Annotated in this window: 49 protein-coding genes and 4 tRNA genes (1 of these 53 running past the window's edge); 28 read left to right on the forward strand and 25 right to left on the reverse strand. The window is 38.5% G+C overall.

All coding sequences use genetic code 11. The features are described 5' to 3' along the window. From RFW85_RS12510 to RFW85_RS12520, 3 genes are all read left to right on the forward strand, one after another. On the forward strand, positions 1-4,728 hold a 4,728-nt coding region (locus RFW85_RS12510), incomplete at its 5' end, for a BapA/Bap/LapF family large adhesin (protein ID WP_309171585.1). Between the two features lie 143 nt (positions 4,729-4,871). Next, the gene (locus tag RFW85_RS12515; RefSeq protein ID WP_170249228.1) at positions 4,872-6,527 is read left to right on the forward strand and encodes a poly alpha-glucosyltransferase; all 1,656 of its coding nucleotides are present in this window, start codon (positions 4,872-4,874) and stop codon (positions 6,525-6,527) included. After that, positions 6,524-8,254, forward strand: coding sequence for a CapA family protein (locus RFW85_RS12520; protein ID WP_170249230.1), 1,731 nt, complete (start codon positions 6,524-6,526; stop codon positions 8,252-8,254). The genes RFW85_RS12515 and RFW85_RS12520 overlap by 4 nt, the downstream gene beginning before the upstream one ends. Here the strand turns inward: RFW85_RS12520 and RFW85_RS12525 are convergent. After that, on the reverse strand, positions 8,251-8,967 hold the full coding sequence (locus tag RFW85_RS12525; RefSeq protein WP_170249232.1) for a metalloprotease: 717 nt from the start codon (positions 8,965-8,967) through the stop codon (positions 8,251-8,253). The two genes, RFW85_RS12520 and RFW85_RS12525, sit on opposite strands and share 4 nt — an antisense overlap. 82 nt (positions 8,968-9,049) lie before the next feature. On the opposite strand from RFW85_RS12525, the gene RFW85_RS12530 reads away from it, so the two are divergent. Then, the gene (locus RFW85_RS12530; protein ID WP_170249327.1) at positions 9,050-9,379 is read left to right on the forward strand and encodes an MGMT family protein; all 330 of its coding nucleotides are present in this window, start codon (positions 9,050-9,052) and stop codon (positions 9,377-9,379) included. 73 nt (positions 9,380-9,452) lie between these two features. Here RFW85_RS12530 and RFW85_RS12535 read toward each other — a convergent pair whose 3' ends face one another. The 5 genes from RFW85_RS12535 to carA form a co-directional block, all read right to left on the reverse strand. Further along, positions 9,453-9,890, reverse strand: coding sequence for a universal stress protein (locus RFW85_RS12535; RefSeq protein ID WP_170249234.1), 438 nt, complete (start codon positions 9,888-9,890; stop codon positions 9,453-9,455). Between the two features lie 121 nt (positions 9,891-10,011). Beyond that, the gene (locus RFW85_RS12540) at positions 10,012-10,644 is read right to left on the reverse strand and encodes a CatB-related O-acetyltransferase (RefSeq protein WP_170249235.1); all 633 of its coding nucleotides are present in this window, start codon (positions 10,642-10,644) and stop codon (positions 10,012-10,014) included. A 75-nt stretch (positions 10,645-10,719) separates the two neighbouring features. Next, positions 10,720-11,196, reverse strand: coding sequence for a transcription elongation factor GreA (greA, locus tag RFW85_RS12545; RefSeq protein WP_002115570.1), 477 nt, complete (start codon positions 11,194-11,196; stop codon positions 10,720-10,722). A gap of 88 nt (positions 11,197-11,284) precedes the next feature. Further along, complete coding sequence (gene carB / locus RFW85_RS12550) at positions 11,285-14,515, reverse strand: carbamoyl-phosphate synthase large subunit (RefSeq protein ID WP_068930225.1); 3,231 nt, start codon at positions 14,513-14,515, stop codon at positions 11,285-11,287. Between the two features lie 14 nt (positions 14,516-14,529). After that, positions 14,530-15,669: a glutamine-hydrolyzing carbamoyl-phosphate synthase small subunit gene (gene carA / locus RFW85_RS12555; protein ID WP_016146221.1), complete on the reverse strand. Its 1,140-nt coding sequence runs from the start codon at positions 15,667-15,669 to the stop codon at positions 14,530-14,532. Between the two features lie 124 nt (positions 15,670-15,793). On the opposite strand from carA, the gene RFW85_RS12560 reads away from it, so the two are divergent. Then, positions 15,794-15,952: a hypothetical protein gene (locus RFW85_RS12560; RefSeq protein WP_170249237.1), complete on the forward strand. Its 159-nt coding sequence runs from the start codon at positions 15,794-15,796 to the stop codon at positions 15,950-15,952. A gap of 29 nt (positions 15,953-15,981) precedes the next feature. After that, positions 15,982-16,569 (forward strand): hypothetical protein, encoded by a 588-nt coding sequence (locus RFW85_RS12565; protein ID WP_033847991.1) that lies wholly within the window; start codon positions 15,982-15,984, stop codon positions 16,567-16,569. Positions 16,570-16,628: 59 nt separating this feature from the next. Here the strand turns inward: RFW85_RS12565 and RFW85_RS12570 are convergent, their stop codons facing one another. Then, positions 16,629-17,165 carry a DOMON-like domain-containing protein gene (locus RFW85_RS12570; protein WP_170249238.1) on the reverse strand — a complete coding sequence of 179 codons (537 nt, stop codon included), beginning with the start codon at positions 17,163-17,165 and terminating at the stop codon, positions 16,629-16,631. Positions 17,166-17,181: 16 nt separating this feature from the next. Beyond that, positions 17,182-17,505 carry a ribosome assembly RNA-binding protein YhbY gene (yhbY, locus tag RFW85_RS12575; RefSeq protein WP_002115576.1) on the reverse strand — a complete coding sequence of 108 codons (324 nt, stop codon included), beginning with the start codon at positions 17,503-17,505 and terminating at the stop codon, positions 17,182-17,184. Positions 17,506-17,704: 199 nt separating this feature from the next. Between yhbY and rlmE the strand changes: the two genes are divergently transcribed. The 4 genes from rlmE to RFW85_RS12595 all read left to right on the forward strand — a co-directional run bounded on the left by rlmE (position 17,705) and on the right by RFW85_RS12595 (position 21,818). Continuing rightward, on the forward strand, positions 17,705-18,355 hold the full coding sequence (gene rlmE / locus RFW85_RS12580) for a 23S rRNA (uridine(2552)-2'-O)-methyltransferase RlmE (RefSeq protein WP_000235573.1): 651 nt from the start codon (positions 17,705-17,707) through the stop codon (positions 18,353-18,355). A 133-nt stretch (positions 18,356-18,488) separates the two neighbouring features. Further along, positions 18,489-20,384, forward strand: coding sequence for an ATP-dependent zinc metalloprotease FtsH (gene ftsH, locus RFW85_RS12585; RefSeq protein WP_033848050.1), 1,896 nt, complete (start codon positions 18,489-18,491; stop codon positions 20,382-20,384). Positions 20,385-20,517: 133 nt separating this feature from the next. Then, positions 20,518-21,369: a dihydropteroate synthase gene (gene folP, locus RFW85_RS12590; RefSeq protein WP_216076571.1), complete on the forward strand. Its 852-nt coding sequence runs from the start codon at positions 20,518-20,520 to the stop codon at positions 21,367-21,369. 134 nt (positions 21,370-21,503) lie between these two features. Next, the gene (locus RFW85_RS12595; protein ID WP_016140183.1) at positions 21,504-21,818 is read left to right on the forward strand and encodes a DUF5713 family protein; all 315 of its coding nucleotides are present in this window, start codon (positions 21,504-21,506) and stop codon (positions 21,816-21,818) included. Here RFW85_RS12595 and RFW85_RS12600 read toward each other — a convergent pair whose 3' ends face one another. Beyond that, entirely contained in the window at positions 21,819-22,196 is a 378-nt protein-coding gene (locus RFW85_RS12600; RefSeq protein ID WP_375143865.1) for a hypothetical protein, read from the reverse strand. Between the two features lie 40 nt (positions 22,197-22,236). Beyond that, positions 22,237-22,322: transfer RNA gene (locus RFW85_RS12605), tRNA-Leu, on the reverse strand. 196 nt (positions 22,323-22,518) lie between these two features. Between RFW85_RS12605 and RFW85_RS12610 the strand changes: the two genes are divergently transcribed. Beyond that, the gene (locus RFW85_RS12610; RefSeq protein ID WP_170249239.1) at positions 22,519-24,303 is read left to right on the forward strand and encodes an alkaline phosphatase; all 1,785 of its coding nucleotides are present in this window, start codon (positions 22,519-22,521) and stop codon (positions 24,301-24,303) included. 102 nt (positions 24,304-24,405) lie between these two features. Here the strand turns inward: RFW85_RS12610 and RFW85_RS12615 are convergent. Both RFW85_RS12615 and RFW85_RS12620 read right to left on the reverse strand, forming a co-directional pair. Beyond that, positions 24,406-24,491: transfer RNA gene (locus RFW85_RS12615), tRNA-Leu, on the reverse strand. 11 nt (positions 24,492-24,502) lie between these two features. Beyond that, positions 24,503-24,576: transfer RNA gene (locus RFW85_RS12620), tRNA-Cys, on the reverse strand. 152 nt (positions 24,577-24,728) lie between these two features. Between RFW85_RS12620 and folD the strand changes: the two genes are divergently transcribed. Both folD and RFW85_RS12630 read left to right on the forward strand, forming a co-directional pair. Next, positions 24,729-25,577 carry a bifunctional methylenetetrahydrofolate dehydrogenase/methenyltetrahydrofolate cyclohydrolase FolD gene (gene folD, locus RFW85_RS12625; protein WP_002115552.1) on the forward strand — a complete coding sequence of 283 codons (849 nt, stop codon included), beginning with the start codon at positions 24,729-24,731 and terminating at the stop codon, positions 25,575-25,577. 272 nt (positions 25,578-25,849) lie between these two features. After that, complete coding sequence (locus tag RFW85_RS12630) at positions 25,850-26,518, forward strand: methyltransferase (protein WP_068528009.1); 669 nt, start codon at positions 25,850-25,852, stop codon at positions 26,516-26,518. Positions 26,519-26,539: 21 nt separating this feature from the next. Here RFW85_RS12630 and RFW85_RS12635 read toward each other — a convergent pair whose 3' ends face one another. Then, entirely contained in the window at positions 26,540-26,962 is a 423-nt protein-coding gene (locus RFW85_RS12635; RefSeq protein ID WP_309171586.1) for a hypothetical protein, read from the reverse strand. A 117-nt stretch (positions 26,963-27,079) separates the two neighbouring features. Beyond that, positions 27,080-28,411, reverse strand: coding sequence for an MFS transporter (locus RFW85_RS12640; RefSeq protein ID WP_130173306.1), 1,332 nt, complete (start codon positions 28,409-28,411; stop codon positions 27,080-27,082). 373 nt (positions 28,412-28,784) lie between these two features. Between RFW85_RS12640 and glpK the strand changes: the two genes are divergently transcribed. Both glpK and glpD read left to right on the forward strand, forming a co-directional pair. Beyond that, a complete protein-coding gene (gene glpK / locus RFW85_RS12645) occupies positions 28,785-30,293 on the forward strand; it encodes a glycerol kinase GlpK (protein ID WP_309171587.1) in 1,509 nt (502 codons plus the stop codon). 154 nt (positions 30,294-30,447) lie between these two features. Further along, entirely contained in the window at positions 30,448-31,965 is a 1,518-nt protein-coding gene (gene glpD, locus RFW85_RS12650; RefSeq protein WP_309171588.1) for a glycerol-3-phosphate dehydrogenase, read from the forward strand. A gap of 41 nt (positions 31,966-32,006) precedes the next feature. Here the strand turns inward: glpD and RFW85_RS12655 are convergent, their stop codons facing one another. Then, the gene (locus RFW85_RS12655) at positions 32,007-33,839 is read right to left on the reverse strand and encodes a phosphoenolpyruvate carboxykinase (GTP) (RefSeq protein ID WP_086264434.1); all 1,833 of its coding nucleotides are present in this window, start codon (positions 33,837-33,839) and stop codon (positions 32,007-32,009) included. A gap of 391 nt (positions 33,840-34,230) precedes the next feature. On the opposite strand from RFW85_RS12655, the gene RFW85_RS12660 reads away from it, so the two are divergent. The 4 genes from RFW85_RS12660 (at position 34,231) to groL (ending at position 38,077) form a co-directional block, all read left to right on the forward strand. Next, positions 34,231-35,169, forward strand: a complete 939-nt coding sequence (locus tag RFW85_RS12660) for a diacylglycerol kinase family protein (RefSeq protein WP_309171589.1) — start codon at positions 34,231-34,233, stop codon at positions 35,167-35,169. Further along, complete coding sequence (locus tag RFW85_RS12665; RefSeq protein ID WP_170249248.1) at positions 35,150-35,908, forward strand: metallophosphoesterase; 759 nt, start codon at positions 35,150-35,152, stop codon at positions 35,906-35,908. Before RFW85_RS12660 ends, RFW85_RS12665 begins: the two co-directional genes overlap by 20 nt. A gap of 185 nt (positions 35,909-36,093) precedes the next feature. Further along, positions 36,094-36,384, forward strand: coding sequence for a co-chaperone GroES (gene groES, locus RFW85_RS12670; protein WP_002120604.1), 291 nt, complete (start codon positions 36,094-36,096; stop codon positions 36,382-36,384). 58 nt (positions 36,385-36,442) lie between these two features. Then, on the forward strand, positions 36,443-38,077 hold the full coding sequence (gene groL, locus RFW85_RS12675; RefSeq protein ID WP_002120607.1) for a chaperonin GroEL: 1,635 nt from the start codon (positions 36,443-36,445) through the stop codon (positions 38,075-38,077). Positions 38,078-38,249: 172 nt separating this feature from the next. On the opposite strand, the gene RFW85_RS12680 is transcribed toward groL, so the two are convergent. After that, positions 38,250-38,624, reverse strand: coding sequence for a diacylglycerol kinase (locus RFW85_RS12680; protein ID WP_002118962.1), 375 nt, complete (start codon positions 38,622-38,624; stop codon positions 38,250-38,252). 106 nt (positions 38,625-38,730) lie between these two features. Between RFW85_RS12680 and RFW85_RS12685 the strand changes: the two genes are divergently transcribed. Continuing rightward, positions 38,731-39,693, forward strand: a complete 963-nt coding sequence (locus RFW85_RS12685) for an MBL fold metallo-hydrolase (RefSeq protein ID WP_170249249.1) — start codon at positions 38,731-38,733, stop codon at positions 39,691-39,693. A 44-nt stretch (positions 39,694-39,737) separates the two neighbouring features. Here RFW85_RS12685 and RFW85_RS12690 read toward each other — a convergent pair whose 3' ends face one another. After that, the gene (locus RFW85_RS12690) at positions 39,738-40,880 is read right to left on the reverse strand and encodes a glycerophosphodiester phosphodiesterase (RefSeq protein ID WP_170249251.1); all 1,143 of its coding nucleotides are present in this window, start codon (positions 40,878-40,880) and stop codon (positions 39,738-39,740) included. A 263-nt stretch (positions 40,881-41,143) separates the two neighbouring features. Here RFW85_RS12690 and RFW85_RS12695 point away from each other — a divergent pair, with 263 nt between their 5' ends. Both RFW85_RS12695 and RFW85_RS12700 read left to right on the forward strand, forming a co-directional pair. Further along, entirely contained in the window at positions 41,144-44,239 is a 3,096-nt protein-coding gene (locus RFW85_RS12695; protein ID WP_170249254.1) for a multidrug efflux RND transporter permease subunit, read from the forward strand. Positions 44,240-44,312: 73 nt separating this feature from the next. Further along, positions 44,313-44,888 (forward strand): DUF4112 domain-containing protein, encoded by a 576-nt coding sequence (locus RFW85_RS12700; protein ID WP_170249255.1) that lies wholly within the window; start codon positions 44,313-44,315, stop codon positions 44,886-44,888. A gap of 48 nt (positions 44,889-44,936) precedes the next feature. On the opposite strand, the gene htpX is transcribed toward RFW85_RS12700, so the two are convergent. Continuing rightward, a complete protein-coding gene (gene htpX, locus RFW85_RS12705; RefSeq protein ID WP_017399628.1) occupies positions 44,937-45,842 on the reverse strand; it encodes a protease HtpX in 906 nt (301 codons plus the stop codon). Between the two features lie 258 nt (positions 45,843-46,100). Further along, positions 46,101-46,961: a lytic transglycosylase domain-containing protein gene (locus tag RFW85_RS12710; RefSeq protein WP_216076573.1), complete on the reverse strand. Its 861-nt coding sequence runs from the start codon at positions 46,959-46,961 to the stop codon at positions 46,101-46,103. Between the two features lie 505 nt (positions 46,962-47,466). Between RFW85_RS12710 and ttcA the strand changes: the two genes are divergently transcribed. Both ttcA and RFW85_RS12720 read left to right on the forward strand, forming a co-directional pair. Next, positions 47,467-48,372, forward strand: a complete 906-nt coding sequence (gene ttcA / locus RFW85_RS12715; RefSeq protein ID WP_170249258.1) for a tRNA 2-thiocytidine(32) synthetase TtcA — start codon at positions 47,467-47,469, stop codon at positions 48,370-48,372. Between the two features lie 204 nt (positions 48,373-48,576). Next, the gene (locus RFW85_RS12720) at positions 48,577-48,960 is read left to right on the forward strand and encodes an SCP2 sterol-binding domain-containing protein (protein WP_003650124.1); all 384 of its coding nucleotides are present in this window, start codon (positions 48,577-48,579) and stop codon (positions 48,958-48,960) included. A 90-nt stretch (positions 48,961-49,050) separates the two neighbouring features. Here the strand turns inward: RFW85_RS12720 and RFW85_RS12725 are convergent, their stop codons facing one another. Beyond that, on the reverse strand, positions 49,051-50,163 hold the full coding sequence (locus RFW85_RS12725; protein WP_170249260.1) for a transglycosylase SLT domain-containing protein: 1,113 nt from the start codon (positions 50,161-50,163) through the stop codon (positions 49,051-49,053). A 372-nt stretch (positions 50,164-50,535) separates the two neighbouring features. Here RFW85_RS12725 and greB point away from each other — a divergent pair, with 372 nt between their 5' ends. Beyond that, positions 50,536-51,030, forward strand: a complete 495-nt coding sequence (gene greB, locus RFW85_RS12730) for a transcription elongation factor GreB (RefSeq protein WP_002118865.1) — start codon at positions 50,536-50,538, stop codon at positions 51,028-51,030. 89 nt (positions 51,031-51,119) lie between these two features. Further along, positions 51,120-51,209: transfer RNA gene (locus RFW85_RS12735), tRNA-Ser, on the forward strand. A gap of 105 nt (positions 51,210-51,314) precedes the next feature. Here RFW85_RS12735 and RFW85_RS12740 read toward each other — a convergent pair. Next, entirely contained in the window at positions 51,315-52,097 is a 783-nt protein-coding gene (locus RFW85_RS12740) for an SDR family oxidoreductase (protein WP_170249278.1), read from the reverse strand. After that, complete coding sequence (locus RFW85_RS12745; protein WP_170249280.1) at positions 52,097-52,420, reverse strand: nuclear transport factor 2 family protein; 324 nt, start codon at positions 52,418-52,420, stop codon at positions 52,097-52,099. Before RFW85_RS12745 ends, RFW85_RS12740 begins: the two co-directional genes overlap by 1 nt. A gap of 107 nt (positions 52,421-52,527) precedes the next feature. On the opposite strand from RFW85_RS12745, the gene RFW85_RS12750 reads away from it, so the two are divergent. Then, positions 52,528-53,430 (forward strand): LysR family transcriptional regulator, encoded by a 903-nt coding sequence (locus RFW85_RS12750; protein ID WP_170249282.1) that lies wholly within the window; start codon positions 52,528-52,530, stop codon positions 53,428-53,430. Positions 53,431-54,031: 601 nt separating this feature from the next. Continuing rightward, positions 54,032-54,904, forward strand: coding sequence for a MetQ/NlpA family ABC transporter substrate-binding protein (locus tag RFW85_RS12755; protein WP_046813551.1), 873 nt, complete (start codon positions 54,032-54,034; stop codon positions 54,902-54,904). Between the two features lie 80 nt (positions 54,905-54,984). Here the strand turns inward: RFW85_RS12755 and RFW85_RS12760 are convergent, their stop codons facing one another. The 3 genes from RFW85_RS12760 to RFW85_RS12770 all read right to left on the reverse strand — a co-directional run. Then, on the reverse strand, positions 54,985-56,115 hold the full coding sequence (locus RFW85_RS12760; RefSeq protein ID WP_170249285.1) for a DUF389 domain-containing protein: 1,131 nt from the start codon (positions 56,113-56,115) through the stop codon (positions 54,985-54,987). Positions 56,116-56,297: 182 nt separating this feature from the next. Then, entirely contained in the window at positions 56,298-57,041 is a 744-nt protein-coding gene (locus RFW85_RS12765; protein ID WP_170249337.1) for a TSUP family transporter, read from the reverse strand. Between the two features lie 201 nt (positions 57,042-57,242). Next, positions 57,243-57,671 carry the 3' portion of an alpha/beta fold hydrolase gene (locus RFW85_RS12770; protein ID WP_170249286.1) on the reverse strand. It continues 390 nt past the right edge of the window, so 429 of the gene's 819 nt are visible here — the last part of the coding sequence; its start codon lies off the right edge, out of view — the gene reads right to left on this strand; it ends in the stop codon at positions 57,243-57,245.

Consider the following 57,671-nt stretch of genomic DNA (forward strand, 5'->3'; position numbering starts at 1 on the left):
GGCTTTGATGCAAGTGACATCACGGTTGTAGGCGGTACATTGACTGGCTTGACTACGACTGACAACATCACCTGGACAGCGGTGTTCACACCGGATGGCACAGGCACAGCACCAAGCATTGCGGTGGCTGATGGTAGCTACACAGACGTCTTGGGCAACTTGGGTACAGGCGATGTACTTGACGGTACAGACGGTTTCGTTGTAGACATTGTTCCACCAACACTTGCAATTACTACTGATGATCTAGCTCTTGCAGCAGGTGAAACTGCGAATATTAGCTTCACATTCAGTGAAGCAGTTGCAGGCTTTGATGCGACAGACATCGCGGTAGTGGGCGGTACCTTGACTGGCCTGACTACGACGGACAACATCACCTGGACAGCGGTGTTTACACCAGATGGCACAGGCACAGCACCAAGCATTAGTGTTGCTGATAATACTTACACAGACCTTGCAGGTAACTTAGGTACAGGTGATGTACTTGATGGTACAGATGGTTTCGTTGTAGACATTGTTCCACCAACACTTGCAATTACTACTGATGATCTAGCTCTTGCAGCAGGTGAAACTGCGAATATTAGCTTCACATTCAGTGAGGCAGTTACAGGCTTTGATGCAAGTGACATCACACTTATTGGTGGTACATTGAGTGCGTTGGTTACAACTGACAATATCGCTTGGACAGCGGTGTTCACACCTGATGGTACAGGCACAGCACCAAGCATTAGTGTTGCTGATAGTACATATACAGACCTTGCTGGTAACTTGGGTACAGGCGATGTGCTTGACGGTACAGATGGCTTTATCGTTGACCTGGTTGCACCAGTGGTTGGTTTCACAGATGTAACTACTAATGATGACACACCTCCATTGACTGGTACGATCGATGATCCGACAGCAACCGTGGTGGTGAACGTAGATGGTGTGGATTACCCAGCGACCAACAATGGTGACGGTACCTGGACCCTTGCAGATAATACTTTGCCAACACTCGCAGATGGTCCGCACACTGTAAGTGTAACGGCAACAGACCCTGCAGGTAATGTATCGATTCCGGCAACTGGTACGGTAACGATTAGTTCTTCTAGTATCTTGGCCTTTGATAACACTGATACAGCCGTACTTGCTCCTCAACCATTGCTTGTACAAGATGATGCCCCGTTAGGTAGCGAAACTTACCTAGCCTTGGTTTCACTTGCTGGACTTGATTTACAACTTGGTTCTGAAGCAATTGATTTTACAGTAGGCGCTGGTCAAGAAGGCAACGCGACATTTACCTATAGTGCATTGCTTGGTGCAGATGTTTTATCCGATTACTCATTGGTACTACAAAAACTAGACCCAATAACTGGTAATTGGACTTCTGTTTACGGTGGTGGTGAAGCTGATATTCTAGATTTAACTCTACTAGGTGGAACTCCAAGTGTAGTTATTGATGGATTAGAAGAAGGTCAATACCGTGCATTCATGACTTATAACGGTCTTCTAGGCATCGGTTTACTTGGTACCTTAACAGGGTCAATGGATGTCTATGATACGACACAAGTAGGTGGATACTACACTGAAGTTGCCGATGGTAATGTGATTACTGATATTAATACCAGTGGTGAAATAGATATCGTAACTCCTACAACAGTAGTTACAGCGGTAAATGGTCAGCCTGTTACAGCGGCAGATACTGTGATTAACGGCTTGTACGGTACTCTGTTAATCGATCCAGACGGTACATATACTTACACTCCTAACTTAGATTCCGCCGGAGTTGGTCAAACAGATGTATTTGTCTACACATTAACTGATCCTTTAACTGGTGATACAGCTCAAGCAAATCTCAATATCCAATTGAGCTCTGTGAAAGCGGTGGATAATGTTGTAACCGCAGAAATTAACCCAGAGCCGTTGCTTGTTGCAGATGATGTAGCTCTTGGAGATGCATCTTACCTTGTAGCTGTATCGTTAGCTGGTCTGGATTTACAATTACTCGCTGATGAAGCAATTGAATTTACTGTTGATCCGAACCGTGAAGGTACAGCAACATTCACATTTGATGCCATAATCACAGCAGATTTACTCAGCGATTATGCGATTGTTGTTCAGAAATTTGATGAAGCAACAGGTGAATGGGTATCGATTGGTGGTACTAACCCAGAAGCATCACTCATTGATCTATCACTTATCGGTGGTACGCCAACAGCTGTTCTTGAAGGATTGGATGCTGGTCAGTACCGTGCATTCATTGGATATGAAGGTTTAGTCGGTGTAGGTTTAGGCGGAACATTAACTGGTACGATGGATGTCTATAATCCATACATCGTGGCAGGTTACTCTGTTGAACCGATCTCTGGTAATGTCATCAAAGATGCAGGTCTCACTGGTGAAGTTGATGCAGCAAGCAGCAGTGCTGTGATTTCTCAAGTGAATGGTGTTGCGGTTGATCCAGTTGCTGGTGCAACAATCACTGGTGCATACGGTACATTGGTGATCGACCAAGATGGTAACTACACTTATACCCCAACTGTAGACGGAGCAAACTTAGGTCAGGTAGATCAATTTACCTACACCTTGCTTGATCCTGTAACAGGTAACACTTCTGAGGCAACACTTTATGTTCGTCTCGATAGTGACAGTGTAGATATGACTTGGAACGATGCAGATCCATCTCAACCAGCTGTAATTACTAGCCCGCTTCCAGTAGATGCAATGGATAACGTTGCTTCAGCTGAAATAGACATGGTGTATCCAGTAACAACTGAGGTACTTGATAATGCGATCAGCTATAACTGGTTACTCGGTGTAGGTGGAATTGTTATCGGTTCTAGAGAAGGTACAGCGACATTTACAGTTGATCCAGGTAATCTGACTGACGCCATCATTGCAGTGAACTTTGGTTCGGTTGCTACGGTTGTCGACGGTTTACATGTGGTATTAACACGAGTAAATCCAGATGGCACTCGTACTGTAGTTGCGGATAGTTCTGATACTGGCGTAATTGACTTGTTAGGTATCTTTGGTTCTGAAGTTCAATTCAAGATTGATAACTTAAGTGCCGGTACTTATGAGTTGTTCATGGAAAGCAACACATTACTTACAGCTCTAGGTAGTGTTACTGCGGATATCACACTAAATCATGGTGATATTACTCAACCACCTGTACTGGTCGTTGACCCTGTAACTGGTAATGTACTCGCTGATGATAACTCTACTGTTTACGGTACAAACTATGTGCCAGACTACATTACGACAACTTCAGTAGTAACTACAGTTACAGCTGAAAATGGTAATACAGAGGCAGTTGTAGTAGGTACTCCGACAACGATCGTAGGTGCATATGGCAGCTTGATAATCAATTCAGACGGCAGCTATAGCTATCAGGCAACTGCAGATATGGCGAATGTAGGTAAAGTTGATAGCTTCACTTACACGGTCACAGACCCAGTGACTGGCAGAACTGATACAGCTACATTACATGTTCAAGTTGGTTCGCCAGATGTTGATGTAACTTGGAATACAGCAGATCCTTCGGCAGATGCAACGCTTCCAACACCTTCTGCAACAGCTGATACTGACGATGCAACAATCAGTATGTCACCAGTGGTAGATCCACTTGTGGATGTGGTAAGTGGTAATGTGACCATCGGTAACTTGGTTGGTTTCCCAATTCCACTTCCTGTACTCAGCAGTACGGTAACATCGGATCAATTTGTGATTGCTGCTAATACAGTAAGCGATGTACATGTACAGTTGAACTACACTGCATCATTAAGCTTGTCTGCTTTCCCAACAACTGGATATACAATTCAGCAGTTCGTAGGTGGAACATGGGTTGATACAGCATATTCAGGTTCTGCAACTGCCTTGGCAGGTGTACTCGGTGCTCCGGCATTCTCGGCAGATGTACCACATTTGACGGCAGGTACTTATCGAGTTGTATTCAGTTTATCAAGTGTGCTTTCACTAGGTGTGGTAACTCTAGACTCTGTAGTGACAACTACAGCGACTCATCTAGACCAATATACACCAGATGGTCAAACAGACTGGATTACTGGCAACGTACTTACTAACGATGTCGTAGAAGGTACTCAGCTCTATGTACTGAACTCAACAACTGGCACATATGAGCTAGCTGCTGGTCAAGGAGTGAATACGGGTGAAGGCACATTGTATCTATACAATGATGGCTCTTACTTCTACAAACCATTAGACAGTGCTGCAAATGCGACTGTTGATGTGATTGATTACAAGTTGGTTTCAGTGATCGATGGTAGTGAATATGCCTCTACATTGACGATTAACTTGAGTCAAGAGTTGAATAGCCTTGCGGTAAGTACTGCGGCAAATGATACATTTGCTCTCGGTAATGGCTCTGATACCTTGATCTACAACACATTAACAGCTGCAAGTGTCACTGACGCAACTGGCGGTAACACAACAGGTGGTGGTGTAGATGTATGGACTGACTTCCATGTAGGTGATACTGCAACAGATGATCAAGCTGATAAGATTGACTTAAGTAACTTGTTAATTGGTTCTCAAACTAACTTAACAATCGGTCAATATGTGACAGTAAGTTATGATGCTGGTACTCAAACTGCGACAATCAGCGTAGACCGTGATGGCGGATTACTCATCGAAGGTACTTACACTGAAACGCCATTGCTTCAATTGACTAACCTTACAGGTCCTGTGACATTGAATGACTTGATCAATAATGGTCAAATCATTTTCTAAACTGACAAGTGACTTATAAAAAAGGGCCTTCGGGCTCTTTTTTTATGTTTAAACAATACGTTCACTTAGCGTTTCACATGTTCATGTTATGATGTATTGAAAACTTTATAGAACAACAAATAACGGATAGGGACTGATTTCGAGTGACGGCTTTTTTAAACTTCCAAAGACAACTGAACCTTTGGTTAGAACATATCGCTCCACATGCTTCCGCTTTTCAGGATGAAACAATTTTATTTATATCTTATGGGCCTAAAGACCAAAGATGTAACGTATGGCACAGTAAAAAGACAAGCTTTTCACAAGCAAAAAAAGAATTATTAGCTTTCATTAATGAACAGTTTGCACATGAGTCACTTGTTGATTATATAAAAATTGATGTTGCATATAATTTAACGAAGCAAACTTGGAAAGTAGTAGAGCAGCAGGTCCATCATCAATTTCACAACAACCACTACCGTAAAGGTATTGGGTTTGATGAACAATGTTCAGTAGCTTTTCTTGAGCAAGAGATTTATGGAAAAGCAATTATTCGAGGTTTGAGTTATGACAAACCCAACTTTTTTGATGAAACAAATCTGAATTACGCAATTAAGCAAAAATATAGCGCGACTAAACCACAGATTAAACTACAACAGCTACAAGGCATTTGGACTTTTGATACTTACGCAGCATTTTATGAAAATGGGCAATTGATTAATTTAGCGAGCGGTTATGATGCAAATGGTATTAGGGCGATTTCGAGCAATAAGAAACAGCATTTTCAGTCGTTAATTGAAAAAAATTCGGCATTTTTGCATGATCAAATTCAAGAAAATGGCAAATTTATCTATGGCTATTTTTCTGCCTATGATCGCAATATTCGTAACTACAATACTGTACGCCACTGTACTTCAGTGTATGCATTGCTAGAAACATTTGAAGTGCAGAGTAAGCCAGAATATTGGCCCAAAATACATGCTGCTATTCAATATGCACTGACCAACTTTTATAAAGAAAAAGACTCAGAAACTGCTTTTATGATTGATGGTAAAGAAGGGGAGTTTGAAATTAAATTAGGAGCCAATGCGGCAGCTATTTTAATGCTAACAAAATATCAAGAAATTACTCAAAAAACTGATTATCAAAAATATGCAGAGAAACTCGCAAATGGTATTTTAAAGCTAGTAGATTTAAATGGATCAACGACTCATGTATTAAATTATCCAGATTATGATTTAAAAGAAAAATTTAGAATTATTTATTATGATGGAGAAGCTGCTTTAGCTTTATTACGTTTATACCAAATTAACCAAGATTCTAGATTATTAGAAACGGTTAAGTTAATGTTTGAATGTTTTATTGAAAAGAGATATGAAAAATATCATGATCATTGGTTAAGTTATTGTACCAATGAACTCACTAAAATATGCCCAGAAGAAAAATATTTTATTTTTGGTTTAAATAATTACTTAAAACATTTTATTTTTATTAAAAATCGAAAAACCACATATGCAACTTTGTTAGAGATGTTAATGGCTGCTTATAAAATGGTGAACCGTTTAAAAGAGCAGGGGCGCACAGCACTTTTTGAGCAATCTTATATGTCTGAGCTTCAAAAACTAATTGAGTTTAGAGCAGATTTTCAAACTACAGGATTTTTTTATCCGGAAATGGCGATGTATATGGCACGCCCCGATAAAATTTTACATGCGTTTTATATTCGTCATGACCGTTTTCGAGTAAGGATTGATGACCAAGAGCATAACTTATCGGGTTACATCGCTTACGTTAAAGATTACCAAGGTGATGAGCCATGAAATATCAACCCGTTGAGATCAAATTATTAGCACATGTTGATACTACAAGTTTTGATGAAACTTTATGGCAATTCGAATTTGATGATGATATTTCAACGCTCTTACTCATCGACTATGCATTAGAGCAATTTCAGCAAAACAATATACAGGCTCAAGATGTCTATGCCGTGCCTGAATATCTATCTGAGCAAGTAGGTCAGCACAATCTAGGCTTAAAGCCTTCTGAAAATTACACCTTTACTGAGCTATTACAGTTCTTAATTTTTACCCAAGCAGCAGATGTAAAACATGCTTTAAGCAATATGCTTTGCGGTACAAGTGAAAAAGCACATTTAATTTTGTCCGAAAGAGCTGATGTCTATCACTTAAATTTAAAAAAAGAGGGTAAACGAAATCAGCTAAAACATTTGTTTTTATTAGTCAAAAATATTTATACCTATCCAGCTGAAATCAGAAATCTGTTCTTTGTAAAGGAGCTAAATTTTAAGGGTAAGGCCTATCATCCCCAGACGCCATTAATGGCTCAATCAGTCGTAACGGTCTTATACCTCTCTAATTCGTTTCGAGAAATTTATCTCACGTTCTTTGAAGAAAACCAGACCATCGGTTTCTTTTCATTTTTAGATGATATTCATCGAATTGAACATTTGGTTCCTTACTATCACTGCTTTCAAGAGCAGAACGTAAAACCTAAAGTTTGCTCTACTCAAAGTGGCATGATCAACATTTTGGGAGATACTTATTTTGGGGAGATCTATACAGAAAGGCGTAAGTCTAAGGGGCAAAAAGATGCCCTACAACAATATGGGTACAGCTATTCATTCGAAAAAATAAAAGCCTTTTTAGGTGAAAATGACTTAAATATTGCTAACTTTGAAGCAGTATTTTCTTTAGAATATCAATCACCATTAGCGCGTAAAAAGCCGTTTATTCTTAAAGCTGAGGCTGAAAAAACATTAGCAGAATTTAAGAATATTCACCTTAACCATGTTGTGTTGGCAAATAATCATCTAAAAGATTATGGAAATCGAGGATTAGCTTATACATTACAACAATTTGATCAGGCCAAAATTTCTTATATCGGTGCAGGATTGAATCAAAAAGATGCTCATAGCTACTTTGAAATCATGTTTAATAACAAGCACTACGCTATTTTTAATGGCTATTGGCACAGAGATACAGCCTATTTAGATTATGATTTTTACGCTTTAGCGCACAAGAGTGGAGTGGCTTGTCTAAATGGAGTTTTAATTGAACAAATAAGTCGTTATAAGTTGGCTCATCCTCACCATAAAGTCATCGTTATTTGTCATTGGGGTGTTGATTTTAAACCTATTACAAAAGAACAAACTAAACTCGCCAATATTTTAACCCAAGCTGGGGCTGACCTTGTGATTGGGCATGGTGCGCATACTGTTCAACCCATTCAATCCATTCATCAAAAGCCAATAGTATTTGGTATTGGTAATGCAGTTTTTAATAGTAATGGTGAGTATGCAGAGCACAATGCTCTACCATATGGATGTATAGCACGGCTAGATTTGTCAAAAGATCGACTGCGTTTATATCCGATCTATACCAATAATTTGAAAACATTTTGGCAGCCGTATCCAGTCGATGCTGAAGATTTCTTAAAGGCGAGTACTTACATGACATCTTTACTGACCTCTGAAAATTACATCGCTACCCAAGATAACTTAGGAGCATATATTGAAATTAAATTTTAGGGATATTGTTTGTACGTTGATAAAATCGTTTGAAGTTGTACAGGTGTAAAACCTAAATTCCTTAATCCACCACTACCACGTTTACATTCAGCACTTGCCATAATATTCGTTGGAGTCCGTTTTGTAGCATTCGGTGCGCAAACATGTTTTAGACCAAATGCATGCCCCATTTCATGAACGCTTCCTGCCTGAATATTATAATTTAAACGATTCCAGTCTAATAAAATAAAAGGTTTGCCATTATTACGAAAAGTTCTACTTGTTACATCTTCAAATTTCCATTTGGTTGAATAGGCATCATAAATAAAAACAATAACTTCTTTACTTGCAGTTCGTTTCGGAAAACAGGTGTTTACACTGGCAGGAATTGTTTCAAGGGAAATAGGATAAGGCTGATTAATTTGCTGTTTAAGATCACATCGTAATTTAGAGAATTCTGTATATGGAATATAGCGGTTTAATTTGAACTTAAAGATTTTATTGTTTTTATCATCTACATAATATTTATTTAATATTTTAATCTCCTTACGCATTTGTTGCAGATTATCAAATTTCGTAGATTCAAGAGCGTTGGTGGTAAAAACAAAAGTGACTGGAACAATAGGGCGGTCATCTGTAGGGACTTTAGGTGCTTCTCCTAAAGGAAGAGGGGGACGTGTTGTACAAGACACGCAAAGTAAAGTCCCAGTAACTACCAGTAATGTTTTTTTCATGCAGATTTCCCTCAAGCCCACCTTGGATTGCATTTAGTTTTATTCAAAAAATTTTTATATGATATGAATTATGTCAATTTTTATGGAGTCCACTTTGACAACTCAGTATGAACTACATCGGCAAATTTTAGAAGTCATTGCTTTGATTCCTTACGGAAAAGTTGCAACGTATGGACAAGTGGCTCGTATGGCAGGTTTACCTAAACATGCGAGGTTAGTTGGCTATGTCCTTAAGCATCTTGAAGCAGATCATCAAGTCCCTTGGTATAGGGTTATTAATTCTCAAGGCAAAATTAGCCTAAGTAAATTTAATGAAAAGGGTGAAAATGTTCAACAGTTAAAGCTAGAAGCTGAAGGCGTCTATTTGTTAAATGGCAAAGTAAACTTAAAGCAATTTGCTTGGCAGCCTTAAATTGACTTAAGGGCTATTTATTTAAAAATAATTGCCTAAATCATTAAAATTAACAAGATAGGAAATATGGAAATTATCGAACAATTAAAACAGGAATATGACTTTCGCCTAAGACTTTTTGTGCAACGCTACCCAGCACCAGTTTTCGGACACCTGTACGACCATGTGAACCCATCACAATGAGATCAACATTTAAGTCTTGAGCAGCCTCAATAATTTCTTCATGCACTACAAAACCTTCCAATAACTTAGTTTCAACAGTAATACCTTCTTCGGCAAATTTTTGCTTTGCTTGTTCTAAAATGTCTAGTAAATAAGTTCGTGTGCGTTCAATCAAATCATTCGTTTGACCAGTTTTTACATAGACATCTGCAATAAACGGGTCAAGTGCCATAACTTGTACAACCGTAATTTTGCTATTTAGCGCTTTTCCAAGTTTGATCGCCTCTTTCATGGCGATCATAGAAGTTTCAGAACCGTCAATTGGTACAAGAATATGTTGATATAACATGAGTATCTTCCTTATTGTAATGATGCTTATTTATTAATACTTTATACTTATTTTTTGACGATTTAAATTCAAGCACGTAATCATTTGTGATTTTATAACAACAAATTTTGTAGATAAATTTTTATAAATTGCGCAAATTTTCTATATGTGTAGATAAAGCATCAATATCATCAGTTTGAAGATATTCACGTATTTTCAAAATTTGCTTCTCATCTAAACCATAAAGTTTTAAAGCAAGTAGTTTGTCGATTTGTTCTTGAGGAAAGCGATATTTAATAATTTTTGCAGGCACGCCACCTACAATTGCATAGGGAGGAACATCTTTAGTTACCACGGCTCCAGTGGCGACCACTGCGCCTTCACCTAGTTTGACACCTTGCATAATCATGGCACGGCTACCAACCCAGCAGCCATCAGCAATAATAGTATCGCCAGCCGCCAAAAAATTACGAGTATCAAAAGGAAAAGTTGAAATCCAGTCGGGTCTATGAAGCTGATTACCACCCATCATGATTACACACTCAGCGCCAAAACAAACAAAATTGCCAATATAAAGTTGGTCAATTGGTTTTTCTGGCGTTGAAGCTTTGTCATGTAAATAACGGACTACACAACGTTCAAAGCCTTGATCCCAATAAGCTGAATAATAAGAATAATTTCCTTTAATATGGATATTTGGATTTTTCACAGTTTTGGAAATAAACTCAAATTCACACCAATGACGAACAGGAGTGTTAATTAAAGGAGTATCCATAAGTATTTTTCCAAAAAGTATATCAACGCTTGAACTAAAAAACCCCTCTTTAAGAGGGGCTGTTTGTACATTATCTTAGAGATATTCTACACTTACAATTTCATATTCCACTTCGCCTTGAGGAGTAACGATTTTTACTTCATCACCTTCACTCTTGCTCAAAAGGCCACGTGCGATTGGTGAGTTCACTGAGATTTTATTGATTTTAAAGTCAGCTTCATCATCACCAACAATTTTATAAGTCTTGCGTTCTTCAGTATCAAGGTTTTCAATCGTTACCGTAACACCGAATACAACACGACCGTTTTGTTCTAAGTCTTTAACATCGATGACTTGTGAAGCACCCAATTTTCCTTCGATATCTTGGATGCGTCCTTCACAGAAACCTTGCTGTTCACGAGCAGCATGGTATTCTGCATTTTCTTTTAAGTCCCCATGTTCACGTGCTTCAGCAATTGCTTGAGTAATACGTGGACGTTCAACAGATTTCAGATGTTGTAATTCTTTCTCTAAGGCGATTTTACCTTCAGGGGTCATTGGATAACGTTGCATTTCGGTCCCTCTTAAGTTGAGAAAACACAGTTAAAAAAATGAAAAAATCCCGCCACCGATAAGGTGACGGGACTTATCGGTAAAAAAATTAACCTACAGTTAAATCTTGCAAGCGGTATACATCCATTGGCAATTTCACAGCAAAGGCTTGGCAAACAGCTTCTGCGCCATTGATAGTCGTTGTGTAATACACTTTGCCTTGTAGGGCAGCACGACGAATCATTGCAGAGTCATATTGAGCCTGTTTACCTTCAGTGGTATTGACAATAAGGTGTATTTCACCATTTTTCAAGCGGTCAACAATATGTGGACGACCTTCAGTAACTTTATTTACAGATTCGCATTCTAAACCTGCTTCTTTAAGCACTTGGTAAGTACCACCTGTTGCAACAAGCTTGAAGCCATATTCAACTAATTTCTTAGCGATATCAGCGATGTATTTCTTGTCAGATTCACGTACTGATAAGAAAGCATGTTTTACTTCGCCTTCAGTTGGTAAACCAGGTAAGCGTTCATTCGAGCCTAAAACAGCTTTATAGAATGCTTCACCAAATGTTTTACCTACGCCCATCACTTCACCTGTAGATTTCATCTCAGGTCCAAGCATAGGGTCTACGCCTTGGAATTTAGCGAATGGGAAAACGGCTTCCTTCACAGCAAAGTGAGTTGGAATGATTTCTTTAGTAAATCCTTGAGACTCAAGAGATTGACCTGCCATACAACGCGCAGCAACTTTCGCTAAAGAATCACCAATACACTTAGATACGAATGGAACTGTACGTGAAGCACGTGGGTTAACTTCTAGAACGTAAATATCGTCACCTTTTACAGCGAACTGAACGTTCATCAAGCCAACAACGCCAAGTTCTTTTGCCATCGCAATCGTTTGACGACGCATTTCATCCTGAATTTCTTTTGATAAAGAATAAGGAGGAATTGAACATGCAGAGTCACCTGAGTGAATACCAGCTTGTTCGATATGCTGCATGATACCGCCGATCACAACGTCTTTACCGTCAGATACACAGTCAACATCAACTTCAGTTGCATCATCTAGGAAACGGTCAAGAAGAACAGGGGCTTCATTAGATGCTTGAACTGCTTCACGAAGGTAACGTTTAAGTTCTTCTTCGTTATATACGATTTCCATTGCACGACCACCTAATACATAAGATGGGCGAACAACAAGCGGATAACCTACTTTTGCAGCTTCAGAGATACCTTCTTCAGCAGATTTTACAATGCTGTTGTTTGGTTGACGAAGCTGTAAACGTTGGATCATTTGTTGGAAACGTTCACGGTCTTCAGCACGGTCAATCGCATCTGGTGATGTACCGATAATTGGAGTACCTGCTTCTTCTAAAGCACGTGCCAATTTAAGTGGAGTTTGGCCACCATACTGTACGATTACGCCTTTAGGCTTCTCTGTACGTACGATTTCAAGTACATCTTCAAGTGTTACGGGCTCGAAGTATAGACGGTCAGATGTGTCATAGTCGGTAGAAACAGTTTCAGGGTTACAGTTCACCATGATTGTTTCGTAACCGTCTTCACGCATAGCTAATGCAGCGTGTACACAGCAGTAGTCAAATTCGATACCTTGACCAATACGGTTTGGACCACCACCAATCACCATGATCTTGTCACGGTTAGATGGGTTTGCTTCACATTCTTCATCGTAAGTTGAATACATGTATGCAGTACCAGATTCAAACTCTGCTGCACATGTATCAACGCGTTTGTAAACTGGATAAACACCCAAGTTCCAACGTTGTTTACGGAATTGCTTTTGTGAAATGCCCATAAGGTGAGCAATACGAAGGTCTGATAAACCTTTGCGCTTGAACGAACGGATGTTGTCAGCGTTTAAGTCACCAAAACCTAAAGTTTTCACTTGAGCTTCAGTTTTAACGATATCTTGAATTTGGATAAGGAACCAGCGGTCAATCTTAGTCGCTTCAAAAACTTCATCTAAAGAGAAACCGTGACGGAAAGCGTCAGCTACGTACCAGATACGCTCAGGACCCGGAACTTTAAGCTCTTTTAAAATAGTTTCTTTTGCATTTGCTGCACCAGCTTCGATTTTTTCATCAAAACCGCTTACACCAACTTCAAGACCACGTAATGCTTTTTGTACAGATTCTTGGAAGTTACGGCCAATAGCCATCACTTCACCAACAGATTTCATCTGAGTAGTAAGAACTGGTTCAGCTTGCGGGAATTTCTCGAAGTTAAAACGAGGAATCTTCGTTACAACATAGTCAATAGATGGTTCGAAGCTTGCAGGAGTCACGCCACCAGTGATGTCATTTTTCAATTCATCAAGGGTATAACCAACAGCAAGTTTTGCTGCGATTTTAGCAATCGGGAAACCTGTTGCCTTAGAAGCAAGCGCAGATGAACGAGATACACGAGGGTTCATCTCGATAACAACCATACGGCCGTCTTTCGGGTTAATACCGAACTGAACGTTAGAACCGCCTGTCTCAACACCAATTTCACGAAGAACTGCAACCGAAGCGTTACGCATCAATTGGTATTCTTTGTCAGTTAATGTTTGAGCTGGTGCTACAGTGATTGAGTCACCAGTGTGTACGCCCATTGGGTCAAAGTTTTCGATCGCACATACGATAATACAGTTGTCGTTTTTGTCACGAACAACTTCCATTTCATATTCTTTCCAACCAATTAAAGATTCATCAATCAATAGCTGGTGAGTAGGAGAGAGGTCAAAACCACGTTCACAAATCTCAAGGAATTCTTCGCGGTTATATGCGATACCACCACCCGAGCCACCCATTGTGAATGATGGACGGATAATTACCGGGAAACCAAAGCGTGACTGGATTTCTAAAGCTTCTTCCATTGTTTCAGCAATGGCAGCTTTTGGACATTCCAAGCCAATTTTACGCATAGCGATATCGAAGAGTTTACGGTCTTCCGCTTTCTCAATTGCGTCTTTAGTTGCACCAATTAATTCAACATTATATTTTTCAAGAACGCCGTGTTCATCAAGTGCAAGAGCACAGTTCAACGCAGTTTGGCCACCCATAGTTGGCAATACTGCATCTGGACGTTCTTTTTCAATAATCTGTGCAACTGTTTGCCAAGTAATTGGCTCAATATAAGTTGCATCAGCCATTGAAGGGTCTGTCATAATGGTTGCTGGGTTAGAGTTAACCAAAATAACACGGTAGCCTTCTTCACGAAGCGCTTTACACGCTTGAGCACCTGAGTAGTCAAACTCACATGCCTGACCAATCACAATCGGGCCAGCACCAATAATTAAGATGCTTTTAATATCCGTACGTTTAGGCATTATTCGCTCCTTAATTACTGTTTAGATGCTTCGATAAGTTCGATGAAGTGATCGAACAATGGGGCACAATCATGTGGACCTGGGCTTGCTTCAGGATGACCTTGGAAGCTGAAAGCTGGTTTGTCTGTACGATGAATCCCTTGTAAGGTGCCATCGAACAATGATTTATGCGTTGCTTTTAAGTTAGCTGGTAAAGTTTCAGCATCTACAGCGAAACCATGGTTTTGTGAAGTAATCATCACTGTACCATCTTCAAGATTTTGTACAGGGTGGTTAGCACCGTGGTGACCATGGTTCATTTTTACAGTTTTTGCACCAGAAGCGAGTGCCAAGATTTGGTGGCCTAAGCAGATACCAAATACAGGTAATGTTGTGGTTTCAACAATAGTTTTTACAGCTTCGATTGCATAATCACAAGCAGCTGGATCGCCAGGGCCATTTGAAAGGAATACGCCATCCGGATTAAGTGCCAATACTTTTTCAGCCGGAGTTTCTGCAGGTACAACGGTTAATTTGCAACCGCGGTCTGCAAGCATACGCAAGATGTTGGTTTTGACACCGTAATCGTATGCAACTACATGATATTTTAATTCAGGTTGAGAGAAGCCTTGGCCTAGAGTCCATGAACCTTCAGACCATTCAAAACCAGTTGGATCGCAACATTCTTTTGCAAGGTCTAAACCGTTTAAGCCACCAAAAGCGCGAGCTTTGGCAATTGCTTCTTCTTCAGTAATATTTTCGCCAGCAAGGATGCAACCATTTTGTGCACCTTTGTCACGCAAAATACGTGTTAATTTACGTGTATCAATATCCGCGATTGCAACAACATTGTGCGCTTGCAGATATTCACTCAATGACTGTTCAGCACGGAAGTTGCTGTGTAGTAGTGGAAGGTCACGAATAATTAAACCATTCGCCCATACTTTATGGATACGACCAGATTCAACGTCTTCCGCGTTGCAGCCAGTGTTTCCAATATGTGGGTAAGTTAATGTCACAATTTGTTGTGCATAACTTGGGTCAGTCAAAATTTCTTGATAGCCTGTCATGGCTGTGTTAAAAACGACTTCTCCAGTCGTACTTCCCGTTGCGCCGATTGACGTTCCTTTAAAGATCGTTCCATCTGCGAGGGCTAAAATGGCGGGGGTGCTCAAACCAAAGCTCCTGAATTTCGGCTGTAAAAAAGCGAGTAGACCCAAAAAAGATAGGCGATGTTGTGATAAAACATGCCCCTCCCTATCGGTCTGCTCGCTTGTAACTTAACAGCGCATTATACGCATGGAACCTCAAAAAGTCTATTTATTTTCTGCTAAAAAACATAATTCATTGCTTGATTTTTACAAAAAAATTATGCGCTCATCCGAATCAGTTACTTTTAATAAATTGTCTAACAATTTGCTGGCTGAATTTTTAGAACTGGATTTATTGTATTGCTAGTTAAAAAATAAACAATATGAGGAAATAGTATGAGTAATGATCAAGTTTCAAAAGATGTGAGCGAGAAAGCTCAAGCAGTCGTTGATTCAGTAAAAGCTGAGGTGAATGAAGTGAAAGAAACCGTAGCTGCTACTACAACTAAAGCAAAAAGAACAGTAACTGCTAAAACTGCGCAAGTAAAAGAAAGTGTTGCAGAGAAAACTGAGCAGATTAAAGAAGTTGCTACAGAAGCAAAAACTCAAGTGAAAGAAGCTATCACTGAAACTCAAGAGCAGGTCAAAGAGGTTTTAAGTGAAACTCAAGAAAAAATTGAAGCTGAAACTCATGAGTTAAACAAGAATATTCAAAATCAATTTATTCAAATTAAACAAGATATTTTACAACGTCTTGATGTGATTAAAGCTCAGTTTAGCACTTCACAAGAAGGACTATCTGAACTTAAAAATGCTTTGAAAGCAGAAATTAATGCACTTATTGAAGATTTGACGAAAGTAAGTAAAGAACTTAAAGGTGATATTAGCCAGATTTCTTTGAAGCACAAAGATTCTTTAAGTGAAAGCATTAAACGTACTAAAAACAATGCAGTCGAAGCATGGAATAAAGCACGAGATAACTAATGATCTTAGCTTTTACCCAGCTATAAAAAAGCGAGAATTAATTTCTCGCTTTTTTATTTTTAAAACTGATGTAACCAGTCACGCTTATTATGGAAATCTGCACTTTTTCCACTATGCTGCATTGCATAGTACTGCATACCTTCTTTGGTTTTTAAAACTGCAGTTAAACCTAAATAAAGGTTTGCCCATTTCAAACGTTGCTGTTGCATAAATTGTCCCAAATCAAGACTAACATTTAAGCCATAATGAGTACGCTTGAGATGGTTCAGTTCGATATCGTAAGCAGCAAGGGGAGGCATACTTTCTGGATAGCGATATTCTTCAAACTGATAAGACTGCCATGCTTGAGAAGGGGAAAGGTTAATTTCCCGATAATAATCTTCATCATGCACGCCAACAAAAATTTCGAAACAAGTTTCTTCCCACAAAAAATCCTGACGAGGATTAGCCGTGACTTCTTGGGGCCAGACAATGAGTTGATTTGGATCACGAATCCAAAAACCGACATTTAAAGTGTGCGGTGCTTGCTGTTCAATTGCGCCAACAACAGAAACAGCATGAAAACGATCAAAAGCTGAAAGTTCGTAACTTGCCATAGTTTGTCAAATCAAATTAGTTTGCTAAATGAGCGTGGCGAACAAGATTAGACAAATGCTGATTTTGCTTAGCTGCTTTTTTGTAAAGTAAAACAATTTTACCAATTTTTTGCACAGCTTCTGCGCCAGTGGCTTCTACAATTGCATCAATTACAGCAGTACGTGCTTCACGGTCTTCACCAGCAACTTTAACTTTGATAAGTTCGTGGTCGTTTAAAGCACGAAGAGTTTCTTCGATAACAGCATCTGTTAAGCCTTGTCCACCAATCATGACAACCGGATTAAGCACATGACCAATTTGACGTAAACGTTTACGTTCATGGATAGATAAAGCGGCCATTAAAAATACCTGATTTTAAAAACGACTTAGTATAGCAAAAAACTTAAATTCAGATGTACGAAAAACTGTATAAATAATCGATCAACATTATTGAAAAAAAACTGTAAAACTTAGTGAGATTACGCTACATCCGTACTGTAATGAGAGTAATTTTCACGTACAATGAACGATCAGAAGTTTTTTTGATATTTAGTGAGTTATGGCAACACGCATTACAAACCAGAAATTGTCGAAAAGCAGTCGTGCGTGGATGAGGGAACATCTAGACGATCCTTTTGTAAAAAAAGCACAAAAGGAAGGATATCGTGCGCGAGCAGCATATAAACTTCTTGAAATCCAAGAAAAATATAAGTTGATCAAGCCAGGCATGACGGTAGTCGATTTGGGTGCAGCTCCTGGTAGCTGGTCTCAAATTGCTGGAAAACTTGTGGGTAGCAAAGGTTTAGTGATTGCTTCCGATATTTTGCCCATGGATGCTTTGCCTGATGTCACTTTCTTACAAGGCGACTTTAGAGAAGAAGCTGTATTTGAAAAATTGTTAAATATTTTAAATGGGCGACAAGTAGACATTGTAATTTCTGATATGGCCCCCAATACATCAGGTAATAGGGCTGTTGATCAACCTAGACAGATTTACTTATGTGAACTCGCTTTAGATTTTGCTCAAAAGGTTCTTGGTCCTAATGGACAGTTTGTGGTTAAAGTGTTCCAAGGCGCAGGATTTGATGAGTTTCGTAAACAAGTGGTTGATAGTTTTGATGTGTTAAAGACAGCAAAACCAGCAGCTTCTCGGGCACGCTCTAAAGAAGTTTTTTTGGTTGGACAAGGGCGTAAGAAAGCATTGCAATAAAGTTTACTTGCCAAGCTCCTAAAAATTGTGCATTTTGTACTTTTAGGTTATCCGCAAGCAATACAGTTGCTGTTTTTATGACGATCAGCCAAGATTGGGCATGATCAAATTAGATCGATATGGGAATAAAGCTTTGAGCGATTACTTCAAGAATGCCGTATTGTGGCTAATAATACTTGGTGTTCTGATTTTAATTTTCAGTAATATCAGTGACCGCAATAAGCCTACTGCGATGAAATATTCAGATTTCGTTGCAGCGGTGAATGCTGGCCAAATTAAGCAAGTCACAATTGACGGTTTAAATATTAATGGTGAAAAAACTAACGGATCACAGTTTGAAACTGTTCGTCCGCAAGTTGAAGACACTGAGCTTATGCCGAGCTTAAATAAGCAAAATGTTGTTGTAGAGGGAACAGCTCCTCAACGTCAAGGCATTTTGATGCAACTTCTCATTGCTAGTTTCCCTGTACTGTTAATCATTCTGTTATTCATGTTCTTTATGCGTAACATGGGTGGTGGTGCAGGCGGAAAAAATGGACCGATGAGTTTTGGTAAGTCGAAAGCAAAAATGCTTTCTGAAGATCAAATCAAAGTCAATTTTTCTGACGTCGCTGGTTGTGATGAAGCAAAACAAGAAGTTGTTGAAATTGTAGATTTCTTAAAAGATCCTGCAAAATTCAAACGTTTGGGCGCTACTATTCCTCGTGGCGTACTTATGGTTGGTCCTCCGGGTACTGGTAAAACGTTATTAGCCAAAGCAATTGCTGGTGAAGCTAAAGTTCCTTTCTTCAGCATTTCAGGTTCTGACTTTGTTGAAATGTTTGTGGGTGTGGGTGCGTCCCGTGTCCGTGATATGTTCGAGCAAGCGAAGCGTCATGCGCCTTGTATTATCTTTATTGACGAGATTGATGCAGTAGGACGTCATCGTGGTTCAGGTACAGGTGGTGGTCATGATGAACGTGAACAAACCTTAAACCAAATGCTTGTAGAGATGGATGGTTTTGAAGGTAACGAAGGTGTAATCGTAATTGCTGCGACGAACCGTGTTGATGTCTTGGATAAAGCATTATTACGTCCAGGTCGTTTTGACCGTCAAGTAATGGTAGGTTTACCTGACATTCGTGGTCGTGAGCAGATTCTGAACGTACATTTGAAAAAATTACCTTCAGTTACGGGTGTGGATGTTAAAGTTCTATCTCGTGGTACTCCAGGTTTCTCTGGTGCGCAGTTGGCAAACCTTGTTAACGAAGCTGCATTATTTGCTGCACGCCGTAATAAGAACACGGTCGACATGCATGACTTTGAAGATGCAAAAGACAAAATCTACATGGGACCAGAACGTAAGTCGATGGTTCTACGTGAAGAAGAGCGTCGTGCAACGGCTTATCATGAAGCTGGTCATGCGATTGTTGCCGAGATTTTGCCGGGTACAGATCCTGTTCATAAAGTAACGATTATGCCGCGTGGTTGGGCTTTAGGTGTAACTTGGCAGTTACCTGAACAAGACCAAATTAGCCACTATAAAGACAAGATGCTAAACGAAATTGCAATTTTGTTTGGTGGTCGTATTGCTGAAGAAGTATTTATCCAACAGCAATCTACTGGTGCTTCAAATGACTTTGAGCGAGCTACTAAAATGGCACGTGCAATGGTTACGAAGTACGGTATGTCTGACAAAATGGGTGTAATGGTTTACGAAGATGAAAACCAAAATGGTTTCTTTGGTAATGTAGGAAGCCGTACGATTTCTGAAGCAACTCAACAGTTAGTTGATGAAGAAGTACGTCGTATTCTTGATGAGCAATACAAAGTTGCACGTAATATCTTAGAAAGTAATAAAGATATTGCACACGCGATGGTAAAAGCTTTGATGGAATGGGAAACTATTGATCGTGATCAAATCCGTGACATTATGGAAGGTCGTGAGCCACAACCGCCTAAAGTATATGTTGCTGAAAACCCAGTGGCTGCATTTGAACCACCAAAAGATGGTCCATCTACACCGCCACCATTGCCAGCAATGAACTAATTAGTTAATTAAAAAAGCCACAGTCATGTGGCTTTTTTTATGGGTTTAATTTTGTTAAAAGCTGAAAACAAATCAACACCATACATAGATGATAATTGCTAAAATACAGCCTGATTTTAAACTGGAGCTTTTTATGCAACTAATGCCTTTGCCTCAACAAATTTTACAGTGTGGACAGCTTCAGTTAGATCTATCACAGCCTCACGTTATGGGTATATTAAATGTCACACCAGATTCTTTTAGTGATGGTGGAAAGCATAATCAAATAGATCAAGCGATTGCTCATGCGCTAGCCATGATAGAGCAAGGTGCCAGTATTATTGATATTGGTGGAGAGTCTACCCGTCCAGGGGCATCTGAAGTAAGCATAGAAGAAGAAATACGAAGAGTTGTGCCCGTAGTTGAAGCTTTAGCTAAACATAATATTGTTCTATCAATTGATACGAGTCAGCCTGATGTTATTCGTGCAGCGAAAGAAGCGGGAGCACATATTTGGAATGATGTACGTGCGCTTACTCGTCCCAATGCTTTAAAAACGGCAGCAGATCTGGATATACCTGTAGTGATCATGCATATGCGTGGTGAGCCGACTACAATGAATCAGTTAGACCAATATACGGACGTAACCTTAGATGTTATAACGGAGCTCCAGCAGCGCGTGAATGAAGCTTTAAATGCGGGGGTGAAAAAACATAATATTATTATTGATCCTGGATTTGGTTTTGCAAAAAATGCGCAGCAAAATTTAAGACTACTCAAAGAATTTTGGAAGCTTGGTGAAATGGGTTATCCGATTTTATCTGGCCTTTCTCGCAAACGTTTTATTGGTGAAGCATTAAAAGGTGTAACTGCAGATCAGCGAGCAATAGGAAGCGTTGCAGGGCATTTGCTTAGTATTCAGCAAGGAGCATCGATTGTTAGAGCACATGACGTGAAAGCAATGACTGATGCAATTCTAGTTTGGAAGGCGATGATACAAGCTTAACAAAGTAGGCTTTATAAAATCAGGTCGTGGCTCATTAAATTAATGAGCTAGATGATTGAGTCAGGGAAAAATATCGTTATTCTTTTGAAAATATGTTATAAGCGGCAAGTTTTTGCTGTTGTGTAAACTTTTGTATGTTCGAAGACTTACTTCTCCCGATGTTTGATGATGAATATTATCCAGATATTTTGGTCGCTGAACTCAAGCAGCTCATTGAACAATTTGCTAAAAAAGTTCAGAAGCCTGCTTTAGCTGAGCAGGATATCTATCGATATGCTCATCAAACTGTAATTGAAATCAATGAAATGAAACCTCAGTTCGAAGATCTAGATTCTTCCTTGGATGATAGTGCAGCTGACTATATTGCTGAAGCAATGATGATGGTGGCACAGGATGCAGGATATTTAGACCTTGAAATGGAAGAGCTGGTGATGAATCGAGAGTGGTGATTACTCTCGATTTTCAATATCTTTAAATACATCTAACAAGTGGCAAGATGCCTTTAAATGTATTTCGTCTATTTCTTTAACTTTTAAAATTAAAACACCATTCTCTTGATAATCTGCGTCCGCTAAAAAACTGACCCAATAAGTTTCTCGTTTTTGTTCCAGTGTTTTAAATTTATCTACTATCTGTTCGGGTGCTTTAACTAAATAATCATCTTTAGTAATAGAGCAACGTGAAAAATACCAATGGTTGTCTTTGAAAGAAATGGTGCCAGAAAAAAGATCTGTGGCGTAAACCCTTGTTATAAAAAGGGTAGTGCAAATGAGTAATAATATTCTTATCATAAAATTCATTTTGATTAGGCATAAAAAAACCAGCATACGCTGGATTCTTTGAAGCACCAAATTCAATATTTGAAAATGGTGCCCGGGGCCGGACTCGAACCGGCACGCTTTGTGGGCGGGGGATTTTAAATCCCCTGTGTCTACCTATTTCACCACCCGGGCATGTGCGCAATAATAGAGGACAAGTGCGCGATTGGCAAGAGAAAACCAGAGAGTTTGCTTTATTTTCAATCAGTTCTTGTTGGTATTTATATAAATTAACCAATTTATGTCATGATTTGTTCATTAAACTGAGATCAGTTGTTCATCTTATCTACCTAAATTTAAGACACTCATTGCTTAAAACTTAGGTAATTTTATGTCAGAGAAAATTTCACGCCGAGAATTAATTCAAAAAAGTCTGTTCGGTTTTGGGGCGCTATCTTTGCCTGTAGCTTTTACAGGATGTAATGATGGTTCTGATGAGGAGAATTCAGAAACACAAGCAGATTTTTTACATGGAGTTGCCAGCGGTGACCCTTTGCAAGATAGAGTAATTTTGTGGACACGATTAACACCAGTAGATATTAATGCGCGTCTTAAAGTTACTTGGGAAATTGCTGCGGATGATCAGTTTAAACAGAATTTAAAGACTGGTACGGTTGAAACGACCAAGACTGATGATTTCACTGTGAAAGTAGATGCAACAGGATTGGAAGCGGGTACCATTTATTATTATCGTTTCCGTTTTGGTAATAAAATTTCCTCTGTGGGGCAAACTAAAACGCTACCTATAAGCACTAATAAAGTTAGTTTTGCAGTATGTTCTTGCTCTAACTATCCTGCGGGTTACTTTTACGTTTATCGTGAAATGGCAAAACAGAATGTGGATGTAGTCATTCATTTGGGTGATTATATTTATGAATATGGGGCTGATGGCTATGCGACAGAAGATGCTGCAAAGCTGGGCCGTACTTTACCGTCCGATAATAATAAAGAAATTATTAAATTAGATGATTATCGCAAACGTTATGCGCTCTATCGCCAGGATAAGGACTTGCAGGCGGTTCATCAGCGTCATCCTTTTATTGTAATTTGGGATGACCATGAGTTAGCGAATGATACTTGGCGCGAAGGTGCAGAGAATCATCAAAGTAATGAGGGTCCTTTCTTGGAGCGTAAATTAGCTGCTCTACAAGCTTATTTTGAATGGATGCCGATTCGCCCTGTCGATGATCAGCATACCAAGATTTATCGCCAGTTTGATTTTGGGGGGCTTGTTAATTTAATAATGTTAGATACTCGTATTATTGCCCGTGACAAGCAGTTGGATTATGGCAAATATATAACAGCGAATGGCTTAGATATTGAAAAATTCCAAGCGGATTTAACTAATCCAATGCGGACCTTAATGGGGCAAACTCAGCGTGAGTGGTTATTGGGTAGTAAAGAGAAAAATATAGTAGGTGTCTTACAAAGTTCAACTGCAACATGGAATGTGATTGGGCAGCAAGTCTTAATGAGTAAAATGTGGATTCCAGCTGAGTTGTTGGCATCGTTAGGGCAAATTACTTCAGGCGGAACTTCGCCGGATACGTTAGCTAAAATGAATGCGCAAATTACAGAATTAGTCACATTAAAATTACGATTAGAGCAAGGTGATCCAACTTTAACCGTTCAAGAAAAAGCGCGAGTCACAACATTAGTTCCCTATAACCTCGATGCTTGGGATGGTTATCATGCTGAACGAGAGTTTTTGTACGCTAAATTGGCAGAGTTTAATAAGAAAATTATTGTTTTGGCGGGTGATACTCATAATGCGTGGACATCTTACTTATATAGCCAAAAGGGCGAATATGTTGGTGTTGAACTGGCGACAAGTTCGGTTTCTTCTCCGGGTCTTGAAAAATATTTAAGTATTCCACTAGCTCAGCTACAACAGTTTGAATTTGCCTTTACTACGCTTATCGATGAATTGGCATATTGTAATTTAAATCAGCGGGGTTATTTGATGGTTACACTTGATGATAAGCAGGCGCAGTCGGATTGGATTTTTGTAGATTCAATTAAAAATCCAGAATATAAAGTAGATTCTAGCCGAAGCTATCAATTGGTGTTGGATGCGAGTTTAACACCTGAAAAAGACAAGCAAAAAACTGCTTAAATATATGGAGCGAGAAAGGATGCTAATAAGCATCCTTTTTTTAGACATAAAAAAACCAGCTTTCGCTGGATTCTTTATGACACCAATTTCTGTACTAGAAAATGGTGCCCGGGGCCGGACTCGAACCGGCACGCTTTGTGGGCGGGGGATTTTAAATCCCCTGTGTCTACCTATTTCACCACCCGGGCTTTACCAAATTTGGAGGCGGAGGTCGGAATCGAACCGGCGTCCACGGAGTTGCAGTCCGCTGCATGACCACTCTGCCACCCCGCCTACATTTGGTGATGCACATATTAGCAACCTTTACAAAAAAAACAATACTGTTTTGAGATAAGATGAACATAAAAGCAACATCTAGAATAAATTTGTCCAAATAATCATGTATTATTGGCACATTAAATTCATGTCTACCTTGGAGATGTGCTGTGGCATTGGTTTTAGACGGTCGCGCATTAGCAAAGCAAATTGAAGAAAATTTGTCAGTACGTGTTGAAGCTTTAAAAGCTAAAACAGGTCGTACCCCAATTTTGGCGACTATTTTAGTTGGGGATGATGGCGCATCTGCAACTTATGTACGCATGAAAGGAAATGCTTGCCGTCGAGTAGGCATGGACTCTTTAAAAATTGAATTGCCACAAGAAACGACAACAGAACAATTATTAGCTGAAATTGAAAAACTTAATGCTAACCCAGATGTACACGGCATTCTTTTACAACACCCAGTTCCAGAGCAAATTGATGAGCGCGCATGTTTCGATGCAATCTCATTAGCTAAAGATGTTGATGGTGTAACTTGTCTTGGTTTTGGACGTATGGCTATGGGCGAAGCTGCATATGGTTCAGCAACTCCTGCGGGCATTATGACTATTTTAAAAGAAAACAATATCGAAATTGCTGGTAAACATGCGGTTGTAGTCGGTCGTTCAGCAATTTTAGGTAAACCAATGGCAATGATGCTTTTGCAAGCCAATGCAACAGTAACGATTTGCCATTCACGTACACAAAACTTACCTGAGCTTGTGAAGCAAGCTGACATTATTGTGGGTGCAGTTGGTAAAGCTGAACTTATCCAAAAAGATTGGATTAAACAAGGTGCAGTGGTTGTAGATGCTGGTTTCCATCCACGTGATGGCGGTGGTGTAGGTGATATTCAATTACAGGGTATTGAAGAAATTGCTTCTGCTTACACACCAGTACCGGGTGGTGTTGGTCCAATGACCATTACAACTTTGATTCGTCAAACTGTAGAAGCTGCTGAAAAAGCTTTAGGTTAATTTAATTAACGCTAGGCTGTTATTTGATACGCGTAACCGTCATCCGCAATTGTTTGAGGCAGAAATACGTTAAAAAATTTAATGTTTCTGCGATGCTATCGAGTGTAGATAGTATTTGTCGAGTTTTGCGGATGATAATGGTTAGATCTAATTCTCACGAAAGCCTTGCGAAGCAGGGCTTCTTAGGTCTAACCGAAGGTTATTTAAAAAATTCAAATCATAATGGAATGACTCTGTTATGTTTGTTATAAAAATGAATTAAAAGAAATCTGATGAGCTGCACCTTTCAACTGTCTAAAGCCCCTGAACATTTACTTCAAGCACTAAATGAAGTTATTCCCAATTGTGAGTTGATGGCACAACAGTTGCCTGAAACGCCTATTTCTTTATGGTTGATTCCACCTGTTTTTCCAACTGATCGTTTAGATGATGAAGTTATTCGCCGTATTTGGAATGACACGCCGTATTGGATTTTTTGTTGGGCATCTGGTTTAGCAATGGCACAGTGGTTACTTGCAGAGCCGCAACATGTTAAAGATAAAGTTGTTTTGGATTTCGGAGCTGGTTCTGGTGTAGTGGCAATTGCTGCAAAAATGGCAGGGGCGAAACGAGTCATCTGCTGTGATATCGATCAAGTTAGTTTGAATGCTTGCCGTGAAAACGCTTTACTTAATAATGTTGAGCTAGAATATTTAGATGATTTATATAAGGCTGAGCAAGTTGATGTTTTATTGGCAGCTGATGTTTTATACGATCAATGTAACCGCTTTTTCTTAGATGAATTTTTAAAATTTGCCCCAGAAGTCTGGGTGGCTGATAGCCGTGTTAAGAACTTTAGTCATCCCAAATATCAAAAGATTGATGAAAGAAGTGCTTCTACATGGCCTGATCTGGATGAAGCTAAAGAATTTAGAAATGTAAGTTTTTATAAGACGCTGTAAAAGAACAGCGTCTTTTTTATTTTATGAACAAGTATAACGAACAACTTTTAATGTGCTTGGACGTGCTCCAAGCGCTTGGCGAGTTGCATAGTCCTCACCATTATTTAAGCTAGGTGTGTTTGATAAACCAAAAGAAGCACGAGTTTCGCCGAGTTGAATTCCATAATGCTCATCTTTCGCTGGATTAGGAATTTCGTTGACACTCAAAATTGATAATTTATAAACTTTCTGAGCACCTAGTACATTCTGACAAGCACGTTGTAATTTACGTTCATCGAGTTGCTGGTTACTACGACCCGCTAAAGTGTAAGCTAAAGTCGCTGAAGTTTTTGTTTGGTTTTCAATCTGGTATCCAGTTGAACCATTATATTGTCGAGGGGTAGTCTGACAAGCAGTTAAAACAAACATACTACTTAATGCCAAGCATAAAATACTTCTATTCATCAGTATCGTCCTTATTTTCTTATAGCTAGTATCTCATAAAATACAAAGGTTGTTGGGGCTTAATCTCATGATTTGAGCTAACATCGGCGAACGATATTAGCCCTTATTGGTAAAGTATTAATGTTCTTTGATTTTTGAATGATGCTTGGTGTCTTTCATGAAAATATAAATAATGAGAGAAATGAAGATCATGATACTTACATAAATAAAGTACCAAGATTCATGCCCAGCTTCTTTAAAACTTAAAGCAAAGAACTCTGCTGTTCCACCAAATAACGTATTGGCAATCGCGTAAGGTAATGCAACTCCTAAAGCGCGAATGTGCGCAGGGAAAAGTTCGGCTTTCACTACAGCATTAATTGAAGTGTAGCCAGTCACCATCACTAGACCTCCAAAACATAACCAGAAAGCTGTCCAATAGTTATGTGTATTTGCGAGAGCATCAAATAAAACGTATGTGAATAAAACACCTGTTATTCCGAAGAAAATCATAAGAGGTTTTCGACCAATGCGATCGGATAAAGCACCTGCTACAGGCTGTAGACACATAAAAATAAATAGCGCTAAAGTTGTAATTTGAGTGGCTTCAGGTTTGGTAAATCCAGAAGTATTGACTAAATATTTTTGCAGATAGGTCGTGTAAGTATAAAAAGCTAAAGTCCCGCCAGCTGTTAAAAATAATACTGTGAAAGCTTCTTTAGGGTAATGTTTAAATAAAGCAAACATGCCTGATTTTGGCTGGTCTGTCTCTGCCTGAGCATTTTTAAAAGATTGAGTTTCTAGTAGGCCACGTCGAATACGGAAAACTACAATCGCAAGTAAAGCCCCGATAAAGAATGGGATACGCCATCCCCAATCATGTAGTTGTTCTTCACTTAATACCATTTGTAATATTAATAGAACGCATAGAGCTGTGAGCTGCCCAGCAATCAAAGTGACATATTGGAAACTAGAGAAAAAACCTCGTCGATTTCTCTCAGCCATTTCACTTAAATAGGTAGCACTAGCACCATATTCACCGCCTACACTTAAACCTTGAATTAAACGAGCGACAACTAAAAGAAGAGGGGCAAATACACCAATACTTTCATAACTTGGTGTCACGGCAATAAGCAGCGAACCTATACACATTAAAGTGACGGAAAGGGTCAGACCCGCTTTACGACCTTTACGGTCTGAATAGATTCCCATAATCCATGCACCGATTGGGCGCATTAAAAAGCCTACAGCAAAAATTGCGGCCGCTTGAAGGAGCTGAGCCGTCTGGCTACCTTTCGGGAAAAAAGCATGAGCAAAATAGAGCGTGAATGCTGCATATACATACCAGTCGTACCATTCAACAAGGTTACCGGCAGAACCGCCCAAAATGGATTTTAGACGAGTTTTTGTATCTAAATTAGAATGTGGAGTTGTTGCGGTAGAAGGTTGATCAACCATGAGTCGCTCCATGTTTCGCTTGGGTTGAATGCTAAAGAAGAGAAGATTTATTCCGTTTTTACATATTTTCTAGAGGAGTATTTCACTTTATTTTTTTTATGTCTGTAAAACAATGTTTATTATTTAAGCAAAGGAATAAGTTGAATATTTATATGATTTCAAATTAGCCGATTAGTCCATTTTTATGATCTTATTTGGTTATTTAGCCTATTATTTTTTTCCAAATAGTAAAAACTAATAAAGAATGAGTAGAGTTTGGGCGAAGAAAACCTATATGCCTTAAAAATAATGATATATTCCAAAGAAAATTTTAAATAAATACAGTTAGGCATGATGTCTTGGCATTGTGGACTAGATGTGTGTGGATAATGAAAGGGACATTCAGATGTCAAATTGCCTGAAAAAATATATTGTTGCTTTTGATCAGGGAACAACGAGTTCAAGAGCAATTGTTTTAGACCATGATGCTAACGTTGTAAGTATTGCTCAAAAAGAATTTACCCAAATTTATCCTCAGCCTGGCTGGGTCGAGCATGACCCTATGGAAATTTGGGCTACGCAAAGTGCTGTGTGGGTAGAGGCTCTAGCTCAAGCAGGCATTAAGAGTGAACAAGTTGCAGCAATTGGGATTACAAATCAGCGTGAAACCACAATTGTTTGGGATAAAAAAACAGGTAAGCCGATTTACAATGCGATTGTTTGGCAAAGTCGACAAACGACTGAGATATGCAATCAATTGCATAAAGCAGGATGGCAAGAATACATACGTAAAACAACGGGTTTGGTGATTGATCCCTATTTTTCGGCTACAAAAATTAAATGGATATTAGACCATGTGGAGGGAAGTCGTGAACGTGCTGAGCGAGGAGAGTTATTGTTCGGTACGGTGGATACTTGGTTAATCTGGAAATTAACCAATGGTGCTGCTCATGTGACTGATTTTACCAACGCATCACGAACCATGCTTTTTGATATCGAAAAACTTGAATGGGATGAAAAACTTTTACAAGTTTTAGATATTCCTCGAGTAATGCTACCCGAAGTGCGTAGCTCATCTGAGGTTTATGGATATACACATACCATAAGTGGGCAAGAAGTTGGTATCCCCATTGCAGGAATCGCAGGTGATCAACAAGCCGCACTGTTTGGTCAAATGTGTGTTGAGTCTGGTCAGGCAAAAAATACCTACGGCACAGGCTGTTTTCTATTAATGAACACAGGTAAGAAGATTGTCCGGTCAGAACATGGATTACTAACTACTATTGCATGTGGTGCGAGTGGTGAGGTGAACTATGCCTTAGAGGGCGCCGTGTTTAATGGTGGTTCTTGCGTGCAGTGGTTACGCGATGAATTAAAAGTCATTAAGAATGCTAAAGACTCTGAGCTTTATGCAACACGTGTGAAAGACAGTAACGGTGTATATGTTGTACCTGCTTTTACAGGGTTAGGTGCACCGTATTGGGACCCAAATGCGCGAGGAGCAATTTTTGGTCTCACACGTGGAGCCAGTATTGAACATATTATTCGTGCAACTTTAGAGTCTATTGCTTTTCAAACCCGAGATGTTTTGGATGCAATGCAGCAAGATGCAGAAGAAAAGCTCCGTACACTCCGTGTTGATGGGGGAGTGACGGAAAATAATTTCTTAATGCAATTTCAGGCCGATATTTTAGCAACACCAGTAGAACGTCCAATAATGAAAGAAACCACAGCTTTGGGTGCAGCTTTCCTTGCTGGACTGGCGACGGGTTTCTGGCAAGATCTACAAGAGTTAAGAAATAAATCTGCCATAGAAAAGGTATTCGAGCCAAAAATGTCTTCTGAACAATCAGAAATTATTTATAAAGGTTGGCTCAAGGCAGTTAAGCGTAGTCAAAGTTGGGCTGAGGATTAATTCATTCTTTAATTGGTTGAATTCAATAGTAGGGTAATCAATTAACGGTTAAATACTTGGTTATTTAAAATTGATTATTCTACTTTTTTGATTGTTGTTTCTTCAATTTGGTGTTTTAATTTTTATAAGATCAACAATAAAAAGAAAATGAGAAATGAAAATACAGCCTAATGATTATTCAAAAATATATGACATTGCCGTGATTGGTGGTGGTATTAATGGTGTTGGTATTGCTAATGATGCTGCAGGCCGTGGACTATCGGTATTTTTATGTGAAAAAGATGATTTAGCTAGTCACACCTCATCTGCTAGCAGCAAATTAATCCATGGTGGTCTGCGCTATTTAGAGCATAAAGAATTTCGACTGGTTAGAGAAGCTTTAGCAGAGCGTGAAGTGTTGTTGGCTAAAGCTCCACATATTATTAAACCAATGCGCTTTATTATGCCTCATCGACCACATTTACGTCCTGCATGGTTAATTCGGGCGGGCTTGTTTTTTTATGATCATTTGGGAAAACGAGAAAAATTATTAGGTTCAAATCTTATTTATTTCAAAGAAAATAGTCCTTTAAAACCGGCTATAACGCGTGGTTTTGAATATTCTGACTGTACTGTAGATGATGCACGTCTTGTGGTGTTAAATGCATTGCAGGCCAAAGAGAAAGGTGCCAAAGTCGTAACACGTACGCATTGTATTAAAGCTTATAGGGAACAAGAGCTGTGGCATCTGGAGTTACAAAGTGGAGCAGAGTTTTACCAGATACGTGCAAGAGCTTTAGTGAATGCAGCAGGCCCTTGGGTTGAAGAAATTATTAGTGAAAATCTGAAGCTAAAATCGCCATATCGAATTAGGCTGATCCAAGGAAGTCATATTGTTGTGCCAAAATTATATGACTGTCATAAAGCCTTCATTATGCAAAACGAAGATCGACGCATTGTGTTTGCAATTCCATATTTAGAAAAATATACACTAATTGGCACGACCGATCAGGAATATACAGGTGATCCACAAAAGGTAGAGATCACAGAGGTAGAAATAGATTACCTCTTAACAGTGACCAATTCACATTTTAAAAAGCAGTTAACTCGAGCTGATATTGTAAGTCAGTACTCGGGTGTACGTGCTTTATGTGATGATGAGTCTGATAATCCTTCAGTGATCACACGTGACTATACTTTGGCGCTACAAGCAGAAGAGAGAAAGCCACCATTGTTATCTGTGTTTGGTGGCAAGATCACAACTTACCGAAAATTAGCCGAAGCTGCTTTAGAGCATTTGTCTGCGTTTTTTAATGACATGGCAGAAGAGTGGACTGCAGTTGAGCCATTACCTGGTGCTGAAAACTGGACAACACTAGATGATTTAACGCATCAGATTCAGGCACGTGTAAGTGGAGTGTCTGAATCACTTGCTAACCGTTGGGCGCATGCATACGGCACAAGAGTCTGGAATATGCTCCGAGAGAAAAATGCAATAGAGCAATTAGGCCAGAATTTTGGAAATGATTTATTTGAATGCGAAGTCAAATATTTATGTGAATATGAATGGGCGACTACTGCTGAGGATATATTGTGGCGTAGAACAAAACTAGGTCTAGCATTTGATGAAAAACAGGTAAAAATATTAGAAGCTTATTTATCTGAGCGTCGACAAAAAGACGATGCCGCATAATAAAAAAGGTCGCACATGGCGACCTTTTTTATATATAGCAATTAGAAGCCAGTTTTTACAGCTTCAAGTAAAGCTGCTTGACGTTCTTTTAATGCTTTCGGTAAGCGATCACCGAGTTTATTAAATAAATCAGTGTGGCTTTCAATTTCAGTAATCCACTGATCTTTATCTTGAGCTGTGATTAGATCAAATTCTTCTTTAGAGAATTCAGTACCTTCCCAGTTCAAGTCGTCATATGTTGGAACAAGACCAATTGGAGTTTCAACAGCGTTTGCACGACCTTCACAACGATCAATGATCCACTCAAGAACACGCATGTTTTGACCGAAACCAGGCCATACGAAGTTGCCTTCAGCATCACGACGGAACCAGTTTACATTGAAGATTTTTGGTAATTTATTACCAGCTGCTTCAGCTTTTGTACTTACTTGTTGACCAAGGCTTAACCAGTGATCAAAGTAGTCAGCCATGTTATAGCCAGCAAATGGAAGCATCGCGAATGGGTCACGACGCACAATACCTTGTTGACCAACAGCAGCAGCAGTAGTTTCAGAACCCATAGTTGCCGCTTTATATACACCATCAACCCAGTCGAAAGCTTCAGAAACTAAAGGAACTGTATCTGCGCGGCGACCGCCGAAGATAAATGCAGAAATTGGAACGCCTGCTGGATTTTCCCAGTCAGCATCGATAGAAGGGCATTGACCAGCTGCAACAGTGAAGCGAGCATTTGGATGCGCTGCTTTTTCACCATTTACGTGAGGCTGGCCTTTCCAGTTAGTTAAGTTTGTTGGAACTTCTTTAGAAAGACCTTCCCACCATACTTGACCATCTTCAGTTACCGCTACGTTTGTATAGATAACATCTTTATGAAGAGTTGCCATACAGTTCGGGTTAGTCTTGGTGTTTGTACCAGGAGCTACACCAAAGAAACCAGCTTCAGGATTAATCGCATATAAACGACCATCTTCACCTGGTTTGATCCAAGCAATATCGTCACCTACAGTTTCGATTTTCCAACCTTCATAACCTGCTGGTGGAATTAACATTGCAAAGTTTGTTTTACCACATGCAGACGGGAATGCTGCAGCGATGTAGTGTTTTTCACCTTGAGGGTTAGTTACACCAAGAATAAGCATGTGTTCAGCTAACCAACCTTGTTCGCGTCCCATGACAGAAGCGATACGAAGAGCTAAACATTTTTTGCCAAGTAATGCGTTACCGCCGTAACCAGAACCGAAAGACCAGATTTCACGAGTTTCTGGGTAATGAACGATATATTTTTCAGGGTTACATGGCCAAGCAACATCTTTTTGACCTTCAGCAAGTGGAGCACCTACTGTATGTACACATGGAACAAACTCGCCGTCTGTACCTAATACGTCATAAACTGCTTTACCCATACGTGCCATTTTACGCATGCTAACAGCAACATAAGGAGAGTCAGTTAATTCGATACCGATATGAGCAATATGGCTACCAAGTGGGCCCATAGAGAAAGGAACAACGTACATCGTACGGCCTTTCATTGAACCGTCAAATAAACCGTTTAACTTTTCACGCATAACAGCTGGGTCTTCCCAGTTGTTTGTCGCACCAGCATCTTCTTTATTTTGAGAGCAGATGTAAGTACGGTCTTCAACACGTGCAACGTCAGATGGGTCAGAATTTGCAAGATAAGAACCAGGATGTTTTTCTTGGTTTAATTGCTGCATGGTGCCGTTAGCGATCATCAAGTCGATTAGACGTTGATATTCTTCTTCGCTTCCGTCACACCATTCGATTTTTGCTGGTTTGGTTAAGTTTGCAATTTCTTCAACCCATGCAATAAGCTTAGGATGACGAACGAATTCTGGTGCGTTCACTGTGGTCATGGTGAGGCCTATTCAAAATATGTACAACGTACAAGTCATTCATTGAGAGGTACAATGAAAGATCAAATAAAAAAGTGGCTGTATTAAAGCACAAAATCACAAAAAAAATAAGACTAAAGACTAAGAAATAGATATTTTACTTTTTTGTTTTTTTCTTATTTAAATCATTAGCTTGTAGTTTTTTGCAATATCTTATTCTCGATATTTTTATGTTGTATGTGTGTTATTTATATTATTTATTTCTTTAAAAATCAATATCTTGATTCTTATTTTTTTCTTGAGAATTATTATTGATTAAACAAATGATCTTCATTCAAAATTTACATAAAGAGACTTTTATTAGGCGTTTTTATATACAATATTCAGGACGAATCCCTCTAAGATAATAAAAATGCGGACTTTAAAACCTCTCTCTATCATTTATAACCAAAAGTCGGGTTTTCATGCGTCAAAACATGAAGATATGTATGAACAGTTAATGACTGTGTTCACCGAATTTGGTTTCGAAATACAAGTTTTTGAATTAGCCGAAGATGTGTCTTTTGAGGATTTAATGGATCAAGTGATACATCGGCATAGTCAAAATGCAAATTTAGGTGTTGTTGTTGCAGCGGGTGGGGATGGAACTTTAAATGCGGTAGCATCAAAACTTAGGCATACTCATATTCCAATGGGAATATTACCTTTGGGAACTTTTAATTATGTCGCTAAAGTTTTGGATATTCCTTTAGATTTGTTAGAAGCTGCTGAAGTCATCGCTACAGGTACACCACGCTCTGTACATATTGCGACAATTAATGACCATGTTTATTTGAATAATGCGAGTCTAGGACTTTATCCATTATTTATAAAAAAACGTGAGCTTTATAATAAATACTTAGGGCGTTTACCTTTACATGCTTATACCTCAGCTTTGGATGTCTTATTAAGAGAAAATAAATCCATGAAACTTTCCGTCACAGTTGATGGCAAGAGATATCCAGTAAAAACACCTTTAATTTTCTTTGGTAATAATCAGTTGCAGTTATGTGATATGAAACTAAGAATTGCCGATTGTGCTGCACAAGGACGAGTTGCAGGAGTGGTTATTACGAAAAGTGATAGGCTTAGTTTATTAAACATGTTATGGCAGTGGATACAAGGCAAAGTAGAAGAGGCACAAGATGTTTATAGTTTTTGTGCAGATCACGTGATGGTTGATTGTGCAAAAAAATCAAAACTTACCGTGGCTTTAGATGGGGAAATATTAGAGATGAAAACACCTTTAAACTTCTCTGTAGAAAAGAATGCTTTAAATATTATGGTGCCAAATGTTGTTACATCTGTCTGATCTGCATTTTGGAACAGAAGTTGAGGCATGTTTAGATGCAATTCGACTTTTTTGCACTCAACATAAACCTGAAGTCATTGTGGTGAGTGGCGATATTACTCAACGTGCCCGATATCAACAGTTTTATAAATGCCGTCAGTTTTTAGATAACCTTAATATTCCTTATCTTGTTGTTCCTGGTAACCACGATATTCCGTTGTACCATGTCTGGAATCGTTTTTTTTCACCATTTACTCGCTACCAATATTTTTTTGGCCAGCTTGAACCGACTTTAGAAACTGAACATTTTTATATTGTTGGGGTGAATAGTATTCGCCGTCGTTATCATACTCGTGGACATATTTCGATTGAACAAATTCAGACGACTTATGAGCGATTACAGCAAGGGCCAGCGGATAAAATCAAATTAGTTGTTTTCCATCAGCCTTTTTATACTCCACCTGATGATGAGCATGGTATTAAAGATTGTCCTGTATTAGGAAAAATGGCACTCGAAAAATGGAGTACAACAGGACTATTTGGAATGTTACACGGGCATTTACATAAAACTGCTGTATACGATTTGACACAAATTTATCAATTAAAGATAGATCATCCTATTTATGATATTCATGCAGGAACAGCGACTTCTAGCCGTTTGCATTATCATGTTCCGAATAGTTTTAATGTCATTTCAAATGAAGGAAAAATTAATCATTATTGGTTTAATAAGCAGTTGGCTGAATTCACTTCTGATTGATTTGGTTTAGATGAGTTTAAATATTTGATTGTGTAAAAAATATTCAAAAAATAGAAAAATTTTTCTTATTTCCCCTTGAAGCCTTTTTTTTCATCCCCACAAAAGTGACATCTAAATATTTTGTTATTGCTCTGGATTAAAGCAATAACGATTAATCAAAAAGACTTAGTCTGATGGAGTTAATTATGAGCAACATTCGTCCATTACATGATCGCGTTGTAATTCGTCGCGTAGAAGAAGAAACCAAAACTGCTGGCGGTATTTTACTTCCAGGTTCTGCTGCTGAAAAACCATCTCAAGGTGAAGTAATTGCAGTAGGTAATGGTCAAATCACTGAGAATGGCGTACGTGCTTTGGATGTTAAAGTTGGTGACAAAGTATTGTTTGGTACTTATGCAGGTACAACAGTGAAAGTAAGTGGTGAAGAACTCTTAATCATGAAAGAGTCAGACATTTTAGCTGTGTTGGAAGGCTAATCAATCCATAACTCAATTCATTATCAGATTCAGTATTTAAAAAGATTCGGAGTTTAATATGTCAGCTAAAGACGTAAAATTTGGTGATTCAGCTCGCTCAAAAATGATTGCAGGCGTAAACGTACTTGCAGATGCGGTTAAAGTGACTTTAGGCCCTAAAGGTCGTAACGTAGTGATTGACCGTTCTTTCGGTGCTCCGCACATCACTAAAGACGGTGTAACTGTTGCTAAAGAAATTTCTTTAAAAGACAAGTTTGAAAACATGGGTGCTCAACTTGTTCGTGAAGTTTCTAGCAAAACTAATGACATCGCTGGTGACGGTACGACAACTGCAACTGTACTTGCTCAAGCAATTTTAAATGAAGGGATCAAATCTGTAACTGCAGGTATGAACCCAATGGATTTAAAACGTGGTATCGATATCGCAGTAAAAACTGTAGTTGAAAATATCCGTTCAAATGCAAAACCAGCTGACGATTTTAAAGCGATCGAGCAAGTAGGTTCTATCTCTGCTAACTCTGATACTACTGTTGGTAAACTTATCGCTCAAGCGATGGAAAAAGTAGGTAAAGAAGGCGTAATTACTGTAGAAGAAGGTTCTGGCTTTGAAGACGCGTTAGACGTTGTAGAAGGTATGCAGTTTGACCGCGGTTATATCTCTCCATACTTCGCAAACAAACAAGATACTTTAACTGCTGAACTTGAAAACCCTTTCATTCTTCTTGTTGACAAAAAAATCAGCAACATCCGTGAATTGATTTCTGTTTTAGAAGCAGTTGCAAAAACTGGTAAACCACTTCTTATCATCGCTGAAGATGTTGAAGGTGAAGCACTTGCTACACTTGTTGTAAACAACATGCGCGGTATTATCAAAGTATGTGCGGTTAAAGCTCCTGGTTTCGGTGACCGTCGTAAAGCAATGCTTCAAGACATCGCAATCTTGACTGGTGCAACTGTTATTTCTGAAGAAGTTGGTATGTCTTTAGAGCAAGCAACTCTTCAAGATTTGGGTACTGCGCACAAGATCACTGTGTCTAAAGAAAACACTGTTATTGTTGATGGTGCTGGTGACGCTGCTGGTATTGCTGAGCGTGTTCAACAGATCCGTGCTCAAATTGAAGAATCTACTTCAGAATATGACCGTGAAAAATTACAAGAACGCGTTGCTAAATTAGCAGGCGGTGTTGCTGTAATTAAAATCGGTGCAGCAACTGAAGTTGAAATGAAAGAGAAGAAAGACCGTGTAGATGATGCGCTTCATGCAACTCGTGCAGCAGTTGAAGAAGGTGTTGTTGCTGGTGGTGGTGTTGCTCTAGTACGTGCGGTTAATGCATTAGATGGCTTAAAAGGCGCTAATGAGGATCAAACAGCAGGTATCAACATTTTACGCCGTGCGATCGAAGCTCCACTTCGTCAAATCGTTGCAAACGCTGGTGATGAGCCATCTGTAGTGATCAATGCAGTTAAAGGTGGTGAAGGTAACTTTGGTTACAACGCTGCAACTGGTGAATATGGCGATATGTTAGAAATGGGTATCCTTGACCCAGCTAAAGTAACTCGTTCTGCACTTGAGCATGCAGCTTCTGTTGCTGGCTTAATGTTAACTACAGAATGTATGATTACTGACATTCCTGAAGATAAACCAGCTGTTCCAGATATGGGCGGTATGGGTGGTATGGGCGGCATGATGTAATAACGCATCAACGCTTTAACCAAAAAAATCCCTGCTTATGCAGGGATTTTTTATTTTTCACGTAATTTTAAGAAATAATTAAGTTCCATTCTTTATATTAAAAACAGGAACAGCAGCTAGAAGTTCCTCTTTTGTTACAACCATGCTTATTTACTTGTAGGCATGGTTTTTTTTAGCCTAATAAAATAATTAACCAAGTAATAGCAATGATAGAGAGTGCAACAAACTGGGCGGCGCTTCCCATATCTTTTGCATTTTTAGAAAGCTGATGTTTTTCAAGAGAGACTCGATCAACCACTGCCTCAATAGCCGAGTTGAATAGCTCAACGATCATTGCAAAAAGACATACAATAATCAGTAATACATGCTCACTACGGCTCACATCAAGAAAAAAACTAACTGGAATCAGAATAATATTTATCAAAACAATTTGGCGAAAAGCTGCCTCATTTTTATAGGCTGCTTTAAATCCTGAAATAGAGTAGCCCGTTGCATTTAATATGCGCTTAAGACCGCTTTTACCCTTATAGGGAGAATAGCTATTCATATACTTATATTTCTGACACTTTTCATGCATTATATAATTTGGGTCTTAAAAAATTATTAAATCTTTTTTAAAGATTTCGACTTTATAACTCAATAGAGAAGAAAAGATGAAAAAATTATGTGTAGCGTTGGGCCTTGCAATTGGAAGCATCCATGCAAGTTATGCTGAGCCAACAGCAACCTCGCAAGTACCAGGATATTATCACCATCAATTTGGAAACTATCGCGTAACTTCTTTGCTTGATGGTACGATTTATTTAAATCCTGATTTATTCAAAAACTTAAATCAGGCCCAGAAAACTAAAATCTTAACGAAATATGCTGCTGTTAATGAAAAAGGGATTCAAACCTCGGTAAATGCATTTTTAGTTGATGATGGAAAAAGCTTAACGCTTGTAGACAGTGGCGCAGCAAGTTGTTTTGGCCCGCAACTTGGTTCCATTGCAAAAAATATTGAATTGGCAGGTTATAAGCTTGCTGATGTAAAAACTGTCTTACTTACTCATCTACACCCAGACCATGTGTGCGGTATTGCTCAAAATGGAAAAGCCGTATTTCCAAATGCAACTGTATATGCACATGAGCGTGAAGCTAATTACTGGTTAAATCCAGCGTCTGAAAAAACAGTGCCAGCAGACAAAAAAGAAAGTTATTTGGGTACTGTTAAAAACGTAAAAACTGCTCTTGCTCCATATCAAGCGAAAAAAGCATTCAAGACATTTAAAGACGGCGATGTCATTCAAGGTTTTGAAGTGATCGATACGCGCGGTCATACACCAGGCCATCATAGCTTCCGCTTAAAAAGTAATGATCAGCAAATCATTTTTGTTGGAGACATTGTCCACTCACATTCATTGCAATTTGATGCTCCAAAAACTGGGGTAGATTTTGATGTGAATTCTGAGCAGGCAATTAATACTCGTCTCAAAATGTTTGCAGAAATTTCAAATAAGCAACAATGGGTTGCAGCACCACATTTACCATTCCCAGGCATTGGTCATGTTTATAAAGTAAATGCTGAGCAATATCAGTGGATCCCACTTTATTTTGACAATGTTGTAGGGAAATAAAAAAAACAGGGCATTTATTGCCCTGTTTTTCTTCATAACTTTATTTATTTTGCAGCTTTTTCAAAATTGATGACCGCTTCACGGCCAAGTGCTGGGTCATCTGTAAAGACACCATCAACACCCGCTTTGAAATAGGCTTCAAACTCTTTTAAAGCACCAGATGGACAGCGCTCCGCAGGTTTATCTTGACTACATTTTAAAGGCGTTGGTAAAAAGTTGTTTTCTGGACGGAAAGTATAAGGGTGTACTTTTAACCCAGCTGCATGAGCATCAGAAATAAACGAAGTCGTTTGGACTGAACCATTGTCATTAAAGTTAAGAATATAGCCTTTACTTGGTCCTACACCATTTGCATATTTAGCGACATCTTTTAAGCCTTGTGCTGTGGCTAAATCAGCATAAGTTTTAGTTTCTCCCGATTCAACGAAGTCGGCTGGTTGAGCGATTTTAGCATCATATAATTGAATGATTTGTGCGTGTTTAATAGTTTTATGAAGGTCAAGCTCATTTTTTAAATCTATTAGGTTTTGAACTTCAAACGACTGTAAATAGACAGGTGCAATATCACGTGTATATTCGTATTTGGCTAAGGTTTTAAGAAGAGTATCTTCCATTGCAAGATTACGATTTTTAAAGTAAGTCGGATGTTTAGTCTCAATATATAAACCAATAATTTTTCCTGTTTTCTTATAATTTGCTTCAGCCAGCTCAATCACTTGTTCTAGCGTCGGAACAGGGTAAAGGTCATTATAGGTGGTGTTTGCTGGGCGGAACTCTGGAATACGTTCACGTGCTTTAAGCTGCTGTAATTCACTTAAAGTGAAGTCTTCTGTAAACCAGCCTGTTAAGTCTTTACCATCAATATTTTTTGTTGTTTTACGATCTGCAAACTGGCTTAAAGTGCTTACATTGGTTGTTCCACCAATCTCATTTTCATGGCGAGTAACCAATACGCCATCTTTTGTAGAAACTAGATCAGGTTCAATGAAATCTGCACCATCATCAATGGCTTTCTGGTATGAAGCTAACGTGTGTTCTGGACGTAAAGCGCTTGCGCCACGGTGTCCTACCACTAAAATTTTAGGAAGTTGATATTCTGGTGTGGTTGGTGAGTTTTCAGTTTTATCATCGTCATTACAACCAACCAAACTAATTAAACTTAAGCATAAAAGTGCTTTTTTAAACATAATTCTACTCATATTGTTTTAGTTGAAACGTATTTAGTCTGATGCTTGAAATTGACGTGATCATGAAGAATTCATGAATTTTCAGTGACACTTGTTAAAACCTTGTTTATGGGTTTGTAGGAAATGCGAGTTCTTGCTTTGTTTTTGTTCTAATTGCATTTATTGTGTTAATTCTACTTGTCTTTTTTATATCACTCGTTGATGATCAAGAGGCCAAATTTGGTATTGCCACCTGTTAATTGACGACCTAATTCTGAGCAGCCATGCTATCTAAATTTTTTATTCAGCGCCCCATTTTTGCCAGTGTACTAGCAATTATTGTTATGGCATTTGGTATTTTCTCGGTGCTGAATTTACCCGTAGAGCGCTATCCTGATATTGCCCCTCCTAAAATTACAGTATCGGCAAGTTATAGTGGTGCAGATGCACAAACGGTTGAGCAAAGTGTTACTCAGATATTAGAACAGCAAATACAAGGTATTGATAATTTACTTTATTTCAGCTCTACCAGTGATTCATCAGGACGTAGCCGAATTACCATTAGTTTTGAGAATGGAACAAATCCAGATACAGCACAGGTCCAAGTACAAAATAGTATTAGTGGCGTCATAAGACGTTTACCCGATGAGGTACAACGCCAAGGGGTGACTGTGAGTAAGTCGCTCGGCGATACTTTTATGGTGGTAGGTTTATATGACTCAACTAGTAAATCGGGCAATATTGAGCTATCGGACTATTTGAGTACGCATGTGGTAGATGACCTGAACCGTATTGAAGGGGTGGGTGAGTCAGATGTTTTCGGTTCGCAATATGCAATGCGAATCTGGCTTAATCCAGAGAAATTAAAACAATATAATTTAATGCCAAGTGATGTAGCGAATGCAATCACTGCCCAAAATACACAAGTTGCTGCAGGTGCAATCGGTGATTTACCCGTCATTGATGGACAATATTTAAATACAAAAGTCACCGCAGGATCTCGACTAAAAACAGTCGAAGATTTTAAAAATATTGTAGTGAAAGCAAATCAAACAGCGAGCTATGTCTACTTAAAAGATATTGCTAGAGTCGAGTTGGGGGCAGAAAATTATCAGTCTTTTAACACTATTAATGGTTATCCAGCCGCTGGTTTAGGTATTTCGTTATCTTCGGGGGCGAATGCGATTCAGACCTCGAAACTCATCCATCAAACTCTAGATCAGCTTACAACTAAGCTACCTGCTGGCTATAAAATTGTTTATCCACGAGATAATACGCCATTTGTCCAAGAGTCAATTAAAGAAGTTGTAAAGACGCTTATTGAAGCGATTATTTTAGTTATTTTGGTGATGTTCTTATTCTTGCAAAGCTGGCGCGCTACACTTATTCCGAGTATTACCGTTCCAGTTGTTATTTTGGGAACTTTTGCTGTTTTATATGTGCTCGGTTTTAGTATTAACACCTTAACGCTGTTTGCATTAGTGCTCGCGATTGGTTTGCTAGTAGATGATGCGATTGTGGTGGTTGAGAATGTTGAGCGGCTCATGCATGAACAGCATTTAACACCAAAAGAAGCAGCCATTGAGTCAATGGGAGAAATTAGTAGTGCCTTAATCGGAATTACATTGGTTTTAACTGCTGTTTTTATTCCAATGTCGTTTTTAGGTGGCTCAATTGGCGTGATTTATCGTCAGTTTTCTATTACTTTAGTTGCCGCTATGGCGTTATCACTCGTCGTGGCATTAGTGTTAACGCCTGCTTTATGTGCCTTAATTTTAAAGCCTAATCCAGAGTCTAAGCGTTGGGCGGTTTGGTTTAACAAAAAAATTGATCAACTTAAAAATCAATATATCAAGATCGTCCAGACAAGCATTCGTTACAGTAAATCGGTTATCGTGATTTTTGTGGCTTTGATTGCTGTTTTTGCACTGTTCTATAACGGTTTAAAAAGTGGATTTATTCCTAAAGAAGACCAAGGCATTTTAAGCGTTCAAATTAAGCTTGTTGATAGTGCGCCAATCTCGCAAAGTCAAAAAATTGGAGAACAAGTCCGCCAATATTTCTTAACTCAAGAAGATAAGAATGTGGATCTGGTTTTAATCCGCTATGGACGAAATTATTCTGGTACAGGCCAGAACTTGGCACAGGGATTTATTGCCTTAAAACCTTGGGATGTGCGTACTGGTAAGGAAAATTCAGCTGACGCTATTCAAAAGCGTGCGATGAAATATTTTAGTCAATTTAATAATGCGCAAATTAATGTGACATTACCTGCTTCGGTCAATGGTTTGGGCCAAACTGATGGGTTGGATTTATGGATTCAGGATTTAAATGGTCAAGGTCAAGATTTTCTGGATAACACCTTCCGTCAGTTGCAAACGCAGAGTAAAAGCTATACAAGTTTTGAAAACTTTGATAAGCAATCTACTAACAGTAAAGCAAACCTCAATATCAAAATTGACCAGAAACAAGCATTGGCAAATGGATTAGAGCTCCCCGCGATTAACAACACCTTGTCGAGTGCATGGGGTGGAACGTATGTGAATGACTTTATTGACCGTGGTCGTATCAAGCGCGTTATGATCCAAGGTGATGCCGAGTTCAGATCGAAACCGGAAGATTTATATAATTGGTCTGTACGTAATAATCAAAATGAGATGGTGCCTTTTAGCTCATTTGCTAACTTCAGTTGGGGTGGTGCTCCTGAAATTGTAAAACGCTATATGGGTTATAGTGCATTACAACTTCAAGCTGATGTTGCGAGTGGTAGCAGTTCGGGTCAGGCAATGAAAGATGTTGAACAACTTGTAAATCAGCAAAAGGATGTTGGCTTGGCATGGACAGGTTTATCTTTTGAAGAGCAGAAGTCGACAAATCAGGCTGTCTGGTTATATTTAATCTCGGCAGGCTTTATCTTCTTATGTTTAGCTGCACTCTATGAAAGTCTAAGCATTCCCGCTGCGGTAATGACCTCTATTCCGCTTGGTGTGGGAGGAAGTGTCATTTTCTCTTATATTTTTGGTCTACCAAATGATGTGTATTTCCAAATTGCGCTATTAACTACAATTGGATTGTCTTGTAAAAATGCAATTTTAATTGTTGAGTTTGCTGCCTTGGCGCAAGAAAAAGGTAAGAGTGCAATTGAAGCAGCTTTAGAAGGCGCGAGCTTACGTTTAAGACCGATTTTAATGACATCTTTGGCTTTTGGTGCAGGTGTGATTCCTCTTGTCTTTGCGCAAGGTGCAGGAGCTGTAAGTCGTCAAGAAATCGGTATTAGTATTTTAGGTGGCGTTATGTTTGGTACAGTACTGGTTCTTTTCTTTATTCCAGTCATGTACGTGTTACTGCGTTCGCTGTTTAGATCGAAAGCTACTAGTTAAAAGTAAACAATTTAAAAAAAGGCATCAAATCAAGTATATTAAGATTAACTTTCTCTTTATATATTTGATTTAAATGCCCCAAGAAAAAATATTAACAGAGCAACAGGTCATCGCACTAGAACGAGATCTGGCCAAGTTTGCCACCATGATGGATAGTGCGGTTCGCATTCCTTTTACAAAGCAAGGTATTGGTGCAGATGCTGCGCTGAGTACGATTCCGATTGCAGGTGATGTCGCTGGTTTCGCATTGACCTGTTATGCCATCTATAAAGCCAAACAAATTGGTGTGCCTCAGCATAAGTTGACTCCAGTCATCAAACTGGCCGTTGTAGATGCAGTAGTCGGATTTGTTCCTGTGGCTGGGACTATTTTTGATATTTTTATAAGACCAAGTCGAAAAGCATTAGATGTAGTTCACACGCATATACGCGAAGAATATGCGATTCAGAGCGATATCCATGTTGTTCATCCCTATTTGCATGAAAAGCTTGAAAAGAAGCAACAGCATTCAGCTTTTTGGCGCAATCCTGTTGTCAGTTGGTTATGGTTGCATATTCCTGATTTAGTAGGTGCACTTGTACTGCTTTTAATTGGCTTGGCTGTTTGGTGGGGCGCAAGTTATCTCTGGGGTCTCTATCAAACAATGTAATAAAAAATAAAGCCTCCATTTGGAGGCTTTATTTTTACATTAAACGTTTTATGGGCAATCTAATTGATGTAAAGCTGCCACACGTTGTTCAATTGTTGGGTGGGTTTGGAACAAAGCAGCTAAACTAAAGCCTTGTTCTTTACCTTCCGCAATTGCGAAGGCTTTCATTTCTTTTGGCATTTGATCTGGCATTTCAGTCTCAGCTTGTAGACGTAATAATGCAGAAATCATTGCTTGTTTACCTGCTAAACGTGCACCTGCTTCATCAGCACGGTATTCACGATAACGAGAGAACCACATCACAATGGCAGATGCGAGAATACCAAAGACGATATCCAATACCATGGTAATAATGAAGTAACCCATACCTGGGGCTTCATCGTCTTGACGACCAAAAACATTACGGTCAATAAAGTCACCAACGACACGAGCAAAGAACATAACAAAGGCGTTCACAACACCTTGGATGAGCGCTAGGGTAACCATGTCACCATTCGCAACGTGACCAATCTCGTGTGCAAGCACAGCACGTAGCTCATCTTTGTTCATACGCTCAAGTAAGCCGGTGGAAACGGCAACTAAGGCATCATTTTTGTTCCAGCCTGTTGCAAAGGCATTGGATTGATATGATGGAAAAATACCAACCTCTGGCATGTTGATACCAGCACGTTGAGAAAGTTCAGCGACTGTTTGCAATAACCAGCTTTCAGCTTGGTTACGAGGAGCATTCGGGTCGATCAGTTCTGTACCGGTCGTTTTCTTAGCCATCCATTTTGACATGAATAACGAGATTAAAGATCCCACCATACCAAACACAAAACAGATCACTAAAAGGTTGCCTAGATTCAAGCCACCCGCGCCATGGTAACTACCGACACCGAAGAGTGACAAAATAATGCCAGCTACAACCAGTACCGCGAGGTTGGTAAGCAAAAACAAACCAATCCGCATCATTGAGAAAATCCTCTTATAAATAAAATGTTATCTGATTTATAAACTCTAAATCATGCAGCTAATATGCGGGGCTTGGGCAAAAAATTCAAGAAAAAAATAAGGAATTGATACATTCTTTCACGTAGCAGAATGTGCCTAAATTTAAAGAATTATTGGCTAAAATCGTCAAAATGGTAAAGATTAGGTAATAGATCATTACAATTTAAAACACAGAGAATCGTTGGAATAGAACTGTGAGTAACAGTTCTTCTTCATTATTTATTCAATTCGTATATGGGCAATTGCAGTGGCATTGTTTGTAACATAAGTGCCTGTCGGTGCATCTGTATAGGTGCCGTCAGGTAAAGTCACAATTTGACGAGAAGATGAATATTTAGGTGCTGGTGCTGAGATTTGTGCTGTTGTATTTTCTGCAAAATTAGAAGAATGGGAAACAGTTTGTGCTGAAGCATTCGTAAAAGATGAAAAGCCTGTTCCAGATGCATATAAGTTTTGATATCGGCTTGTCACACGGCGTACATAATCTTGTGTTTCACGGAAAGGGGGAATACCACCATATTTATCAACGTTACCTTCACCTGCATTGTAAGCCGCAAGTGCCATTTGTGTGTTTCCATTAAAACGCTTGAGCAACCAGCTTAAATATTTAGCACCAGCAAAAATATTTTGTTGCGGGTCATACGCGTTAGAGACATTAAAACGACGAGCAGTCGCAGGCATCAGCTGCATTAAACCTTGAGCACCTACTGGTGAACGGGCTTTTACATTAAAGCCTGACTCGGTGTGCATAACGGCTTTGATTAACCCTTCCGAGACACCATGTTGTTGTGCAGCTTGTTTAATGATGTGGTCAAAAGCATTTTTATTCTTATTATAGCTTGGCAGAACAGAAGCTTCTGATGCTCCCCAGTTTGTATAACTGTGAATATTGCTATCCGGATAATAGGTTACTTTTACTTTTTTTAGAGATTGGTCATAGCTTTTTCGGTTGGTGAGCAATGTACTACCGTTTTTATCTTGGTAAATATACATTTGACCTGCTGAACTCGAAGTTATGCCGACCGTAAAAGTGGTCATCCCCAGCAAACAAGAAATAAGAAATTGAACCGAATTTTTCATTTTATGTTATTCACAATTTTAAGGTATTTAAAACTTGCCAAAGAGTTTATCAAAAAATATTACTTAAAGAAGTTTTGTGTAATTTTTTTTATTTCGACTCTTTCAAAAAATCAAGCTGATTTGTTCGAATGCTCATCAAAAAAAATTAAATTTTTTTTTTAAAATGATTCTATTGACATGATTAACTTATTGATAAATAATAGTAAAAAACATTGGTTAAAAAATGATCAATTTAAATAGAACCCTTAACAGAAGGTCAAAACAGTTTGTCAAGCACGAAGAAATCCACAATTTTATCCACAGGTTTTGTGGAAAACTGTGGAAAAGTCCAAAAAGTAAGCATTTTGCACAAAATTTGAACGCTATAGTCAAAATTAGAGCGTGTCTTTTGCATCATGCACGAGCAATGTGACGACTTCAAGAATTGAAACTATTCTTTTGATGCGATTCTCTTCTGAATCATATAAAATTGCGCGGTATTTTTATTTATGGGTATATCTCGTCTATGTACGCGCCAGTTGAGTCCAATCAGGGATTTAATTTTAAGCCTGAACTTCCAACAAGCTCGGCCTATTACCGTTTGCTCAAGAAGCTTCGCCGTCAAGTTGGGCATGCTATTCGTGACTTCAATATGATTGAAGATGGCGATAAGGTCATGGTGTGTGTGTCTGGTGGTAAAGACAGTTATACCTTGCTCGATATCTTGTTGCAGTTTAAGCGTATTGCGCCGATCAATTTTGATGTGGTTGCGGTTAACCTTGACCAAAAACAACCTGGCTTCCCTGAAGATGTTTTGCCTCGTTATATGGAAGAAAACAACATTCCATATTACATTTTAGAAAAAGACACCTATACCATTACTAAACGTCTAACACCGGAAGGTAAAACTTACTGTGCAGTGTGTTCACGTTTACGCCGTGGTTCTTTATATGGCTTTGCACAAGAGATTGGTGCGACTAAAGTTGCCTTAGGTCATCACCGTGATGACATCATTGCAACATTCTTCTTAAATTTGTTCCATGGCGGTAGCTTAAAGGCGATGCCTCCAAAGCTTTTATCGTCAGATAAAAAGAACATTTTGATTCGTCCTTTGGCATATGTTGAAGAAAAAGACATTATCAAATATGCCGAGATACGTCAGTTCCCAATCATTCCATGTAACCTTTGTGGTTCGCAGGAAAACCTACAGCGTGCCATGCTTAACGAAATGCTACGTGAATGGGATAAACAATATCCAAAACGCTTACACAGCATTTTCGGGGCGTTACAAAACGTATCTCCGTCTCAGTTAGCGGACCGTGAACTGTTTGATTTCGAAGCGCTAGATTCTCAGCGCGAGTTGGATTTTAAAGATCCAGAAGAGCTTAAGAATCGCTTAGATGTTGTGAACTTAAGTTTTGCTGCTGAGTAAAACTTCTTGATAAGTCAATTAAAGGCACTTTATAAACAAGTGCCTTTAATGTATCAAAATACTAAAAAATGAATGTTCCGTACAAAAAGTCATAGCCCTAAATTTAAATTACATGCTATAACAACGCTCAAGCAGAATTGCTTCACATGATGTTGTCTGGATAGGCAACTAGAGAAATTGAACAAATAAATTTGAGGAAGAATCATGCCTGCATTTTTAACTGAAGATTGGTTTGCTACTGTCGAAAAATTAACTGCTGAAGCAGGGGATCTTAATTTGCCACCTGCTCTTGCGAATTTGGCAATTAATTTAGTAGTTACAGATGCGTCTGGAAATACCGAATTAGCTTTAGATGGGGGTAAAATCAAAAAAGGTTTGTCTTCAAATGCCAAAACAACTTTAAATATGGATGCTGAAACTTTACGTAAAGTATTCTTAGAGTTTGATATGGCTGCTGCTATGCAGGCATTCATGACTGGTAAAATTAAAGTTCAAGGCGATATGTCTCAATTGATGGCTTTACAAACAGCTAAGCCAAGCCAAGAACAAAAAGATTTGTTCAAGAAAGTATTAGAGCAAACAGCTTAAATTTCAAAGAATTCATATAAAAAGCTTACCCATAGAGGTAAGCTTTTTATTTATACAAACAATGAATTTATCAACTTTTAAACAATAAAATTAGATATTGATTCGTGTTTGCGCCGTTTTGATATGTTCAAGATAAGCACGGATACGAGTGACATATTGAACTGCTTGCTTATATCGACCATTTCGCGTTTTATTGCTTTGCAAATAGTTATAGAGGTTGACCCATTTGTTCGGATCTTTCCCTTGAGATTTCAAGCGCTTCTGAATCTGACCGACCGCGCCCGGTCCCATGTTATAGGCCACAAGCGCATACCAGTTCCGATCAGGGAACGGAATATTATCAAATTCAGTTAGCATCAAATCGTAATACTTCGCGCCACCTTGAATACTTTGAGCTGGATCACTACGATTGCTTACACCCATTGCTCGAGCAGTGCTATTGGTGAGCATCATTAAGCCGCGAACACCTGTGGGAGAAACAGATTCTGGCTTTAAGTAAGACTCTTGATAACCAATGGCTGCAAGTAAATGCCAATCTAGATCATACTTCGCGGCACTTTGCTTAAAGCTCGCTTTGTAGATCGGTAAACGTGTACTTAAGTCACGTTGAATGGTTGACCATGCTTCTGGTTTCACCACATTGCGGTTATAAAAAGAGGCAAGCTGTTGTGTCACACCATTTTGCTTACTTTGGCATACAAAGCCACTGGCGGTCTGGGTGAGTGGGTCATCAGCCTGTTTAAATACCCAACTTAACTCAGGATTTAAGCCATTTTTTTGCAAATTAGCTGTGTCACCACAAGTTGCAGAAAAAGACATCAAACCTTTGTTTTCGATTGTGCTTAAACCAGCTGTAGTCATCGCAAAGTTTGCTTTACCTTGCTGAACCCATCTAAGTGCAGTGGTATTGTCTGCCACGATTTTAAAGTCCAGCTTTACATTTAGGTTTTGCGCATAATTACGTGCTAAGTCGTAACCAAAACCATGTAGAAACTGATCTTCTTTGAAAACGGTTGTCGGGCTTTCTACCGCAACAACAGTTAAAGTGTTTGTATTAACTACAGTATTGTACTGTAGGGTTTTCCCTGCATTAAGACTATGAAATGGAAAAAGCATAGTACTGAGTGCAAGTGCTTTTAACGGGAGAGAAGAAAATAAAGAGTTAAGGCAAAGCCTCGACCCAGAACTTGAATTACTGTGCATGTTGTCTCCGCTACAGATAATTTATGCCCTAAAAGTCAGACAAAAAGCTGCCATAACTTCTAAAAGTTGATAAATTCAATAAGGGGTGGGCAGTCATGACGTCATTCAAAATGACATGAAATGAAAAAAACAAACTGTGTAGAAAATCTACATAGTTTTCGAATGGGTTAAAAAACGCTCAACATTTAAACTGCGCGCATCATAATATTGAAAAAAAGTAATGTCAAATTTTGTACAGTTAAAACTTCGATATATCATCATAACCACATGAATTTCTTAAGGAAGAAAATTTATACACTTCTGATGTGAGAAAATAGGGTATAAAATGCTACATCTTGTAAGCGATATGTTGTTGAACAGTGGTTTTTTATCATGAAATCTAACTTAATCACTCGGTCAGGGCATGACAAATTAGTTGCTGAATTAAAACAACTTTGGCATGAAGAACGACCGGAAATCACCAAAAAAGTAAATTGGGCTGCAAGCTTAGGTGACCGCAGTGAAAACGCGGATTATCAATATAATAAGCAGCTTCTCAGAAAAATTGATCGACGTGTACGTTATTTAGGAAAACGCTTAGAAGAATTAAAAATCGTTGATTACTCTCCTGAACAAGACGGCAAGGTTTACTTTGGCGCTTGGGTTGAGATTGAAAACGAAGAAGGGGAACAAAAAACTTTACGTATTGTGGGAATCGATGAAATTTATGATCATCATCCTCAACATATCTCGATTGAGTCACCTATGGCTCGCGCATTGCTCGGCAAAGAAGTTGATGATGAGATTGAAGTACACACGCCATCTGGAAAAAAGCTGTGGTATATCAATACAATTCGCTATGAAAAGACGGAAAACTCAGAAATTTAAATGGATTTGTGTTTATTTTGAGCGGTTGAATTAAAAATTAAATAAAAGATTTGCCAACTTCAATTTTTATTTATATTATAGCGCTCGTTGGAAGCGTGGCAGAGCGGTTTAATGCACCGGTCTTGAAAACCGACGAGGGTGTGAGTCCTCCGTGAGTTCGAATCTCACCGCTTCCGCCAGATTCTTAAAAAGCCCTTGTTAGTGACAAGGGCTTTTTTTTTACCTGCAATTATAAACTGCTCAAGTGAAGAAAAAATATAATATGGCGTGATTCAACATTACTATTAAACAGTAGGAATCGTTCCGCCATCAATCACATATTCAGTACCTGTAATTGCAGACGCACGGGTTGATGCCAAAAATGCGATAAGATTTGCTATTTCATCTGGTTTAGCTGGTCGTCCAATAGGAACTCCTCCGATTGAATCCATGACTATCTTTTTACCACCTTCATAATCCGTGCCAGCTTGTAAAGCCAGCCGCTCTGCAAGAGCAACTGATGCCTCTGTTTCAATCCATCCTGGCGAGACTTGAATAACCCGAATACCTTTGGGGGATATTTCTTTTGACAGGCTTTTACTATAAGTTGCTAGTGCTGCTTTTGTAGCAGCATAAGCTGTCGTAGCTTCTGGTAAAGGAAGTGAGCGTTGTATTGACGTAACGTGGATTACTACACCTTGGCCTTGCTGAATCATATCGGGAATTAATTGACGATCAATACGTATTGCAGGTATCAGATTTAGGTGAAGCTCTTTGTACCACTCTTCATCGGTTAATGCTGCAAATCCGCCCGCTGGCGCAGATGAGCCACCAAGCATGTGTACAATGATATCTACACCACCTAATAACTCTTTTACTGCTTGGACAACAGCCTCACAACCTTCTCGAGTTGTGAGATCAGCAGAAACAAAATGTACATTATTCGGTAAATAATCTGGTTGAGTTCTAGCAGTGGTTAGTACTGTCGCGCCAAGTTCATTGAATAATTTAACGGTGGCAGCACCAGTACCTTTTGTACCCGCCGTGATTAAGGCACGTTTTCCTTTTAAAGTAATAAAATCTTCCATTAATAAATCCTCAATTTAACAACTTTGTCATTTTCAAGTGTGAACTGAAAATTAAGTCTCACAGGACTATTTGGAAAGTTGCCACTCCCTTGTGTTAAAACCGTGCTGATATGACCATTATTAGAAACATCAATAATTTCAAGTGAGTACTGGTATTTTTCTTTCATTGCCAGCAACCATGTACGAATTTCCGCAATTCCTCTGTATAGACTGCCATCGTCTTCAACAATGGCAGAGTTAGAAAAAATAAGGTTCAAAGCATCTACGTCGTTCGCTTGATCAGCATCAAAGTATGCACTAACCACTTCTGGTATATCTTTCATGAGTCGCTCTTTTTTAATGATCTAAATTGGTGTTTTAAATTTTATGATTTGACGATTGTTCTAACAATCCGTATAAAATGGGATGTTTAGTTGAATAAATCAGGATAATGGAACGAGCAAATTTAAATGATTTAAAAGCAGTAATGGCAATCGCCAAACGAGGAACTTTTCGTGGCGCTGCGATTGAACTAGGGATGTCGACAACGGCTTTAAGTCATGCAATTAGTAAATTAGAGGAAAATCTGGGTGTACGTCTGTTTAATCGGACAACACGTAGTGTTTCCTTGACAGAGGCAGGCAGACTTTTTGTAGAACAAGTCGGGCCTGCTCTTCAGGATATTCATAGTGCGTTGGATATTGTACGTTCGCAGAGAGAATCACCGTCAGGTACATTAAGAATCAATGCGGCTGCATTTGCAGCGAGAGAAATTATTTCTCCTGTGATTATTAAATTTCTTCGACGTTACCCAGAAATGAATATTGATTTGGTCACTGAGGGCAAACTTGTTGACATTATTGCTGATGGTTTTGATTTAGGTATTCGTGTCGCTCATCTTGTCCCAAGTGATATGATTGCGGTGTCCCTTGGTAAACTTCAAAAATATGTGGTTGTTGGTTCACCTGAATATTTTGAGTGTTATGGGAAGCCACAAATACCAACAGATCTTTTTAGACATAAATGTATTCGAGTACGTCTACCTGATGGTGCACTATTCCGCTGGAAATTTGAAAAAAATGGAGAAATTATTCAAATTGATGTGCAAGGACCGATAACCCTTGATGAAGCAAGCTTATCAAGAGCTGCAGTATTAGAGAGCATTGGCCTGGGATACTTTATGGAACAGGATGTTCGCGCTGAAATTGAGTCAGGTCAACTTGTTTCCGTGTTAGAGGATTGGATGCCTTGTATGTCTGGACTTTGTTTATATTATTCAGGAAGACGTAATCAATCTGCGGGTTTGAAAGCCTTCCTTGCCCTAGTTCGTGAAGTAGCCCTGAATAATGAGTAATGTGTTGTATATGAATTTTGAGTATTAGAATTATAAAAAGCTAGATTGTGCAGGATGAAGTTGGATGATTTTTAATTTAATTTTTTGAAATATATAATTTTATTTTTGAGCCGTATCAGAGAAGAGTTATATAAAAAACTTGCTTCCGTCAGATTTTTACAAAGTCCTTGTTAATGACAAGGGCTTTTTTTATGCCTAGTCTCTACATTACTGTAAGATTTAGCTTAAATACTGCTAACAAATCCTGAAAATTTCATATAAATCAAATGAGTATATATTTTAATCGAAATTGTTGTATTTATATAATATATTTTTTGTTTTCAGTATCTTACTTGTAACGCTTCTATATATCAGAATCGAACAAGTTATTTGTAGAATATTCACTTATTGATATATGATGATCCAATATTTAGAGACTGTTTCAAAACGTGATTCTATTGTTCAGCGAGCAAGATCAAGGAAGAAATAAGGCTGAATTCAGGCCTCTAAACCCTTATATATCTGGAAATTACTTCCAGCCAAATATTGTATTTTGACCCAATGGTTAGGAATGTCTCTCTCTCTTTTGTAGAGTAAGCATTTCCTATTTTAGGATGTATTTATGAAAAAATTATTTAGTGTCCTGTTCGGCGCATCTGTTCTCACACTGTCGGCATGTAGCAAACAACCTGCGCAAACTGAAAATACAGCTGAAAACAAAACTGAGTCAGTTCGAACAATTAAACTGGTTTCAACAGGTTCGGATACTGATGTGTGGAAATATGTTGCGACGCTTCCCGAAACTAAAGAAGCTGGTATTAAACTTGAAGTGACCAATCTGACTGACTATGTTGTGCTCAATACATCAGTTGCAAATGGTGAACAAGATGTAAATGCATTCCAGTCATTTAACTATTTGGCAGCTTATAATGCTTCAAATAAGGCTAAAGTTGCTGCTGTTGCGACAACTTACTTAGAGCCAATGGGTATTTATGCAAATAAAGTTAAATCTGTTGAAGAGTTCCCACAAGGCGCGACCATTGCGATTCCAAACGATACTGCCAATGAAGCTCGTGCATTAACTTTATTGCAGTCTGCAAATCTGATTAAACTTAAGCCGAACTTTGATCCTGTAAAAGGGACTACTAATGACATTGCTGAAAACCCTAAAAATTTGCAATTAAAACCAATTCAAATGACTACAGCAGTCCGTGTTAAAGACGATGTAGATGCAATTGTATTGGGTAATACATTAGCACTTGAGGGTGGCTTAAATGTAATGAAGGATTCTATCTTCCGTGAACCTATTGATCAGTCTACAAAACTTTATGTGAATTTGTTAGGTGTGGCTGAAGCGAAGAAAAATGACCCGATCTATACCAAACTTGGTGAACTTTACCACTTACCTAAAGTTCAAAAGTTTGTGAGCGATAAATTCGGTGGAACAAAAGTTGAAGTAAACAAACCTGTTTCTGAGTTTGAGGATGTTAAGTAAATAATTATTTGATTTAAAAACTATTTTTATAAAAGCTAAGCCTCGGTAATCGGGGCTTAGCTTCTTTCTACTTGGATATTTTATTTAACTAAACGTTCTGCTTCTTTATATTGAATCACTGTATTATTTGGACTGTTTGGTGCTTCAATTATCTCTACTGGAATAAATCTAATTTGGGCAATGGTGGATTTTTTATTTGAATCTTTCGGTAGCAATTGATTAAGTCTTTTAATATCTGATGCTGTTGGGGGAGTGTCTCCTCGAACTACTACACGAACGAGAGTAAAAGTATTCCGTTTATCGAACTGGATTGTATCGACAACATTATTGTTAATATTAAAAAATCCATTAACATTTGATTTTACTTTATTTTCATAAAATTGTTTATTTAGCATATGTGTAAAATTGAATGTTAAATAAATCGCTAAACCCACTAAAAAAAATAAACTAACTATATTTCTTTTTATAAATTCGAAGACATTACTTTTCACTTCAGTATCAGAACCTCGGCGAAAACCGGCAATCCACAACACCAGTGAAGAACTAACTTGAATGGCAATAATATTTGTTATAGCTAAAATCAGTGCATTTGCAGCACTTTTCCATTCTAAATGAGCAACTAAGATACCACTTGCAACTAACGGTGGAACTAAAGCGGTTGCCACAGCCACACCTACAACAGCAACAGAAAGTCGCGGTGATATAGAGGCAAAAGCGCCTGCTGCTCCACCTGCAAGAGCAATCATGAGGTCCATTATAGTAGGTTGTGTTCTAGCTAAAATTTCGCCAGTAATTGGTATATTTATATTAATTAGTCCCAAAATAATACCAATCGAATAAATCATTACTAAGCCTAAAATAAGAGTTAAGAATGATGTTCTAAATAAAATCCATCTATTATCAATGAATGACAGGGCTATTCCTGAAATGGGGCCAAGCATCATTGCGACTAACATTGCACCAATAACTACAGCGGATGAATCGGCGAGAAGACCATATCCTGCTATGATCGCTGCAAGCGCATTCATTATAAAAAATGTCTTACTGGGTAAAGCATCTGCTTGAATATTTAAGCGGACATTTTTGTGGTCAATTTTTTTTGTATTTGCTCTAAGCGCCTGTTTATACCTCAGTTTTTCTTTTAGCACCTCATATTTTTGGTGACCGGATTTTTCTTCTACAATGATTGTAGCATCATCTTTTTTTTCCATATCTAAATTCTATTTAGTAGTTTATTTATTAAACTTTATTATTAAAAAAAATAGAGAGAAATCAAGTTTTTCTAAATTTAATAAGGTTTATTTTATTGTGTTTCATAATAAAAGGCTCTTAACAGATGTAAGAGCCTTCTAAAAAAGCACACTATTGAGATACAATTAATGTAATGGATAGATTAAAAGAAATGACTAAAATATATGAAAATCGGGTTCTTATGATCTAATAATAATTTAAAAGCCATACATAAACTTATCAATATTAACAGAGGCTTAATCACTCTTGATCCAAATCTTACCGCAAATTTCGCACCAATCGAAGCACCTATAAAAGCTCCACCAGCCATCACTAGAGCTATTGGAAAAATGACATATCCTTTAATGATGAAAATAGATAAAGAACCTAGGTTACAAGCCACATTTGCTAACTTGGTATAAGATAAGGCGCTTACCAACTTAAAACCTAATAATAGTACAAATGCAACTATGAAAAATGAACCGACTCCAGGACCAAAAACTCCATCATAAAACCCTAGTAACGGTGCGACTAGAAGTGCAAACAGAAAATAAGGAATAAGTGGTTTTTTATCTACATCACTTAGTTTGGGTGAAAAAATAAAATATAAGGCTACTAAAATCAAAAGTATTGGAACGATAGTTAAGAGTACCTTTTTAGGCATGAGCGTAACTGAAAGTGCCCCTAGTGTACCTCCTAAAAAAGACATACAAGCAATAGGCATTGCTTTACGCCATTCGATTAGTCCTTTTCTTGCGAAACTAATAGTTGCTGAAAGAGTTGCCGAGGCAGCTTGCAATTTATTGGTCGCTATTGCAGATACAGGAGGGACGCCTGATAAGAGCAATGCAGGTAGAGTGATTAAGCCACCCCCACCTGCAATAGCATCAATAAATCCAGCTACCATAGCCACTAAGCCTAAGATAAGTAGGATTTCAAAATTCAATTTATTAACTCATATGACATTTCATTAATTAAATGAGAAAGCTCGGAAGAAAGATGAAGATGATAAGTTTCTAAGTTCTTAACTATTTGATTCATGACTAGTTTATTGTGGTTAAAATTCTGCTAAAGACTAAAGTGTCTTTTTTGGAAAATCAATATTTTTTCAAATATTATATTCTTTTATATTTTTTATTAGATAACGATCTTTATTTTTCTCAATTCTTAAATTAAAATTAGCTTTTCGAATGGAAATTTTTTTAAATGCTTGGACTATCTCATAAGGGATTGGAGAGTACTGGGTGGTACCATTAATTTCATAAAATCCTTTCGACTTTCCATTATTGGTTTTTATTCCATCTAATTCACCATAAATGATTAATATATTTTTTCTATAACTCATTAAGAAGTTACAAATTGATGAGGAATAAAAACTATAAGGTTTTGAAATTTCATTTTTAAAATCGAGTCCATATATTTTATGTAATGCTTGATCTGAATATATGGCTGGACAAAATAAAATTAATTGATTAACTTGGATTTTTTTTGCTAAATTAATTGCAATATAGCCCCCCAAACTATATCCAATAATAAT

The sequence above is a fragment of the Acinetobacter sp. 12966 genome (genome assembly GCF_031196995.1).
In the GTDB taxonomy this organism is placed as follows: domain Bacteria; phylum Pseudomonadota; class Gammaproteobacteria; order Pseudomonadales; family Moraxellaceae; genus Acinetobacter; species Acinetobacter geminorum.

Coding starts and splice junctions, on each gene's coding strand:
- RFW85_RS12520 (WP_170249230.1), top strand. CDS start 6,524: ATGAAATATCAACCCGTTGAGATCAAATTATTAGCACATGTTGATACT.
- RFW85_RS12525 (WP_170249232.1), bottom strand. CDS start 8,967: ATGAAAAAAACATTACTGGTAGTTACTGGGACTTTACTTTGCGTGTCT.
- RFW85_RS12530 (WP_170249327.1), top strand. CDS start 9,050: ATGGAGTCCACTTTGACAACTCAGTATGAACTACATCGGCAAATTTTA.
- RFW85_RS12535 (WP_170249234.1), bottom strand. CDS start 9,890: ATGTTATATCAACATATTCTTGTACCAATTGACGGTTCTGAAACTTCT.
- RFW85_RS12540 (WP_170249235.1), bottom strand. CDS start 10,644: ATGGATACTCCTTTAATTAACACTCCTGTTCGTCATTGGTGTGAATTT.
- greA (WP_002115570.1), bottom strand. CDS start 11,196: ATGCAACGTTATCCAATGACCCCTGAAGGTAAAATCGCCTTAGAGAAA.
- carB (WP_068930225.1), bottom strand. CDS start 14,515: ATGCCTAAACGTACGGATATTAAAAGCATCTTAATTATTGGTGCTGGC.
- RFW85_RS12560 (WP_170249237.1), top strand. CDS start 15,794: ATGGAACCTCAAAAAGTCTATTTATTTTCTGCTAAAAAACATAATTCA.
- RFW85_RS12565 (WP_033847991.1), top strand. CDS start 15,982: ATGAGTAATGATCAAGTTTCAAAAGATGTGAGCGAGAAAGCTCAAGCA.
- RFW85_RS12570 (WP_170249238.1), bottom strand. CDS start 17,165: ATGGCAAGTTACGAACTTTCAGCTTTTGATCGTTTTCATGCTGTTTCT.
- yhbY (WP_002115576.1), bottom strand. CDS start 17,505: ATGGCCGCTTTATCTATCCATGAACGTAAACGTTTACGTCAAATTGGT.
- rlmE (WP_000235573.1), top strand. CDS start 17,705: ATGGCAACACGCATTACAAACCAGAAATTGTCGAAAAGCAGTCGTGCG.
- folP (WP_216076571.1), top strand. CDS start 20,518: ATGCAACTAATGCCTTTGCCTCAACAAATTTTACAGTGTGGACAGCTT.
- RFW85_RS12595 (WP_016140183.1), top strand. CDS start 21,504: ATGTTCGAAGACTTACTTCTCCCGATGTTTGATGATGAATATTATCCA.
- RFW85_RS12600 (WP_375143865.1), bottom strand. CDS start 22,196: ATGCTGGTTTTTTTATGCCTAATCAAAATGAATTTTATGATAAGAATA.
- RFW85_RS12610 (WP_170249239.1), top strand. CDS start 22,519: ATGTCAGAGAAAATTTCACGCCGAGAATTAATTCAAAAAAGTCTGTTC.
- RFW85_RS12630 (WP_068528009.1), top strand. CDS start 25,850: ATGAGCTGCACCTTTCAACTGTCTAAAGCCCCTGAACATTTACTTCAA.
- RFW85_RS12635 (WP_309171586.1), bottom strand. CDS start 26,962: ATGAATAGAAGTATTTTATGCTTGGCATTAAGTAGTATGTTTGTTTTA.
- RFW85_RS12640 (WP_130173306.1), bottom strand. CDS start 28,411: ATGGAGCGACTCATGGTTGATCAACCTTCTACCGCAACAACTCCACAT.
- glpK (WP_309171587.1), top strand. CDS start 28,785: ATGTCAAATTGCCTGAAAAAATATATTGTTGCTTTTGATCAGGGAACA.
- glpD (WP_309171588.1), top strand. CDS start 30,448: ATGAAAATACAGCCTAATGATTATTCAAAAATATATGACATTGCCGTG.
- RFW85_RS12655 (WP_086264434.1), bottom strand. CDS start 33,839: ATGACCACAGTGAACGCACCAGAATTCGTTCGTCATCCTAAGCTTATT.
- RFW85_RS12660 (WP_309171589.1), top strand. CDS start 34,231: ATGCGGACTTTAAAACCTCTCTCTATCATTTATAACCAAAAGTCGGGT.
- RFW85_RS12665 (WP_170249248.1), top strand. CDS start 35,150: ATGTTGTTACATCTGTCTGATCTGCATTTTGGAACAGAAGTTGAGGCA.
- groES (WP_002120604.1), top strand. CDS start 36,094: ATGAGCAACATTCGTCCATTACATGATCGCGTTGTAATTCGTCGCGTA.
- groL (WP_002120607.1), top strand. CDS start 36,443: ATGTCAGCTAAAGACGTAAAATTTGGTGATTCAGCTCGCTCAAAAATG.
- RFW85_RS12680 (WP_002118962.1), bottom strand. CDS start 38,624: ATGAATAGCTATTCTCCCTATAAGGGTAAAAGCGGTCTTAAGCGCATA.
- RFW85_RS12685 (WP_170249249.1), top strand. CDS start 38,731: ATGAAAAAATTATGTGTAGCGTTGGGCCTTGCAATTGGAAGCATCCAT.
- RFW85_RS12690 (WP_170249251.1), bottom strand. CDS start 40,880: ATGTTTAAAAAAGCACTTTTATGCTTAAGTTTAATTAGTTTGGTTGGT.
- RFW85_RS12695 (WP_170249254.1), top strand. CDS start 41,144: ATGCTATCTAAATTTTTTATTCAGCGCCCCATTTTTGCCAGTGTACTA.
- RFW85_RS12700 (WP_170249255.1), top strand. CDS start 44,313: ATGCCCCAAGAAAAAATATTAACAGAGCAACAGGTCATCGCACTAGAA.
- htpX (WP_017399628.1), bottom strand. CDS start 45,842: ATGATGCGGATTGGTTTGTTTTTGCTTACCAACCTCGCGGTACTGGTT.
- RFW85_RS12710 (WP_216076573.1), bottom strand. CDS start 46,961: ATGAAAAATTCGGTTCAATTTCTTATTTCTTGTTTGCTGGGGATGACC.
- ttcA (WP_170249258.1), top strand. CDS start 47,467: ATGTACGCGCCAGTTGAGTCCAATCAGGGATTTAATTTTAAGCCTGAA.
- RFW85_RS12720 (WP_003650124.1), top strand. CDS start 48,577: ATGCCTGCATTTTTAACTGAAGATTGGTTTGCTACTGTCGAAAAATTA.
- RFW85_RS12725 (WP_170249260.1), bottom strand. CDS start 50,163: ATGCACAGTAATTCAAGTTCTGGGTCGAGGCTTTGCCTTAACTCTTTA.
- greB (WP_002118865.1), top strand. CDS start 50,536: ATGAAATCTAACTTAATCACTCGGTCAGGGCATGACAAATTAGTTGCT.
- RFW85_RS12740 (WP_170249278.1), bottom strand. CDS start 52,097: ATGGAAGATTTTATTACTTTAAAAGGAAAACGTGCCTTAATCACGGCG.
- RFW85_RS12745 (WP_170249280.1), bottom strand. CDS start 52,420: ATGAAAGATATACCAGAAGTGGTTAGTGCATACTTTGATGCTGATCAA.
- RFW85_RS12750 (WP_170249282.1), top strand. CDS start 52,528: ATGGAACGAGCAAATTTAAATGATTTAAAAGCAGTAATGGCAATCGCC.
- RFW85_RS12755 (WP_046813551.1), top strand. CDS start 54,032: ATGAAAAAATTATTTAGTGTCCTGTTCGGCGCATCTGTTCTCACACTG.
- RFW85_RS12760 (WP_170249285.1), bottom strand. CDS start 56,115: ATGGAAAAAAAAGATGATGCTACAATCATTGTAGAAGAAAAATCCGGT.
- RFW85_RS12765 (WP_170249337.1), bottom strand. CDS start 57,041: ATGGTAGCTGGATTTATTGATGCTATTGCAGGTGGGGGTGGCTTAATC.